This is a genomic window from Duganella sp. HH101 (assembly GCF_001758795.1).
Lineage (GTDB): Bacteria > Pseudomonadota > Gammaproteobacteria > Burkholderiales > Burkholderiaceae_D > Rugamonas > Rugamonas rivuli.
Genome location: NZ_LRON01000029.1, coordinates 1 through 57,671, shown reverse-complemented (window position 1 = coordinate 57,671; position 57,671 = coordinate 1). Strand labels below are relative to the sequence as shown.

Sequence of the window (57,671 nt, the reverse complement as noted above, 5' to 3'; positions counted from 1 at the left end):
TAATCAGCGGCAGCGCCTGTTCGGCTGTGTGGAAGGCTTGCACGTCGATGCCCGCCAGGTCCAGCGCCTGCGCGCTGCCGGCGCGCACGGTGGCGTCGTCCTCAATCAATAATACTTTCATGTCGTCTCCGGCTCCGCAATCGGCAGTTCGATGATAAACCGGGCCCCGCCTGCGGTGGTCGATTCCACCAGCAGCATGCCGCCAAATTCGCGGATGATCTGCTCGGAAATCGCCAACCCCAGGCCCAGCCCCTGCCCTTGCGGTTTTGTTGTAAAAAATGGTTCGAATAAATGGTTGCGGATCGCCTCCGGTATACCCGGCCCCGTATCGGAGACGGCGATCATCGCTTTCTGAAAACTTCGGGTCACGCTCACCGTCAGCTGCCGCGTTGCGCAACCGTCCATGGCGTCCAGCGCGTTGGTGAACAGGTTGACCAGCACCTGCTCCAGCCGGTTGCTGTCGCACAGCGCGTGCACGTCCTGGCTCAGCATCGACATGCGGAAGTTGACCCGCTCCTGCTCCACCCGCCGCTCGACCAGGAACAGCGCGGCGGTGATCGCAGCCGCCACCGGCACCGGCTTGAGGCTGGCGTCGGCCTTGCGCGCGAACTGGCGCAGTTGCCCGGTCAGCGCGCCCATGCGGGCGATCAGTTGCGAGATGGTCGCCAGGTTGCCCTTGGCCTCGTCCAGGCGGCCGCGCTCGATCAGCACGCGGGCGTTGTCGGACATGGTGCGCAGCGCCGTCAGCGGCTGGTTCAGCTCATGCGTGATGCCGGCCGACATCTGCCCCAGCACCGCCATCTTGCCGGCCTGGACCAGATCGCTCTGCGCCTGCCGCAGCTTTTGTTCGGCATGCCGACGGACGACGTTTTCCTCGCTCAGGTTGTGCGTCATCTGCTGCAGGCTGGCGGTGCGCTCGGCCACCATCGTCTCCAGGTGGTCGTAGGCGCGCTGCAGGTCCAGACGGGCGCGCTGCCGCTGCCGTCCCAGCCGGCGGCGCTGGCGTGCGTACAGCACCAGCATCACCAGCAAGGCTTCGGACAGCCAGGTGAACAGGAAGGCGTTGCGCGCGCTGGCCTCGGCCGGCGCCAGGTCGGACAGGTAGACGAACTGCCACTTGCGCGGCGACAGCGAACGCGTCTGGCTCAGCATGCGCGTACGTTCGGCCGGGGCCGGCGTGGCGACGATGCTGGCGCCGTTGTCGAGCTGGCGCAATTCACGCAGGCCCAGCGGCAGCAGGGCGTGCGAGAAATACTGGCGCGACACTTCCAGCTCTTGCAGCACGGCCGGCTCCAGCGGCGCCAGCGCGCGGTATTTCCAGTCGGGTACCGAGCTCAGGAAGACGACCCCGTGGGCGTCGGTCAGCATCACCTTGTCCGTGCCCTGCACCCAGCCCTTTTCCAGCTTCTCGATATTGACCTTGACGGTGGCCACGCCCAGCATGCGGCCGTTGTGATAAATACCGTGGGCGAAGAAGTAGCCAGGCTCGCCGCGCGTGGTGCCGACGCCGTAGAAGCCGCCCGGCGTGCGCCGCAGCGCATCGCGCACGTAGGGCCGGAAGGCGACGTTGTCGCCGACGAAGCTGTCCGGCTCGCGCCAGTTGCTGGAGGCTTGCGTCAAGCCCTGCAGGTTGACGATGTAGATGGTGGTGGACTTGGACAGCTTGTTCAACTGCTCCAGGTGGGCGTTGACCTCGGCCCGCAGCAGCTCGTCGTCGGGCTGCTGCAGCAAGGCGATCACGTCCTTGTTGAGTTCCAGCGTGCCGGGCAGGAAATCGTATTTCGACAGCAGGTTTTCCAGGCTGACGGCGTAGCTGTCGAGCCGTTGCGCGCCGGCCAGGCGCAGCTTGTCGATGGCGGCGTTCTCGGTCCAGCGCCAGGCCAGCAGCGCCAGCCCGAGGCAGCACACCAGCACCAGCAGCCACAGCACGAACCGGCGCAGCAGCCGGCTTCCCGACACGGACGGCAAGACGGTCTGCGCTGCTGCTGCCATAAGCTCCCCTGTTGTTATTGTAGTTTCATCCGCTCACATTAAAACACATGGCGCACGCCGAGGTTGACTCCGGTTGTACCGGCGCCACTATCGGTCGCATTGCCAACGTGGAAATTGGCGCCGTTGCGGTTGATGATGCGGCCGTACGCGGCGTACAAGTCGGTGCGCACCGACAGCGGATGCACATAGCCGACCGCCATCTGGCGCGCGCGCTGCTGCGCGGCCGAGTCGTCGCGGTGGTCGACGTACGAGGCCAGCAGCTTGCCCGCACCGAGCGCCACGCTGACGCCGAGCAGGCTGTCCTTGCTGGTGTTGCCCAGCAAGTCCTGGTTGCGCGAGTAGGCGGCGTGGGTGGTGACGCCGCCGATGCGGTAGCGTCCGGCCAGCATGGTGTTGCGGCTGTGCGCGGTGGCGGTGGTATTGTCGCGCTGGTGATGGACCAGCACCAGGCTCAGCGGGCCATTGTCGTAGCTGGCGGCGGCGCCGATGGCGCGGTTCCTGGCGCTGTCGCCGGCCACTTCACCGAAGCCGTACAGCACGTCGGCCGAGAAGCCCTTGTAGCGCGGCGTGGTGTACTCGACCGAATTGTCGACCCGCGAATTGGGCGAGAAGATATTCTGCGCATTGCCCGCCAGGCCGATCACGAAAGGATCGGCCACGTCGCGCGTGGCCTTGTAGTACGGCGAGTACTGGCGGCCGACGCTGATGGCGCCGGCCTCCTTGCTGGACAGACACACATAGGCCTGGCGGCCGAACAGCAGGCCGCCCTGCCCGGCGGCGCCGGTGTCGACGGTGAAGCCGTTCTCCAGCACGAAGCCTGCGCTCATGCCGCCGCCCAGGTCTTCCTTGCCCTTGAAACCGATGCGCGAGCCGGAGGCCACGCCGCTGCTGATGTTCTGCGTGTTGCCGGCGGCGCCGCCGCGCTCCAGCACCAGGCCTGCGTCGACGACGCCGTAGACGGTCACACTCGATTGCGCTTGGACTTGCGCCGCGGCCGATACCAGGCCCAGCGCCAGTGCGCTGATCACATACTTTTGCATCTTTCAGTCCCCTCTATTTTTTCAAGCCGCGCGCATCGTGGCGGCGACAGGTTGCTGCACTTCTTCTTCCAGCGCGCCTTCCCACTTGGCGACCACGGCCGTGGCGACGGCGTTGCCGACCGCGTTGGTGGCCGAGCGGCCCATGTCCAGGAACTGGTCGATGCCCATCAACAGCAGCAGGCCCGCTTCCGGAATGTGGAACTGGTTCAAGGTGGCGGCGATCACCACCAGCGAAGCGCGCGGCACGCCGGCGATGCCTTTGGACGTGACCATCAACAACAGCAGCATGGTGATCTGGGTGCCCAGCGACAGGTCGATGCCATAGGCCTGGGTGATGAACAGCACGGCGAAGGTGCAGTACATCATCGAGCCGTCCAGGTTGAAGGAATAGCCCATCGGCAGCACGAAGCTGGAGATCTTGCGTTGCACACCGAACTGGTCCAGCGCGACCAGCAGTTTCGGGTAGGCCGCTTCCGAGCTCGCGGTCGAGAAGGCCAGCAGGAAAGGCTCGCGGATCAGCGCCATCAGGCGGAACACGCGCTTGCCGATGAAGGCGAAGCCGCCCAGGATCAGCAGCGCCCACAGGCACACCAGGCCCAGGTAGAAGCCGCCCATGAACTTGGCGAAGGTGGCCAGGATGCCCAGGCCGTTGGTGGTGATGACCGATGCCATGGCGGCGAACACGGCCAGCGGGGCCAGGTTCATGATGGCGCCGGTGATGCGCAGCATGACTTGCGCCAGCTGGTCGATCACGGCGGTCAGCTTGGCGCCCGCTTCGCCCAGGGCGCCCAGCGCGCTGCCGAAGAAGATGGCGAACACCAGCACTTGCAGGATTTCGTTATTGGCCATGGCCTCGATCGGCGACTTCGGCACCATGTGGCTGACGAAGTCCTTCAGCGTGAAGGCCGAGGTTTTCAGGCCGGTGGCGGCGTCGACCGGCGGCAGCGGCAGGCCCAGGTGGGTGCCCAGCTGCATGAAGTTCGACAGCACCATGCCCAGCGTCAGCGATACCAGCGAGGCGATCACGAACCAGCCCATGGCCTTGATGCCGACGCGCCCGGCAGCCTTGCCGTCGCCCATGTGGGCGATGCCGACCGCCAGCGTGGAGAAGACCAGCAGCGAGATGATCATCTTGATCAGGCGCAGGAAGACATCGGTGACGATCGAGATGTGGCCGGCGATGTCGGCGGCGATCTTCTTGTCCGGGAACGTGTCGTGGCAGGCATAGCCCACCAGCACGCCGAGCACCATGGCGATCAGGATGTAGAGGGTTAATGGACGTTTCTTTTTCACTTGGCTTCTCCAAATTCTTGTTGTCGTAGTCCCTCGGCATGCGCCGTGGGTCTGGGCTAGTTAGCAATGGTTGTGCCAGCCTGAAACAAGCTTAAATTCGGAAGCAAGTCCTTGATTCTAAATATAATTTATTATGGAAACATTTGCCGGGCCGGGTGCGGCGTCCCGAAATCCATACACCATGCGGTGGCCGTGTATGGAAAGTTGGACGACGCTCAGGCGGCGGGCGCCGTCTGGCTCCACTCGAACCAGCCGCCGTCGTAGACGCTGATGTCGGGCCAGCCCATCAGCCAGGCGTAGAAAAAGGCCATGGAAGCGCGCCAGCCGGTGCCGCAATAGAAGGCCGTCGGCGTACCCCGGACGATGCCGTGTACGGCCCATTGCGCGATGAGGTCGGCGGCCGGTTTCATGCTGCCGTCGGCCAGGTGGTAGGCGCTCATGCTGTTGACGTCGCCGTCCTCGCCCGCCCTGCCCCAGCGCGCGCCGGGGATGTCGCCGGCGGCGATGTAGCTGTAGCCGGAAGCCCGGCCGGTGAATTCGGCCTCGGTGCGGATGCTGGCCAGCACCGCGTCTTCGCGCGCCAGCAATGCGCGCGCCTCGGCCGTGCCGATCAGGTATTCGGGGTGTGCGGGAAACGCGACGCCGAAGTCGGCCGCCGCAACCGGGGCGGCTGCCGGGCCGGCCATGCTGGGGTGGCCGCCGGCCTGCCAACGCGCATAGCCGCCGTCAAGCAAGCGCACATCGGCCACGCCCGCGTATAGCAGCAGGTGCGCCAGCCGCGCGGCGGCCAGGTTGTTGCGGCCGTAGACGATGACGGTGGTGTCGTGACGCACCCCGCGTGCCAGCAGCAGCGCCTGCAGGGCCTGGTCGGAGACCTTGTTCCACAAGGGTTCCTGCTCGATGCCGCCGGTGTCGAAATACGTGGCGCAGGGAATGTGGGACTGTTCGAACAACGCCGCGCTATCGCAGCCGGCCTCGAACAAGCGCCAGCCCGCCGCCGGTGCAGCCTCGACCGCTGCGCCCGCAGTCAACGTCGCCAGCCAGCCCGGCGTGACGAGCTGGCGCCAGCGGACCAGGTCCGGACGAAAGCCTGCGGCGGCAATGGCGTGGGTCAAACGGGAAGTCATAGGGCAAGGCGCGTCGCTTGGTAGAGGGGCGGTATTTTACGCGACAAGACGCCCGGCAGCTATTGGCCCTACTTTGCGGCGGGACTGCGCGGCTTGCCGTCCACGTACAGCGTGCGGGCGGTCTTTGTCACGACGTATTTGATTTCGCATACCTCAGGCACGGCGCCGTAGGAGCGGCCGTTCAAATAGACGGTGCGCTGCGTCAGTTGCAACTTGTCGTCATTCATGAGCGCGATACCCTCACTGCCACGGATGGTCGCCACGCCACCGTCGTCGGTGACATTGATACTGCTACTGCTACCGCCGTCCTGGCGAGGCGCTTTGGCGGCGTTGCCCGCGTAGGCGGAGAGGGAAAATACGACAGCGAACAGCGGGATCAGATAGGAAATTGGTTTCATCATCGTGTATGCATGAAATTGAAAATCTTTAATCGAAGCGGTAGCTGAGCGCGACCAGCCCGGAATCGAGCGAGCGCCGGCGCACGGCGGGGTTGTTGCGGATGGAATCGTCCAGCCAGGTGCGGCGCAGGTTGGCGACCAGGTACCAGTGCCCGCCCAGATGCGCCTCCACCAGCAGGCCGACAAACAGATTGTTGGCGTGGCGGGTCACGCCATCGTAATAGCGCACGTAACTGGCCGAACGGTATTCGAGGCCGGCCTGCGGATAGAAGGCGTAGCGCCCTTGCTCGATTTCCGCCGCGTACATCAGGTCCAGCATGGCGCCGTGCGATTTGCCGAGGTCGCGGTACAGATTGGCCATGAAGGCGCCGACCGGCGTCACCTGCAAGGTGCCCAGCCCCAGCGGCAGCGACGAGCTCTGGCGCGCTTGCGGCGGCGCACTGGCGCGGTAGCCATCCTCCATCGCGCGCGTCACCAGTTCGACACTGCCGTAACCCACAGGCGCCAGCTTGATGCCGAAGGTGTCGATGCGCGCAAACGCCGGGCCGTAGTCGAAGTTCAGATACGGGACCAAGCCGGTGCTGCGCGACTGCGCCGCCACCGCGACCGGCGCGGCACTCACGCCCAGGCCGACATCGCCGACCAGGTGGTTGGCGGTCTCTTGCGCCTGCGCGCAGCCCGCGCACAGCAAGGCCGTCGCGGCCCAGCGCCGATACAGGGCGCTCACCGGAAGGCGCTGACGATCAGCGCGACATTGCTGCCGCCGAAAGCGAAGGAGTTCGACATCGCAGCCTGCAGGTCCAGTCCGCGCCGGCATTCGCGCGGCACGTAATCGAGATCGCATTCGGGATCGGACTTATCGAGGAAAGCCGTCGGCGGCACGGCGCCATGGCGCACGGCCTGCGTGGTCAGCACGAATTCCAACGCCCCGGCCGCGCCCAGCGTGTGGCCGTGCATGGACTTGGTGGAGCTGACCAGCAGCTTGCCCGCCAGTTCGCCAAAGGCTTGCTTGATCGACGTGGTCTCGGCGACGTCGCCGGCCGCAGTGCCGGCGCCATGGGCGTTGATGTAGCCGATCGCCGACAACGGCAGGCCGGACTGCTCCAGCGCCTGGCGCATCGCCCGCTCCTGGCCGTCGGCGTCGGGCTTGGTGATGTGGGTGGCGTCGTTGCTGGTGCCGTAAGCGACCAGCTCGCCCAGGATGGTGGCGCCGCGCGCCTGCGCCGACTCCAGCGATTCCAGCATGACCGCCGCGCCCGCCTCACCCAGCACCAGGCCGCCGCGTCCGGCCGAGAACGGCCGGCACGAACGCTCGGGATGCTCGGCATCGACCGGCGCCAGCACGCGCAGCGCGTCCCAGGCGCTGACCACGCCGTAGCTCAGCAAGGCTTCCGAACCGCCGGCCAGCACGCGGTCGGCGTAGCCGTGGCGGATGTGGCGATAAGCCTCGCCTATGGCCTGCGCCGATGACACGCAGGCGCTGCTGTAATTGTTGACGCTGCCCTTGAAACCGCAGCGCAAGGCGATCTGCGCCGCAGACGCGTTGTTCATGCCGGCCACGACCGACATCGGACGCACGCGGGTTTTACCTTCGACGAACAAATCGACATAGCCGGATTCGACGGTGAGCGCGCCGCCCATGCCGGTACCCCAGAACACGCCGCTGCGCTCTGGCGCGACGGTGGCGTCCAGGCCCGACTGGGCCAGCGCCTCGCTGGCGGCAGCCCAGCCCAGCAGCGCGAAGCGGTCGAAGACCGGCAGTTCCGAGGTCTTGACCAGCTCCGGCAAAGGAGTACGGATCTGCGCGGCCGGCGTGCCCGGACGCTGGCGGTCGCCGCCCAGTTGCAGCAGGCCGATGCCGCTGCGGCCGGCCAGCGCCTGCTCGAAATTATGGTCGGCGCCAACGCCCAGCGAAGAGATCGCCCCCAGGCCGGTGATCACCACGCGATGCGCGGTCATGCCTGGGCAGCCTTGCCGGCCAGGTAGGTATCGATCTGGTCGGCGATGTCCTGCACCACGACCAGTTTGGGACGCTCGTCGCCGACTTCGATGCCGAATTCCTCTTCCAGGTCGAAGATCAGTTCGATCACGGTCAGCGAATCGGCGCCCAGCGCTTCGAGTTCGGTTTGCGGTTGGATCTTGTCTTCAGGCAGGTCGAGGCTTTTGGCGAGCAGTTTGGCTACGGTGGGAAAGGAATTCATAAAAATAGTCTCAGTATGGTATGTGTTAAGCGCGGTTCAGCAGTGCGTCCTCGGACGGCAGGTGCTGGTTGAAGAACGCGATCGTTTCGTCGGCAACGAGTTCCTTCTCATTGTCGAGGGTGATGATGTGGTAGCTGTCGTGCAGGATGATCTTGCGGCGGCTCGGCGAGCTGATGCTGCGTTCGACCAGGTCGGCGCTCTTGGTGCTGGCGACGTCGTCTTCCTCGGCATGGATGATCAGCGCCGGCGCGGTCACTTTGGACAACTGGCCGCGTACCTGCTTGATCAGGCGGTGGGCCTGGAAGATGCCCTCGGCCGACAGGCGCGAGGCACCGGCTGCCGACGAATCGCTGACCTTCATCTCGCGCGCGATCCAGCGCCGCAGGTTTTCGTTTTTCAGGCCGTAGGGGTAGCGCTCCTGGTAGGAATACCAGTGGCGGGCGGGCGTGTAGTACGCCAGCGGCAGCAGGAAGCGATACTTGGGGATGCTCCAGCCGTCGTACGACAAGGTGGTGGCCAGCAGGCCGAGGGCCGCCACTTCGTCGCCGCGCTCGATAGCAAGACGCAAGGCCAGCACCGCGCCGATGCACAGGCCGACCACCGACACGCTCTCATGGGTTTGCTTGAGCTGGTCGAACAGCCGCGACACTTCCTCGAACCAGCGCTCGCTGCGCGTGGTCCGATAAGACTCGGCCTGGCCGGACGAATAGCCATAACCCGGTATCAGCGGAATGACCACGGTATAACCTGCACGTTGCAGGCGCTTGCCCACGTATTGCATTTCCAGCGGGTTGCCCAGCAGGCCGTGCAGAGCCAGCACGGCATGTGGACCGCCTGCCAATTCAATAGTCTTCATACTACCCTGTTCAAGAAAATCTTATTATTATTGACCGAGGAACGGTTGCTGCGCGCTGTCGCCGTGGTCGTCAATATCTGGAGTCATAATACCCTCGTTTTGCGCAGAAATTCCAGTTACCGCCGCGCCGGAATGCCGTCGACATGCAGTTTTTTTGCCGAGGGTGTGCAACGCTTGTCCGATCAGCTCGCTGTGATCATCGATGCGTAGACATGGATGCCGTGGAAAAGTTCGAGGATGAAATCATCCAGCCCGTAGGGGTCGGCGAATTTTAGCCGCTCCAGGCTATCGGCAGCATGACCACTTGATTACAGATTGGAAAGGCAAAACGCCCCGTCCGCCGATGCGATAAATTCCTTTGCTTTGCGCAGACCGTTTGGCTATAATCTCGCCCGCACACAGGGGGGTATAGCTCAGCTGGGAGAGCGCTTGCATGGCATGCAAGAGGTCAGCGGTTCGATCCCGCTTACCTCCACCAATGTGCTTCAATTTGGCAGTTCACAGTCCCCATCGTCTAGAGGCCTAGGACATCACCCTTTCACGGTGAGTACGGGGGTTCGAATCCCCCTGGGGACGCCATCATCACGCGGTCGTATCGACCACGCTTCCTACCGTGGCGTCGCTGGCTTTCGCTTTGCGGGCCGCGGCGGCCGACACTTCCTGCTGATGCTTCAACTGTTCCAGCGCCGCCTTCTGCGCGGCAGCCGATTGCAGTTGCCCGATCTGCGTCTGCAACGCCTGGATCTGGATCTGCAGCAGCTTCATGCGCTCCTTCGCGCCCGGCGACCTGTCTTGCGTCGCCTCCCGCAGCTTCTTCATCAAGTCGCCCATCCGCCTTTGCAGCACTTCGATGGCACTGTTGCTGCCCGAAGCGCCGCCAGCGCCGGCCGCTCCCACTGCTGTCACCATGTCCGCCCCCCATGCCATATTCTCAAGTGTACCATTTTAACAATAAATTCGTCCGATTATGCTCCTGAAGATGTAAACGGTATAAATCAAAGAAATCGCAGCGCTGATTCGAAAGCTGGCATACCGGTTCGCTTTCGCTTCTGTGGCAAAAAAACAGCTTTTGTAAATGGTTTATACAAAAAACATTGTTTTCCTTTTGGCAAACTGATCCCTCTTATGTGAGACTAAACACCCACCTTGCGCTGCAACACAGCCGCCGGGTGCCCGCAGTCAATCACGACCGCATACACATATAAACTCGGGAGCATGAATGAAGTTGAAAGAGAAACAGGGAGTCCTTTCCGTCCGTCTGGCGCTGAGCGTGCTGGCCGGTTTCACACTGCTGTCCGGCGCTGCGCAAGCGCAGACCGCAACCAGCAACGATAAAACCTCCGAGCCCACCAAGGTCGTCATCACCGGCTCCAACATCGCCCGTATCGCAGGCGAAGGCGCGACCCCGGTGGAAATCGTCACCCGCGTCCAGATCGACCGCAGCGGTGCGTCCACCGTCGTCGAACTGCTGAGCAAGCTGCCATCGATCGGCGTCCAGCTGGACGGCAACAGCAAGAGCTCCTTCGCGGGCGGCGCCGCCTCCGTCGGCCTGCGCGGCCTCGACCCGAAATACACGCTGATCCTGCTCAACGGCCGCCGCTTGGCCAACTACGGCTTCGCCGACGGCGCGGAAAACAGCTTTGTCGACCTGAACACCCTGCCGCTGGCGGCACTGGAATCGGTCGAGATCCTGCGCGACGGCGCCTCCGCCATCTACGGCTCGGACGCGGTGGCCGGCGTGATCAACTTCCGCACCCGCACCAACTACCAGGGCCTGGAAGTGGCCGGCCGCGTGGGTGAAAACATCAAGGGCGATGGCTCGACCGGTAACATCAGCGCCACCAAGGGCTGGGGCGATATCGACGCAGACGGCTACAACGTGCTGTTGTCGGTGGATGCACTGAAACGCAATTCGCTGCGTAGCAGTAAACACTCGGCGCTGGCCCTGCCCGACTACCGCAAATACGGCGGCACCAACAAACTCGCCACCACGTCCTTCCAGGGTTGGGTGCGCGACTACACCACCGCCGAACCAGGCTTCGCCATCCCCGGCTGCAAAGGCCAGATCGGCAAGGCCGACACCGGCGACCAGGTCTGCTTCACCAATCCGGAACGCATCCTGACGCCGTCCATCCAGCGCTTCGGCGTCTCGACCATCGTCACCAAGCGCCTCGGCGGCGGCGACGAATTGTTCGCCGAGCTGGGCCTCAATCGCAACAAGTCGGCTTACCAGCAAGGCTATCCGAGCTTCGATAGCCAGTTCCTGGTGCCGACCGCCGGCACCACCAATCCCGGCGTGCTGGGCCTGCCTGGAGAGACCGACGAAACCTATGGCTTCACGCCCGGCGACCGTCTGCAGGTCTTCCACGACATCACCGAAGCGGGCCGCAGCGTCCAGACCATCACCAACACCACCGCGCGCGTGGTCGGCGGCTGGCGCGGCAAGGTGCAAGGCTGGGACAGCGAATTCGCCGTCAACCTGAACCAGAGCAAGCTGGCCGACGACACTACCAACGGCGTATTGAAGGATGTGTCCAACGACCTGCTGGGCAAAGGTATCCTGGGCAAAGGCGGCTACGATCCTTTCAACCCGGCCAATTCGCTGAGCATGGTGCAATCGATGATGCACACCATCCACCACGCCGCCACCTCCCGTCTGGGCACGGCGGAATGGAAGATGAGCACGCCGGAATTGTTCAGGCTGCAGGACCGTCCAGTCGGCTTCGCCTGGGGCGCGCAAGCGAGCCATGAATCGATCGACGACGTCCCTGACGATCAAACGCTGGCGGGCAACATCGTCGACTACGGCACCACCGGCAGCGTGGCGTCGCGCAATCTGTACTCGGTGTACGGCGAGCTGGCGGTACCGCTGCTGGCCAACCTGGACGCGCAAGTGGCCGCGCGCGCCGACCACTACAGCGACTTCGGCAACAGCTACAACCCGAAGGTGGCGCTGGCCTGGCGTCCGGCCGAGACGGTCCTGGTGCGCGGCTCCGCCACCACCTCGTTCAAGGCGCCTACCCTGCCGGAGATCGGCGCCACCACCACCGCCTACGCCAGCGTGGCCGACTGGGCCCGTTGCGGTCCGCTGGGCTACGTGGGCTCCCAGTGCGCCTACGGTCCCAAGCAATACCTGAAGGGCAATCCGAACCTGAAGCCTGAAAAGGCCAAGAACTATTCGGTAGGCATCGTGCTGCAGCCACTGAAGGAGCTGGTCGTGTCGCTGGACTGGTATGGCATCAACCAGCGCGATACCATCCAGGCGCTGGACGCGCAATACGTGCTGGACCACGAAGACAGCATCCCGGGCTACGCCGCGCTGGTCGGCCGCGATCCGCGCAACCCGGCACTGGAAGCCGCCCATCCGGGCCTGAACAAGGGTCGCATCAACAACATCACCACGCCATACAGCAACGTCGGCCAGACCAAGATTTCCGGTTTCGACATGAACCTGAAATACGATCTGTCGCTGGGCGCTTACGGCAAGCTGCGCTTCAACGAAGTGATCAACCGCACGCTGAAGTACGATCAGAGCATCACGCCTAACGATGCGCCGGTCAGCCGCCTGGACTCGATCTACCATCCGCGCTGGAGCAATTCGTTCAGCACCGCGTATGAGTATGGTACGAGCCAGTTCTCCGCAACGGCACGCACCGCCGCCAGCACGCTCAACATCGACGATCCTACGCACACGCAGGATGCGGCCGTGACGAACGCACGCATTCCTTCGTACACCGTCTGGGATCTGAACTACAGCACCAAGGTCAGCCCCAAGCTGACGGTGAACGTAGGCGTCAACAACGCGTTCGACAAGGCCATGGTGTATGCCAACACGGCTAACGTGAACACCTATGTGCAAGGCTTGAACGATGTCGTGGGACGTTATGTGTATGTGAACGCGCGTTACGCGTTCTAATCCGCCAGCCGGATTGCTAAACCGCCGCAGCGCCCGCACAGGGCGCTGCGGCTTTTTTTTGTCTAACAACGACGAAAGAAACAGGCGATACCGGCCATCCGGAACGCGGCGGCAATGAAGCCGCCGGCACGGCGCTCAGGGCATGTACGAAAGCTTCCTGATGGCGCTGGAAATGGCCGCCCCCAGGGCTGCGACATGTGGCGGCTGGATAATCGACAAGTGGCTGCCGTCGACCGGAACCACCTGCAGCGCATCCCCCAGCAGCGCCCCCCAACCCGAATGCGGATCCTGGTTGTCACCCTCTTCCGCCCTGAACAGCGTGGTGGGCACGGATAGCGGCGGCGCAACATAGTTAATGACCGCCATCGCGCCCTCGTGCTCGACCGCCAGATAGCGGCGCACGGTAGCGGCATCGGTGTCTTCCGGCAGCAGCCTGAACTGCTCACACAACTTGACCATCGCCGCCAGATCCGCCGCTTGCGCAACGGTATCCAGCAGCGCATGCTGGGCTTCCGGCAGACGCTGCGTCAGTTTTTGCAGGAGCGCCTCCCGGTCGTCGAACACCGGTACTTCCGTGCGATACACCTGCTCGCGCAGTTCGGGATCGTGGTGGCTGTCGAGCAGGCCGAGGAACTCCACCTCCTCGCCGCCGGCCACCAGCTGATGCGCCATTTCATAGGCGAGCAAGCCGCCCGACGAATAACCGGCGATCCGGTATGGCCCCTCGGCCTGCACCTTGCGTATCGCAGCGATATAGTGGGCAGCCATCGCTTCCACCGACGTGAACGGCGTCTCGCCTTCCAGGAAGCCGTATGCCGCCAGGCCGCAGATGGCCACGTCGCTGTCGATATGCGGCGCCAGCGCGAACGCGTAATGCACCTCGCCGCCATTGGGATGGGTCAGGAACAATGGCAGCGGCCCAGCGCCGGGACGCACCAGAACCAGGCTCGATGGCTGGCGCTCCGCCCGCGATTGCTGATCCAGCAAAGCCGCAAGGCCGGCCTGGTTCGGTGCGGCGAAGAAGTCGCGCAGCGGGATCTCGACATTGAAGACACGCTTCACGCGCGAAAGCAATTGCGCGGCCAGCAGCGAATGGCCGCCCATGACGAAGAAGTCGTCGAAGATGCCGACCCGTTCAAGCTTGAGCATGTCCAGCCAGATTGCGTTGAGTACCTCTTCGGTTGGCGTGCGCGGTCCCACATACTCGTCCTCGCTGCGCGCCAGTTCCGGCACCGGCAGCGCCTTGCGGTCCACCTTGCCGTTCGGCGTCAGCGGCATCTGCTCCAGCACCACGAAGTGCGCCGGCACCATGTATTCCGGCAGGGACTCCAGCAGCGCCGCGCGCAATCCTGCCGCGTCGGGCAACTGGGCGCCATCATGCGCGACCAGATACGCGACCAGGCGTTTGTCGCCCGCCACGTCTTCGCGCGCCATCACCAGCACTTCGCGCACCGGTTCCAGCGCCGCCAGCGCGGCTTCGATTTCACCGAGCTCGATACGGAAGCCGCGCAGCTTGACCTGATGGTCGATACGGCCCAGATACTCGATGCTGCCGTCTTCCAGGTAGCGCGCCAGGTCGCCCGACTTGTACATACGGGAACCTGTCGCACCGAACGGGTTCGGAATGAACCGTTCGGCCGTCAGGTCGCCCCGGTTCAAGTAACCCCGCGCCAGGCCTGCGCCGGCGATATGCAGTTCGCCCGCCGCGCCCACCGGCACCGGTTCGAGACCCGCGTCCAGGATATACAGCTGGACGTTGGCGATCGGCGTGCCTATCGGAGGCTGACCCTCTTGCCCCGCCAGGCAATGATGGACCGATGCGCATACCGTCGCTTCGGTCGGACCGTAGGCGTTGAAGAAGCGGCGCTCCTGCGCCCACTCGTCCACCAGCGTCCTGCTGCACGCTTCGCCAGCGACGATCAGCGTTTCCACCGCCGCCAGCGCGCGGCTCGACATCAGTCCCAACGCAACAGGCGGCAACGTCACGTGATTGATCGCCAGCTTCTGCAAGGTCGATTCCAGCGCGGCGCCCGGCATCAGCTGCTCACGGCCGGCCAGGCACAGGGTGGCGCCGGCCGCCAGCGCCATGAAGATTTCCCAGGTCGATGCGTCGAAGTTCAGGGATGCGAACTGCAGCACCCGCTGCGCCGGCCCGACACCGAACGCCAACGCCTGTGCGTGCGCCAGATGACAAAGGTTGGCGTGCGAAAGCAGCGTGCCTTTCGGCCGTCCGGTCGAACCGGACGTGTAGATCACATAGGCCAGGTTGCCGGCCTGCGTTTCGGTGGACGGATTGGTGGCGTCGCAGGCATCGAGCGATGCCGCGTCGGCGTCCAGCAGGAACACCGGTACATCGCCGGCCGGCAGCGCAGACAACAGGCGCTGTTGCGTCAGCAGCACCGCAGGCGCCGCATCCTCCAGCATGTAGGCCAGGCGGTCGGCCGGATAGGCCGGGTCCAGCGGCACGTAAGCGCCGCCGGCCTTCAGGATCGCCAGCAAGCCGACGATCATTTCCAGCGAACGCTCGACGCACAGGCCCACCAGCACATCCGGACCGACGCCCAGCGTACGCAGGTGGTGAGCCAGGCGGTTCGCCGACGCATTGAGTTCGCCATACGTCAGCGACGCATCCTCATACTCAAGCGCCACGCTCTCCGGCGACGCCGCAGCGCGCTGCTCGAACAGCGCGTGGATCGTGCCACCCGGGACGCCCGCGCTGGCGGTGTCGTTCCACTCCACCAGCAGCTGGCGGCGCTCGGCCTCGTCCAGCATGTCCAGGTCCCGGATGCGGCGCTGCGGATCGGCCACGACCGCCTCCAGCAGGCGCACGAAGTGCCCCGCCATCCGCGCCATCGTCGACTGGTCGAACAGGTCGGTGTTGTATTCGATGCCGCCCAACAGCCGGCCGCCCTCCTCGCTGATATTGAAGCTCATGTCGAACTTCGACAGCACCGCCTCGCCGCCCATGCCGCGCAGCGTCAACCCCGGCAGCGTCAGCGTCTCCGTCGGCGCATTCTGCAGCACCAGCATCACCTGGAACAGCGGCGAATGGCTCACATGGCGTTCCGGCTTGAGCACTTCCACCAGCTGCTCGAACGGCACGTCCTGGTGCGCGTACGCATCGAGCATGTTCACGCGCACCTGGTCGAGCAGCTGCAGGAAGCCCTCGCCGCCATCGACCTGCGTGCGCAGCACCAGCGTGTTGACGAAGAAGCCGATCAGCCCTTCCGTCTCCGCGCGGTTGCGGTTGGCGATCGGCGTGCCGATGCAGATGTCGTCCTGGCCCGCGTAGCGCGACAGCAGCACATTGAACACCGCCGTCAGCGTCATGAACAAGGTGCTTTGCGCCTGCCGGCTCAGCGTGTTGAGCGCCGCCGTGGTGGCCGCCGACACTGCGAAGCCCTGCACCGCGCCGCGATGGCTTTGCTGCACAGGACGCGGACGGTCCGTCGGCAACGTCAGCAGGGTCGGCGCGCCGCCCAGCTGCCGCTGCCAGTAGTTCAACTGCTGCTGCAGCACTTCGCCGCTGAGCCACTGGCGCTGCCAGTGCGCGAAGTCCGCGTACTGGATCGGCAGTTCCGGCAGCGGCGACGGCCGCTGCTCCACATACGCCGCGTACAGCGCCGCCACTTCCTGCACCAGGATGCCGGTCGACCAGCCGTCCGAGACGATGTGGTGCACCGTCAGCAGCACGATATGCTCGGTCTCGCCCAGGCGCAGCAGGCGCGCCCGGATCAGCGGGCCGTTGGACAGGTCGAACGGCGTCTGCGCCTCGTCCTGCACCAGCCATTGCGCCTTGGCCTCGCGCTCCGCCTGCGGCAGCTCCGACAGGTCCTGCGCCTCCAGCGACAGTTCCAGCACCGGCGCGATCACCTGCACCGGCGTGCCGTCCACGCTGGCAAAGCTGGTGCGCAGCGCCTCGTGCCGGCGCACGATCTCGTTGACCGTGCGCCGCAACGCCGCCACGTCCAGCGCGCCGCTCAGGCGCACCGCCGCAGGGATGTTGTACAGCGCACTGGCCGACTCGAACTGGTCGATGAACCACAGGCGCTGCTGCGCGAACGACAGCGGCAACGCCACCTCGCGACCCACCGGCGCCATCGGCGGCGCGCTCAGGCCACGCTGCTCGGACTCCATCCGCGCCAGCAGCCCCGCCGCCGTCGGCGCCTCGAACACTACCCGCAGCGGCAGTTCCACCTCGAACGCGCTGCGGATCTGCGACACCAGCTGCGTCGCCAGCAGCGAATGACCGCCCAGCGCGAAGAAGTTGTCGTGCATGCCCACCTGTTCCAGCTTGAGCACACCGGCCCAGATGCCGGCCATGATCTCCTCGGCCGCCGTGCGCGGCGCCACATAATCGTCCTCGCCGCGCGACAGCTCCGGCGCCGGCAGCGCCTTGCGGTCCACCTTGCCGTTCGGCGTCAGCGGCATCTGCTCCAGCACCACGAAGTGCGCCGGCACCATGTACTCCGGCAGCGTCTCCAGCAGCGATGCGCGCAGCGACGCCACCGGCGGCACCTGCGCGCCCTCGTGGGCCACCAGGTACGCCACCAGGCGCTTGTCGCCGTTCACCTCGCGCGCCATCACCAGCACGTCGCGCAGCGGCTCCAGCGCCGACAGCGCCGTTTCAATCTCGCCCAGCTCGATGCGGAATCCGCGCACCTTGACCTGATTGTCGATCCGGCCGATGAACTCCATCACCCCGTCGGCGCGGTAGCGTCCAACGTCGCCGGTCCGGTACAAGCGCCCCGACGCCTCGAACGGATGCGCCACGAACGCCTTCTCCGTCTGCGCCGGATCGTTCAAGTAGCCCCGGCCCACGCCGGCGCCGGCCACGCAGATCTCGCCGGCCACACCGATCGGCGCCATCTGCAGCCGCGCATCCAGGATGTAGAGCCGGTTGTTGGCCGTCGGCCGGCCGATCGGGATCGCCGCGCCGTCCTCGGGGCTCGCATGGATCGCGTGGTAGGCCACGTCGTCCGAGCACTCCGCCGGGCCGTACACGTTCATCAGAGGCAGCGACGGGAAGCGCGCGAACCAGTCCTGCGCCAGCTTCAATGGCAGCGCCTCGCCGGTCGGCAGCACCCAGCGCAGCGTCGCCAGCGTCACATGCCCGGCGCTCGCTTCGAGCAGGCTGCGCATCAGGCTCGGCACCACCTCCAGCAGCGTGATGCCCAGCGCGTCCACCGCCTCGGGCAGGCGTTGCGGATCCTTGGCGATGTCGTCGGGCAGGATGCAGGTGGTCGCGCCCACCAGCGGCGCGGCCAGGAACTGCCACACCGCGATGTCGAACGCCGCCGACGCGCTCTGCGCGATGCGGTCGCCTTCGTGCAGGCCGATGATCGGCTGCTTGCCGAACATATTATTGAGCATGCCCCGCTGCTCGACCATCGCCCCCTTCGACACGCCCGTCGTGCCCGAGGTCGAGATCACATAGGCCAGGTCGTCCGGACCGCCCAGCGGCGCCAGCGCCGGCGCCTCGCCGGCCAGCCAGATCTCCTCGGCCGCCAGCACCAACTGCGCCGGCGCCAGTCCCTCGGCCAGGCGCGCATACACCGGCGCACCGCTGGCCGACACCAGCGCCAGGCCGGAACGGCTGCCCGCGACGATCTCGCGCAGCCGCTCGACCGGATGGTTCACCTCCAGCGGCAGGAACGCCGCCCCGGCGCGCAGCACGCCGATCATCATCGCCAGCAGCGCCAGATTGCGCTCGCCCACCAGCACCACCACCGTGTCGGTGCCGGCGCCGGCCGCGATCAGCGCCGCCGCCAGGCGCCGCGTGCGCGCATCGAGTTCGCCGTAGCTCAGGGACGCGTCGCCGCACACCGCCGCGATCCGCTCCGGATGGGCCGCGGCCCGCTCCGCGAACAGGCTGGCGTACGAACGATCGAGCGGGAACGCCGTCTCGCTGCTGTTCCAGTCCTCCAGCAGCAGGCGCCGTTCCTGCTCGCCCAGCATCGGCAGGCTGCCCACCGGGCAGGCCGGATCGGCCACGACCGCGTCGAGCAGGCGGACGAAATGATCCGCCATGCGCGCTATGGTCGACTGGTCGAACAGGTCCGTGTTGTATTCGAAGGAGCCCACCAGGCGGTCCGACCCTTCCGTCAGGTTCAGCGTCAGGTCGAACTTGGCGCTCACGCCTTCGGCCCCCAGCCCCTGCATCGTCAGCCCCGGCAGCGTCAGCGCTCCCATCGGCGTGTTCTGCAGCGACAGCATCACCTGGAACAGCGCCGAGTGGCTCAGGTGGCGTTCCGGGTTGAGCACATCGACCAGCTGCTCGAACGGCACGTCCTGGTGCGCGTAGGCGTCCAGCGTGTTGCCGCGCACCTGTTCGAGCAGCTGCAGGAAGCCGGCGTCGGCGTCCACGCGGGTGCGCAGCACCAGCGTGTTGACGAAGAAGCCGATCAGCCCTTCGGTCTCGGCGCGGTTGCGGTTGGCGATCGGCGTGCCGATGCAGATGTCGTCCTGCCCCGCGTAGCGCGACAGCAGCACATTGAATGCCGCCGTCAGCGTCATGAACAAGGTGCTTTGCGTCTGGCGGCTCAGCGTGTTGAGCGCCGCCGTGGTGGCGGGCGACAGCGCGAAGCCCTGCACCGCGCCGCGATGGCTTTGCTGCGCAGGACGCGGACGGTCCGTCGGCAATGTCAGCAGGGTCGGCGCGCCGCCCAGCTGCCGCTGCCAGTAATCGAGCTGCCGCTGCAGCACTTCGCCGCTGAGCCACTGGCGCTGCCAGTGCGCGAAGTCCGCGTACTGGATCGGCAGTTCCGGCAGCGGCGACGGCCGCTGCTCCACAAAGGCGGCATACAGCGCCGCCACTTCCTGCACCAGGATGCCGGTCGACCAGCCATCCGAGACGATGTGGTGCACCGTCAGCAGCACGATATGCTCGGTCTCGGCCAGGCGCAGCAGGCGCGCCCGGATCAGCGGGCCGTTGGCCAGGTCGAACGGCGTGTGCGCCTCGTCCTGCACCAGCCATTGCGCCTTGGCCTCGCGCTCCGCCTGCGGCAGGTCCGACAGGTCCTGCGCTTCCAGCGCCAATTCCAGCACCGGCGCGATCACCTGCACCGGCGCTCCGTCCACGCTGCCGAAGCTGGTGCGCAGCGCCTCGTGCCGGCGCACGATCTCGTTGACCGTGCGGCGCAAGGCCGCAACGTCCAGCGTGCCGCTCAGGCGTACCGCCAGCGGAATGTTATAAAACCCGCTGCCCGGCTCCAGCTGGTCGATGAACCACAGGCGCTGTTGCGCGAACGACAGCGGCATGGCCGCATCGCGGCCGACCGGCACCATCGGCGCCGCCAGCAAGCCACCCAGCACCGCATCCAGCTGCGGCATCAGTCCGGCGATGGTCGGCGCTTCGAACACCGCCCGCAGCGGCAGTTCGACTTCGAACGCGCTGCGGATCTGCGACACCAGCTGCGTCGCCAGCAGCGAGTGGCCGCCCAGCGCGAAGAAGTCGTCGTGCAGACCTACTTTGTCAAGCTTGAGTACACCGGCCCAGATACCGGCCATGATCTCCTCGGCCGCCGTGCGCGGCGCCACATAACCGTCTTCGCTGCGCGCCAGTTCCGGCACCGGCAGCGCCTTGCGGTCCACCTTGCCGTTCGACGTGAGCGGCATCTGCTCCAGCACCACGAAGTGCGCCGGCACCATGTATTCCGGCAGGGACTCCAGCAGCGCCGCGCGCAGGCCCGCCGCGTCGGGCAATTGCTCGCCATCGTGCGCGACCAGATACGCGACCAGGCGTTTGTCGCCCGCCACGTCCTCGCGCGCCAGCACCAGCGCTTCGCGCACCGGCTCCAGCGACGCCAGCGCGGCTTCGATTTCACCGAGTTCGATACGGAAGCCGCGCAGCTTGACCTGGTGGTCGATACGGCCCAGGTACTCGATGCTGCCGTCTTCCAGGTAGCGCGCCAGGTCGCCCGACTTGTACATACGGGAACCTGTCGCACCGAACGGGTTCGGAATGAAGCGGTCGGCCGTCAGGTCGCCCCGGTTCAAGTAACCCCGCGCCAGGCCTGCGCCGGCGATATGCAGCTCACCAGCCACGCCCACAGGCACCGGTTCGAGACGCGCATTCAGGATATACAGCTGAACGTTGGCGATCGGCGTGCCTATCGGAGGCTGACCCTCTTGCCCCACCAGGCAATGATGGACCGATGCGCATACCGTCGCTTCGGTCGGACCGTAGGCGTTGAAGAAGCGGCGCTCCTGTGCCCACTCGTCCACCAAGGTTCTGCTGCACGCTTCGCCAGCGACGATCAGCGTTTCCACCGCCGCCAGCGCGCGGCTCGACATCAGTCCCAACGCAACAGGCGGCAACGTCACATGATTGATCGCCAGCTTCTGCAAGGTCGATTCCAGCGCGGCGCCCGGCATCAGCTGCTCACGGCCGGCCAGGCACAGGGTGGCGCCGGCCGACAGCGCCATGAAGATTTCCCATGTCGATGCGTCGAAGTTCAGGGACGCGAACTGCAGCACCCGCTGCGCCGGCCCGACACCGAACGCCAACGCCTGTGCGTGCGCCAGATGGCAAAGGTTGGCGTGCGAAAGCAGCGTGCCTTTCGGCCGTCCGGTCGAACCGGAAGTGTAGATCACGTAGGCCAGGTTGCCGGCCTGCGTCCCGGCGGACGGATTGGTGGCGTCGCAGGCATCGAGCGATGCCGCATCGGCGTCCAGCAGGAACACCGGCACATCGCCGGCCGGCAGCGCCGACAACAGATGCTGTTGCGTCAGCAGCACCGCAGGCGCTGCATTCTCCAGCATGTAGGCCAGGCGGTCGGCAGGATAGGCAGGGTCCAGCGGCACGTAGGCGCCGCCGGCCTTCAGGATGCCGAGCAAGCCGACGATCATTTCCAGCGAACGCTCCACGCACAGGCCCACCAGCACATCCGGGCCCACGCCCAGCGTGCGCAAATGATGCGCCAGGAGGTTCGCCCGCGCATTGAGTTCGCCATACGTCAGCGACGCATCTTCATACTCCAGCGCCACGCTCTCCGGCGACGCCGCCGCGCGCTGCTCGAACAGCGCGTGGATCGTGCCATCCGGGACGTCCGCGCTGGCGGTGTCGTTCCACTCCACCAGCATCTGATGAAGTTCGGCCGGGGGGACGACGTCCAAGCCGCTGACCGTGCTGGCTGGCGCTTCCTCCAGCGCCAACACCAGCTGCTCCAGCGCCGTCTGCATGTAATCGCCTACCCGTTGCGCCGACGCCGCCGCATCGACCTGCACCGTCAACGCAAAGTCCTGGCCCAAATCGTCAATCGACAAGGTGAATGGATAATTGCTGCGCTCTTCGCTGCTGAGCATCGAAACGCCTTGCCATGTCGTATCCGCATCCGCAGCTACCGCCTGATGCGCCACGCTGTGTCGGTAATTGAGCAACGCCGAGAACAATGGCATCGGCGCCCTCACACCGCTGCAACGCTGCGCAAGCGCCAGCGATGCGTGCTCATGACGCAGCAGCTGCGTCAGCAAATCATGCGCAGCGCGCACGCTGCGGGCGACGTCTTGTTCCGCGAGCTTGAAACGCACGGGCAGCGTGTTAATGAACATCCCCAGCACGCTGGCGGCATCTTCGCCGCCGGCCATACGGCCCAGCAGCACGGTACCGAACACCACGTCGTCGCGGCCGGATACCTTGGCCAGCACCTGCGCCCACGCCAGATGCATGACGCTTGCGGCGCTGACGCCCAACTGCCGCGCCTGACGGCGCAAGCGCTGTGCCAGAACGCCATCGAGCATGCGCTGCGATTGCACGATGCCGGTCCCGTCGCCCTGCACATCAAGCAGGCCGAATGGCGCTGTCGGCTCGTCCACGTCCGCCAGCATCGCGCTGAAGTAAGCCTCGTGTTCCGCCTGGCTCACACCCAGACGCGCTTGGGCGACGAAATTACGGAACGGCAGCGCCGGCGGCAGCTCTGCGGAGCGGCCTTGCAGCAGCAGGCGCACCTCCGCGACCAGCATATCCAAGGTGCTATGGTCGATCGCCAGGTGGTGCGCCAGGATCTGCAGCAGCCAGCGGCCTTTGTGCTTGTCCTGCGCCGCAAAGGCGCGCATCAACGGCGCCTGGCGCACGTCCAGGCGGTAGTGCCGCGGATGATAACGTTCCGCCAGTTCCTTCGCCACGTCGGCAGCGTCATCCAGGTCGGCTTGCTCGGCCACCAGCGCAGCCTCGCGCCATACCACCTGCACCGCTTCATTCAATCCTTCCCAGTGCAGGGCTGTACGCAGGATGTCATGGCGGGCAATGACCATATTCAGGGCCAACACGAATCCGTCAAGCCGTTCGCGGCTGTCGAACTGCATCAGGTGCGGCAGCAGATAAGCGTCGCCCTCTTCGTTCATCATGTGGTGGAACAGGATACCTTCCTGCAGCGGCGCCAGCGGATAGATATCCTGGATATTGGCGGCGCCGCCCGGAACCGCTGCGACCACGCGCGCGATCTCCTGCTCGTCCAGTTTGACCAGCGTCAGCATCTCCGGAGTGATCGCCGTGCAGCCAGCCAGGATGCCGTTGGCCGGCACCACGATCTCGCCGTCCGATGCACCGACGGCATCCGCGAGAGCTGCTATGGTTGGCGAGCCAAACAGGGTCCTCACATCGACATTCAGGCCGGCGCGGCGCATACGCTCCACCAGCGTAATCGCCAGCAGCGAATGTCCGCCAAGCGAGAAGAAGTTTTCATGCACGCCCACCTGGTCCAGATTGAGCACGCCGGCCCAGATGCCCGCCATGGTCTCCTCGACTGCGTTACGTGGCGCCACGTAAGCGTCTTCGCTTCGCGCCATGTCCGGCGCAGGCAAGGCTTTGCGGTCCACCTTGCCGTTCGGCGTCAATGGCAGCTGGTCCAGCACCACGAAGTGCGCCGGCACCATGTATTCCGGCAGCGATGCCAACAAGGCGGTGCGCAGTCCGGCGGCGTCAGGCAATTGCTCGCCATCGTGCGCGACCAGATATGCGACCAGGCGCTTGTCGCCAGCCACGTCCTCACGCGCCAGTACCAGCGCTTCGCGCACAGATGCCAGCAAACCGAGCGCGGTTTCGATCTCGCCCAGCTCAATGCGGAAGCCGCGCAGCTTGACCTGATGGTCGATGCGCCCCAGGTATTCGATGCTGCCATCCTGCAGATAACGGGCCAGGTCGCCCGACTTGTACATGCGGCTGCCCGCAACGCCGAACGGATTCGGTATGAATTTGTCCGCCGTCAGGTCGCCACGGTTGACATAACCGCGCGCCAGGCCATCGCCGGCGATATGCAGTTCGCCCGCAACGCCCACCGGCACAGGGTTCAGCCCCGTATCGAGAATATGAATTTGCGTATTGGCGATAGGACGGCCGATGTGCAGGACCATGTCGGTGGCATGCAACACACCGGAAGTCGCCACTACGGTATTTTCGGTAGGACCGTAATTATTCACCAGCGCGTAAGCTGGCCAGGCAGCAGGTCGCTGTCGCAGAGCGTCGCCACCGATCAGCAGGTGCTGCAACGACGCCAGCTCATAGCCGCGCGCCATCGCCATCTCCGCCAGGGGCGTCGTCAGGAAGCTGACGTCCAGGCGCGCTTCGCTCCACCAGCTGAGCAGATACTCCGGATCTTTTGCGCACAAATGCGGCGGCAGGATCAGGCTTCCGCCACTGCACAACGGTGGCCAGACTTCCCAGGTGCAGGCGTCAAACGCAATGCTCGCTGTGGTCGACGAGCGTTTGCCTTCGCTCAGTTCGAAGGTCCGGCAATGCCATGCGATGAGATTATTCAGGCTGGCATGGCTGATCGCCACGCCCTTCGGCCGTCCGGTCGAACCGGAGGTGTAGATCACATAGGCCAGGTTGCCGGCCCGCGTTTCGGTGGACGGATTGGTGGCGTCGCAGGCATCGAGCGATGCCGCATCGGCGTCCAGCAGGAACACCGGCACATCGCCGGCCGGCAGCGCCGACAACAGATGCTGTTGCGTCAGCAGCACCGCAGGCGCTGCATCCTCCAGCATATAGGCCAGGCGGTCGGCAGGATAGGCAGGGTCCAGCGGCACGTAGGCGCCGCCGGCCTTCAGGATGCCGAGCAAGCCGACGATCATTTCCAGCGAACGCTCGACGCACAGGCCCACCAGCACATCCGGGCCCACGCCCAGCGTGCGCAAATGGTGCGCCAGGCGGTTGGCCCGCGCATTGAGTTCCCCATACGTCAGCGACGCATCCTCATACTCCAGCGCCACGCTCTCCGGCGACGCCGCCGCGCGCTGCTCGAACAGCGCGTGGATCGTGCCATACGGGACGCCCGCGCTGGCGGTGTCGTTCCACTCCACCAGCAGCTGGCGGCGCTCGGCCTCGTCCAGCATGTCCAGGTCCCGGATGCGGCGCTGCGGATCGGCCACGACCGCCTCCAGCAGGCGCACGAAGTGCCCCGCCATCCGCGCCATCGTCGACTGGTCGAACAGGTCGGTGTTGTATTCGATGCCGCCCAACAGCCGGCCGCCCTCCTCGCTGATATTGAAGCTCATGTCGAACTTCGACAGCACCGCCTCGCCGCCCATGCCGCGCAGCGTCAACCCCGGTAGCGTCAGCGCCTCCATCGGCGCATTCTGCAGCACCAGCATCACCTGGAACAGCGGCGAATGGCTCACATGGCGTTCCGGCTTGAGCACTTCCACCAGCTGCTCGAACGGCACGTCCTGGTGCGCGTACGCATCGAGCATGTTCACGCGCACCTGGTCGAGCAGCTGCAGGAAGCCCTCGCCGCCATCGACCTTCGTGCGCAGCACCAGCGTGTTGACGAAGAAGCCGATCAGCCCTTCCGTCTCCGCGCGGTTGCGGTTGGCGATCGGCGTGCCGATGCAGATGTCGTCCTGGCCCGCGTAGCGCGACAGCAGCACATTGAACACCGCCGTCAGCGTCATGAACAAGGTGCTTTGCGCCTGCCGGCTCAGCGTGTTGAGCGCCGCCGTGGTGGCCGCCGACACTGCGAAGCCCTGCACCGCGCCGCGATGGCTTTGCTGCACAGGACGCGGACGGTCCGTCGGCAACGTCAGCAGGGTCGGCGCGCCGCCCAGCTGCCGCTGCCAGTAGTTCAACTGCTGCTGCAGCACTTCGCCGCTGAGCCACTGGCGCTGCCAGTGCGCGAAGTCCGCGTACTGGATCGGCAGTTCCGGCAGCGGCGACGGCCGCTGCTCCACATACGCCGCGTACAGCGCCGCCACTTCCTGCACCAGGATGCCGGTCGACCAGCCGTCCGAGACGATGTGGTGCACCGTCAGCAGCACGATATGCTCGGTCTCGCCCAGGCGCAGCAGGCGCGCCCGGATCAGCGGGCCGTTGGACAGGTCGAACGGCGTCTGCGCCTCGTCCTGCACCAGCCATTGCGCCTTGGCCTCGCGCTCCGCCTGCGGCAGCTCCGACAGGTCCTGCGCCTCCAGCGACAGTTCCAGCACCGGCGCGATCACCTGCACCGGCGTGCCGTCCACGCTGGCAAAGCTGGTGCGCAGCGCCTCGTGCCGGCGCACGATCTCGTTGACCGTGCGCCGCAACGCCGCCACGTCCAGCGCGCCGCTCAGGCGTACCGCCAGCGGAATGTTATAAAACCCGCTGCCCGGCTCCAGCTGGTCGATGAACCACAGGCGCTGTTGCGCGAACGACAGCGGCATGGCCGCGTCGCGGCCGACCGGCACCATCGGCGCCGCCAGCAAGCCACCCAGCACCGCATCGAGCTGCGGCATCAGTCCGGCGATGGTCGGCGCTTCGAACACCGCCCGCAACGGCAGTTCGACTTCGAACGCGCTGCGGATCTGCGACACCAGCTGCGTCGCCAGCAGCGAGTGGCCGCCCAGCGCGAAGAAGTCGTCGTGCAGACCTACTTTGTCAAGCTTGAGCACACCGGCCCAGATACCGGCCATGATCTCCTCGGCCGCCGTGCGCGGCGCCACATAACCATCTTCGCTGCGCGCCAGTTCCGGCACCGGCAGCGCCTTGCGGTCCACCTTGCCGTTCGACGTCAGCGGCATCTGCTCCAGCACCACGAAGTGCGCCGGCACCATGTATTCCGGCAGCGACTCCAGCAGCGCCGCGCGCAGGCCTGCCGCGTCGGGCAATTGCTCGCCATCGTGCGCGACCAGATACGCAACCAGGCGTTTGTCGCCCGCCACGTCCTCGCGCGCCAGCACCAGCGCTTCGCGCACCGGTTCAAGCGACGCCAGCGCGGCTTCGATTTCACCGAGCTCGATACGGAAGCCGCGCAGCTTGACCTGGTGGTCGATACGGCCCAGGTACTCGATGCTGCCGTCTTCCAGGTAACGCGCCAGGTCGCCCGACTTGTACAGGCGGCTGCCGGCCGCGCCGAACGGGTTCGGAATGAACCGATCGGCCGTCAGGTCGCCCCGGTTCAAGTAACCCCGCGCCAGGCCTGCGCCGGCGATATGCAGCTCACCAGCCACGCCCACCGGCACGGGGTTCAAGCCAGCATCCAGAATGTACGACGCCAGATCGGGAATCGGCCTGCCGACCGAATTGGATGCCGTGCCGTCCTGCTGCAGCAACTGCCGCGTGACGTGAACCGTGGTCTCGGTGATGCCGTACATATTCGTCAGCGCCGGCGCTTCGTAGCCATGCTTGTCGAACCATGGGGCCAGCGCGGCGCGGTTGAGCGCCTCGCCGCCGAAGATCACATGCCGCAGGCGCAGGGCGGAAGCCCCGGCCTGATGGCGATCGGCTTCCACCAGTTGCTGGAATGCCGATGGCGTCTGGTTCAACACCGTCACGCCCGCACGCACCAGCAAGCCGTGGAATTGATCGGGCGAGCGCGAAACCAGGTATGGCACGATGACCAGACGGCCACCGTACAGCAGCGCGCCCCAGATTTCCCAAACCGAGAAATCGAAGGCGTACGAGTGGAACAGCGTCCACACATCTTCGGCATTGAAGCCGAACCACTCGTCGGTCATGCTGAACAGGCGCAGCACGTTTTCATGCTGCAGCAGACTGCCCTTTGGCCGTCCGGTCGAACCGGATGTGTAGATCACGTAGGCCAGGTTGCCGGCCTGCGTTTCGCTGGACGGATTGGTGGCGTCGCAGGCATCGAGCGATGCCGCATCGGCGTCCAGCAGGAACACCGGCACATCGCCGGCCGGCAGCGCAGGCAACAGGCGCTGTTGCGTCAACAGCACCGCAGGCGCTGCATCCTCCAGCATGTAGGCCAGGCGGTCGGCAGGATAAGCTGGGTCCAGCGGCACGTAGGCGCCGCCGGCCTTCAGGATAGCCAGCAAGCCGACGATCATCTCCAGCGAACGCTCCACGCACAGGCCCACCAGCACATCCGGGCCCACGCCCAGCGTGCGCAGGTGGTGCGCCAGGCGGTTGGCCCGCGCATTGAGTTCCCCATACGTCAGCGACGCATCCTCATACTCCAGCGCCACGCTCTCCGGCGACGCCGCCACGCGCTGCTCGAACAGCGCGTGGATCGTGCCATCCGGGACGCCCGCGCTGGCGGTGTCGTTCCACTCCACCAGCAGCTGGCGGCGCTCGGCCTCGTCCAGCATGTCCAGGTCACGGATGCGGCGCTGCGGATCGGCCACGACCGCCTCCAGCAGGCGCACGAAGTGCCCCGCCATCCGCGCCATCGTCGACTGGTCGAACAGGTCGGTGTTGTATTCGATGCCGCCCAACAGCCGGCCGCCCTCCTCGCTGATATTGAAGCTCATGTCGAACTTCGACAGCACCGCCTCGCCGCCCATGCCGCGCAGCGTCAACCCCGGCAGCGTCAGCGCCTCCATCGGCGCATTCTGCAGCACCAGCATCACCTGGAACAGCGGCGAATGGCTCACATGGCGTTCCGGCTTGAGCACTTCCACCAGCTGCTCGAACGGCACGTCCTGGTGCGCGTAAGCATCGAGCATGTTCACCCGCACCTGGTCGAGCAGCTGCAGGAAACCCTCGCCGCCATCGACCTGCGTGCGCAGCACCAGCGTGTTGACGAAGAAGCCGATCAGCCCTTCCGTCTCCGCGCGGTTGCGGTTGGCGATCGGCGTGCCGATGCAGATGTCGTCCTGCCCCGCGTAGCGCGACAGCAGCACATTGAACACCGCCGTCAGCGTCATGAACAAGGTGCTTTGCGCCTGCCGGCTCAGCGTGTTGAGCGCCGCCGTGGTGGCCGCCGACACCGCGAAGCCCTGCACCGCGCCGCGATGGCTTTGCTGCACAGGACGCGGACGGTCCGTCGGCAACGTCAGCAGGGTCGGCGCGCCGCCCAGCTGCCGCTGCCAGTAGTTCAACTGCTGCTGCAGCACTTCTCCGCTGAGCCACTGGCGCTGCCAGTGCGCGAAGTCCGCGTACTGGATCGGCAGTTCCGGCAGCGGCGACGGCCGCTGCTCCACATACGCCGCGTACAGCGCCGCCACTTCCTGCACCAGGATGCCGGTCGACCAGCCGTCCGAGACGATGTGGTGCACCGTCAGCAGCACGATATGCTCGGTCTCGCCCAGGCGCAGCAGGCGCGCCCGGATCAGCGGGCCGTTGGACAGGTCGAACGGCGTCTGCGCCTCGTCCTGCACCAGCCATTGCGCCTTGGCCTCGCGCTCCGCCTGCGGCAGCTCCGACAGGTCCTGCGCCTCCAGCGACAGTTCCAGCACCGGCGCGATCACCTGCACCGGCGTGCCATCCACGCTGGCAAAGCTGGTGCGCAACGCCTCGTGCCGGCGCACGATCTCGTTGACCGTGCGCCGCAACGCCGCCACGTCCAGCGCGCCGCTCAGGCGCACCGCCGCAGGGATGTTGTACAGCGCACTGGCCGACTCGAACTGGTCGATGAACCACAGGCGCTGCTGCGCGAACGACAGCGGCAACGCCACCTCGCGACCCACCGGCGCCATCGGCGGCGCGCTCAGGCCACGCTGCTCGGACTCCATCCGCGCCAGCAGCCCCGCCGCCGTCGGCGCCTCGAACACCACCCGCAGCGGCAGTTCCACCTCGAACGCGCTGCGGATCTGCGACACCAGCTGCGTCGCCAGCAGCGAATGACCGCCCAGCGCGAAGAAGTTGTCGTGCATGCCCACCTGTTCCAGCTTGAGCACACCGGCCCAGATGCCGGCCATGATCTCCTCGGCCGCCGTGCGCGGCGCCACATAATCGTCCTCGCCGCGCGACAGGTCCGGCGCCGGCAGCGCCTTGCGGTCCACCTTGCCGTTCGGCGTCAGCGGCATCTGCTCCAGCACCACGAAGTGCGCCGGCACCATGTACTCCGGCAGCGTCTCCAGCAGCGATGCGCGCAGCGACGCCACCGGCGGCACCTGCGCGCCCTCGTGGGCCACCAGGTACGCCACCAGGCGCTTGTCGCCGTTCACCTCGCGCGCCATCACCAGCACGTCGCGCAGCGGCTCCAGCGCCGACAGCGCCGTTTCAATCTCGCCCAGCTCGATGCGGAATCCGCGCACCTTGACCTGGTTGTCGATCCGGCCGATGAACTCCATCACCCCGTCGGCGCGGTAGCGTCCAACGTCGCCGGTCCGGTACAAGCGCCCCGACGCCTCGAACGGATGCGCCACGAACGCCTTCTCCGTCTGCGCCGGATCGTTCAAATAGCCCCGGCCCACGCCGGCGCCGGCCACGCAGATCTCGCCGGCCACACCGATCGGCGCCATCTGCAGCCGCGCATCCAGGATGTAGAGCCGGTTGTTGGCCGTCGGCCGGCCGATCGGGATCGCCGCGCCGTCCTCGGGGCTCGCATGGATCGCGTGGTAGGCCACGTCGTCCGAGCACTCCGCCGGGCCGTACACGTTCATCAGCGGCAGCGACGGGAAGCGCGCGAACCAGTCCTGCGCTAGCTTCAATGGCAGCGCCTCGCCGGTCGGCAGCACCCAGCGCAGCGTCGCCAGCGTCACATGCCCGGCGCTCGCTTCGAGCAGGCTGCGCATCAGGCTCGGCACCACCTCCAGCAGCGTGATGCCCAGCGCGTCCACCGCCTCGGGCAGGCGTTGCGGATCCTTGGCGATGTCGTCGGGCAGGATGCAGGTGGTCGCGCCCACCAGCGGCGCGGCCAGGAACTGCCATACCGCGATGTCGAACGCCGCCGACGCGCTCTGCGCGATGCGGTCGCCTTCGTGCAGGCCGATGATCGGCTGCTTGCCGAACATATTATTGAGCATGCCCCGCTGCTCGACCATCGCCCCCTTCGACACGCCCGTCGTGCCCGAGGTCGAGATCACATAGGCCAGGTCGTCCGGACCGCCCAGCGGCGCCAGCGCCGGCGCCTCGCCGGCCAGCCAGATCTCCTCGGCCGCCAGCACCAACTGCGCCGGCGCCAGTCCCTCGGCCAGGCGCGCATACACCGGCGCACCGCTGGCCGACACCAGCGCCAGGCCGGAACGGCTGCCCGCGACGATCTCGCGCAGCCGCTCGACCGGATGGTTCACCTCCAGCGGCAGGAACGCCGCCCCGGCGCGCAGCACGCCGATCATCATCGCCAGCAGCGCCAGATTGCGCTCGCCCACCAGCACCACCACCGTGTCGGTGCCGGCGCCGGCCGCGATCAGCGCCGCCGCCAGGCGCCGCGTGCGCGCATCGAGTTCGCCGTAGCTCAGGGACGCGTCGCCGCACACCGCCGCGATCCGCTCCGGATGGGCCGCGGCCCGCTCCGCGAACAGGCTGGCGTACGAACGATCGAGCGGGAACGCCGTCTCGCTGCTGTTCCAGTCCTCCAGCAGCAGGCGCCGTTCCTGCTCGCCCAGCATCGGCAGGCTGCCCACCGGGCAGGCCGGATCGGCCACGACCGCGTCGAGCAGGCGGACGAAATGATCCGCCATGCGCGCTATGGTCGACTGGTCGAACAGGTCCGTGTTGTATTCGAAGGAGCCCACCAGGCGGTCCGACCCTTCCGTCAGGTTCAGCGTCAGGTCGAACTTGGCGCTCACGCCTTCGGCCCCCAGACCCTGCATCGTCAGTCCCGGCAGCGTCAGCGCTCCCATCGGCGTGTTCTGCAGCGACAGCATCACCTGGAACAGCGCCGAGTGGCTCAGGTGGCGTTCCGGGTTGAGCACATCGACCAGCTGCTCGAACGGCACGTCCTGGTGCGCGTAGGCGTCCAGCGTGTTGCCGCGCACCCGCTCGAGCAGCTGCAGGAAGTTGGCGCCGTGATCAATTTGCGTGCGCAGCACCAGCGTGTTGACGAAGAAGCCGATCAGCCCTTCGGTCTCGGCGCGGTTGCGGTTGGCGATCGGCGTGCCGATGCAGATGTCGTCCTGCCCCGCGTAGCGCGACAGCAGCACATTGAACGCCGCCGTCAGTGTCATGAACAAGGTGCTTTGCGTCTGGCGGCTCAGCGTGTTGAGCGCCGCCGTGGTGGCGGGCGACACTGCGAAGCCCTGCACCGCGCCGCGGTGGCTTTGCTGCGCCGGGCGCGGACGGTCCGTCGGCAATGTCAGCAGGGTCGGCGCGCCGCCCAGCTGCCGCTGCCAGTAATCGAGCTGCCGCTGCAGCACTTCGCCGCTGAGCCACTGGCGCTGCCAGTGCGCGAAGTCCGCGTACTGGATCGGCAGTTCCGGCAGCGGCGACGGCCGCTGCTCCACATACGCCGCGTACAGCGCCGCCACTTCCTGCACCAGGACGCCGGTCGACCAGCCGTCCGAGACGATGTGGTGCACCGTCAGCAGCACGATATGCTCGGTCTCGGCCAGGCGCAGCAGGCGCGCCCGGATCAGCGGGCCGTTGGCCAGGTCGAACGGCGTCTGCGCCTCGTCCTGCACCAGCCATTGCGCCTTGGCCTCGCGCTCCGCCTGCGGCAGGTCCGACAGGTCCTGCGCTTCCAGCGCCAGTTCCAGCACCGGCGCGATCACCTGCACCGGCGCGCCGTCCACGCTGCCGAAGCTGGTGCGCAGCGCCTCGTGCCGGCGCACGATCTCGTTGACCGTGCGACGCAACGCCGCCACGTCCAGCGTGCCGATCAGGCGTACGGCGGCCGGTATGTTGTAGAACGCGCTGCCCGGCTCCAGCTGGTCGATGAACCACAGGCGCTGCTGCGCGAATGACAGCGGAATATTCCCGGCCCAGCATGGATCGCTGCGCGACGGGATGATAGGCGTATAGCGGGTGGCGTTCTTCAGGAAGTCCACCAACAACTGCTTATGCCCGCGTATCTTTTCCACCAGATCGTCGGTGATCAGATGGGTGCTCCCATCCAATACCAATTCATCCTGATCCAGAACAATCGTTACACCCACCTGCCGCAATTCAGAGAGAAATTCTACAACATTCATGTTTCAGTATCCGCGAGTTCAATAGCGTCAAAGGCCGCCCGCGCCGGGCGGCCACACAACCATCGTCAACCATTCATCACATCAGATGCGCACCCGTTTGTTGCCTTCCACCGGCGCATCCGTCAGCGGCTTTGCCTGCCGCGCGAAATTGAATTCGTCGATGTACTGCGCAACCAGGAAGACCGTTTGCGACTTGAAGATCACTTCCAACGGAATCGCAACGGCACACTCACGGGATATCCTGTTCAGCAGTTGTACCGCCAGCAGCGAGTGTCCGCCCAGTTCAAAGAAGTTATCGTGTATGCCCACCTTGTCGAACTTGAGCAGCTCCTGCCAGATGGCGGCCACCTTCTGCTGGGTAGCAGTGGACGGCGCCACGTAATTGGCCGATTCGCGCTTGAAATCGGGAGCAGGCAAGGCCAGACGGTCGAGCTTTCCGTGCGCCGTCATCGGCATGGCCTCGATGCGCATGAAATGCGCGGGCACCATGTAGTCGGGCAAAGCCGCGCCCAGCGCCTTGCGCAAGGCATCCAGATTCAACTCCTCGGACGACTCGGCCGGCACGACATAAGCCACCAGCCTTCCCGCCTCGGACGCTTCGCGGTGCACCAGCACCGCTGCATCGTGCACGCCGGCCTGTGCCCTGATACAGGCTTCGATTTCGCCCAATTCGACGCGGAAGCCGCGCAGTTTCACCTGGCTGTCGACGCGGCCCACGCATTCGAGCGTGCCGTCGCCCGTGTAGCGCGCCAGGTCGCCGGACGCATACATGCGCGCCCCCGGCTGGGCACCGAACGGATCGGGGCGGAATTTATCGGCAGTGAGCTCCGGCCGGTTCAGATAGCCGCGGCCCAGGCTCTCGCCGGCAATGAACAACTCGCCAATCGCGCCGACCGGCACCGGTTGCAGATCCTTGCCCAGCACGTAAACGCGAACGTTGTCGATCGGCTTGCCGATAGGCGGAGCGGCAGGCGCCCCCGCCTGGCAAACATGCGCCGTCGTGGCGACGGTCGCTTCGGTCGGACCATAGCCATTGAAGACGCGGTACTTGCCTGCCCACTTGTCCACCAGCTCCTTCGGACAAGCTTCGCCGACCAGCAGCAGACGCTCCAGCTGCAGTTCCGCATCCAGATCGACGGCGTTCAATGCCGACGGCGGCAGCGCCAGGGTGGTGATCTTCAATTGCTTCAAGGTGCGTACCAGCACCGGGCCAAGCAGCAGCTTGTCCTTGGCGCACAGGTACAGCGTGGCGCCGAAGCCCAGCGCCATGAAGATCTCGAAGGTCGCGCCGTCGAAACCGAACGAGGCAAACTGCAGCACGCGGTGGCGTTCGAGCGCTCCGAAGGTGCGCTCCTGGATGCGATGCAAATTACACAGGCCGCGATGCTTCAGCAGCACGCCTTTCGGCGCTCCGGTGGAACCGGAGGTGTAGATCACATACGCCAGGTTTTCGGGCCCTGTCAGTTTGGCGGGGCTGGAGGCCGGCAAATCCTGCACCGCCGGCCATTGCGTGTCGAGGCAGAAGTGCGGGATGCCGGAGGCTGGTATGCTGCCGGCCAGATGCTGCTGCGTCAACAACAGCAGCGGCTTGGCATCGGCCAGCATGTAGCCGATCCGCTCCTGCGGATAGGCAGGATCCAGCGGCAGATAGGCGCCACCTGCCTTCAGGATGGCCAGCAGGCCCACGATCATTTCCAGCGAACGCTCGACGTACAGCCCAACCAGCACCTCCGGCCCGACGCCCTGCTCGCGCAGATAATGCGCCAGCCGGTTGGCGCGTTCGTCCAGCTCGCCGTAACTCAACTCGCTGCCTTCGTACACCACGGCCAGCGCCTGCGGCGACCTCTCCGCCTGTTGTTCGAACAGGCGGTCTATCGTCTGCGCCGGCGCTGGCGGGCATGCCGTGTCATTCCATTCCTCCAGCAGCTGGATACGTTCGGCTTCGCCGAACAATTCCAGCTCACCGACCTTGCGGTCCGGCGCAGCGACGATGGCGTCCAGCAGACGGGCGAAATGATCCCCCATGCGCGCGATGGTGGTCGAATCGAACAGGTCGGTGTTGTATTCGAAGCCGCCGTACAAGCCATGCTCTCGCTCGACCAGGCTCAGGGTCAGGTCGAATTTCGCCACGGTGTTTTCACTTCCCATGGCATGCAGCACCAGTCCGGGCAGGTTCAATTGCTCCATCGGGGCGTTCTGCAGTACCAGCATCACCTGGAACAGCGGCGAGTGGCTCAGGTGGCGTTCCGGCTTGAGCACATCGACCAGCTGCTCGAACGGCACGTCCTGGTTTGCATAGGCGTCCAGCGTGTTGCCACGCACCTGGTCGAGCAATTGCAGGAAGCTGGCGTCGCTGTCGACCTGGGTGCGCAACACCAGCGTGTTGACGAAGAAGCCGATCAGCCCTTCGGTCTCGGCGCGGTTGCGGTTGGCGATCGGCGTACCGATGCAGATGTCGTCCTGCCCCGCATAGCGCGACAGCAGCACGTTGAATGCCGCCGTCAGCGTCATGAACAGCGTGCTTTTCGCCTGCCGGCTCAAGGCATTGAGGCCGGCCGTGGCGGCGGCGGACAAGGCAAACGGCAGCATCGCGCCGCGATGGCTTTGCTGCGCCGGGCGCGGACGGTCTGTCGGCAGCGTCAACAGGGCCGGTGCGCCGGCCAGGTGGCCTTGCCAGTAGTCGAGCTGCTGTTGCAGCACCTCGCCGCTGAGCCACTGGCGCTGCCAGTGCGCGAAGTCCGCGTACTGGACCGGCAGTTCCGGCAGCGGCGACGGCTGCTGCTGGACAAAGGCGCCGTACAGCACCGCCACTTCTTTTACCAGCACCCCGGCGGACCAGCCATCGGAAACGATGTGGTGCACCGTCAGCAGCACCACGTGCTCGCTGTCGCTCAGGCGCAGCAGGCGCGCGCGGATCAGCGGGCCGGTGGCCAGGTCGAACGGCGTCTGCGCCTCGTCCTGGGCCAGCCAGCGGGCCTTCGCTTCGCGTTCGGCTTGCGGCAGGTCCGACAGGTCGTCGATGGACAGCGCCAGTTCCAGCACCGGTGCGATCACCTGCAGCGGCGCGTCGTTGGCGCTGCCGAAGCAGGTGCGCAACGCCTCGTGACGGCGCACGATTTCGTTGAGGGCGCCGTGCAGCGCCGCCACATCCAGCTGCCCGCTCAGGCGCACGGCCGCCGGGATGTTGTAGAAGGCACTGCCCGGCTCCAGCCGGTCCAGGAACCACAGCCGCTGCTGCGCGAACGACAGGGGCATGTCTTCGCTGCGTGCCACAGGCGTCACCGGCGGCACGGTCAGGCCGCGCTGCGCCGATTCCATGCGCTTCAGCAGGCCGGCGACTGTCGGCGCTTCGAACACCGCGCGCAGCGGCAGTTCCACTTCGAACGCGCCGCGGATCTGCGACACCAGCTGCGTCGCCAGCAGCGAATGGCCGCCCAGCGCGAAGAAGTTGTCGTGGATGCTCACCTTGTCCAGTTTGAGTACGCCGGCCCAGATGCCGGCCAGGATTTCCTCGGCCGCCGTGCGCGGCGCCACATAGCCTTCATCGCTGCGCGCCATGTCCGGCGCGGGCAAGGCTTTGCGGTCCACTTTGCCGTTCGGCGTCAGCGGCATCTGCTCCAGCACCACGAAGTGCGCCGGCACCATGTATTCCGGCAGCGATGCCAGCAAGGCGGTGCGCAATCCGTCGGCATCCGGCAATTGCTTGCCATCGCGCGCCACCAGATAGGCCACCAGGCGTCGATCGCCTTCCGCGTGCTCGCGCGCCAGCACCAGCGCTTCGCGCACCGGTTCCAGCACCGCCAGCGCGGCTTCGATCTCACCGAGTTCGATACGGAAGCCGCGCAGCTTGACCTGATGGTCGATACGACCCAGGTATTCGATGCTGCCGTCTTCCAGATAGCGCGCCAGGTCGCCCGACTTGTACATACGCCCGCCTGACAGGCCGAACGGATTTGGAATGAATTTGTCCGCCGTCAGGTCGCCGCGATTCAGGTAGCCGCGCGCCAGTCCGGCGCCGGCGATATGCAGCTCGCCGGCCACGCCCACCGGCACCGGATTGAGGCCCGCATCCAGCAGATACACCTGGACATTGCCAATCGGCCGGCCAAGCACGGGCACCGCGCCGGCATCCGCGATGGCGCACACGGTCGTGTCCACGGTCGCCTCGGTCGGTCCGTAGACGTTGAAGCTGCGCTTTGCCGGCGCTTGTTTGAGCTGTTCCCACAACTGCTGCGGAATGGCTTCGCCGCCGATCAGCAGGCAGGAAGGCAATGCGTCCGCGCCGCCTGACTGCATCAGCATGCCCAGTTGGGATGGCGTGCAGTCGAAGGCATCCAGACGCAGTTGCGCGATGATTTGCGCCAGCAGTTCGCCATCGCCTCGCACCTGGTCCGGGATCGGACACAGTGTCACACCCCGTGTCAGCAGCAGCCATTGCTTGACCGAGGCATCAAACGACAACGATGCATTCTGGCCCACGCGCACGCCGGCCAGGTCGCCGAACTGCGCGTACGCGGTGCCGGCCAGGCCGTCGACCAGATTCAGCGCTGAACCATGCGCGACGGCCACGCCTTTCGCCTTGCCAGTCGAACCGGAAGTGTAGATCACGTAGGCCAGGTTGCCGGCTTGCGTTGCGCTGGACGGATTGGTGGCGTCGCAGGCATCGAGCGATGCAGCGTCGGCGTCCAGCAGGAATACAGGCACGTCGCTGGCCGGCAGCGCCGGCAACAGCCGCTGCTGGGTCAGCAGCACCGCGGGTGCCGCATCCTCCAGCATGTGCGCCAGGCGGTCGGCCGGATAGGCTGGATCCAGCGGCACGTAGGCGCCGCCGGCTTTCAGGATGCCGAGCAGACCGACGATCATGTCCAGCGAACGCTCCACGCACAGCCCCACCAGCACATCCGGGCCCACGCCCAGCGTGCGCAAGTGGTGTGCCAGGCGGTTCGCCTGCGCATTCAGCTCGCCGTAGGTCAGCGATACCTTGTCATACTCGATCGCCACGCTGTCCGGCGAAGCCGCAGCGCGCGCTTCGAACCGGGCATGAATCGTCCCGGCCGGCGCAACCGTGTTCGCCGTGTCGTTCCACTCCACCAGCAGTTGGCGGCGTTCGACCGCGTCGAGCATCTCCAGTTCGCGCAGGCGGCGCGCCGGCTCGGCCACGATGGCTTCCAGCAGACGGGTAAAGTGGCCCGCCATGCGGGCGATAGTCGATTCGTCGAACAGGTCGGTATTGAAACCGAAACTGCCGGCCAGGCGTCCGCCGCCCTCCATCAGGTTCAGCGTCAGATCGAACTTGGCGTTGACGTTCTCGCTGCCGATGTTATGCAGCGTCAGTCCCGGCAGGGTCAGTTCCTCCAGCGGCATATTCTGCAGGCCCAGCATCACCTGGAACAGCGGCGTATGACTGAGGTGACGTTCCGGCTGCAGCATTTCGACCAACTGCTCGAACGGCACGTCCTGGTTGGCGTAGGCGCCCAGCGTGACCGTGCGGGCATCCGCCAGCAACTGCTCGAATGTCTGCTCCGGCGCCACGCGCATGCGCAACACCAGCGTATTGACGAAGAAGCCGATCAAGCCTTCCGTCTCGATCCGGTTGCGGTTGGCGATCGGCGTTCCGATGCAGACGTCGTCCTGTCCCGCGTAGCGCGACAGCAGCACGCTGAAGGCGGCGGTCAGGGTCATGAACAGCGTACATTCGGCTTGCTGGCTGATGGCGTTCAGCGCCGCCGTCAGCTCCGCCGACACCACGAACGGCAATGCGGCGCCGCGATGGCTCTGCCGCGCAGGACGCGGACGGCCGGTCGGCAACGTCAGCCGTACCGGCGCGTCGCTCAGCTGATGGCGCCAATACGCCAGCTGCCGTTCGCACAGCGCCCCGCTGAGCCACTGGCGCTGCCAGTGGGCGAAATCGGGATACTGGATCGGCAGTTCCGGCAACGGCGATGGCTGGTTCTGCACGGCCGCCGCATACAGCGCGGCGACCTCCTTCACCAGGATGCCCAGCGACCAGCCGTCGGAAACGATATGGTGCATATTGAGCAGCACGATGTGCTCGCGCTCATCCATCTTCAGCAGGCTGGCCCGGACCAGCGGGCCGGTCGACAGATCGAAGCAGGTCCGCGCATCCTCGCGCGCCAGGCGGCGCGCTTCGGTTTCGCGCTGGTCGGCGGGCATGCCGCTCAGCGACAGCACCGGCAGCGGCAGCGGCAGTTCGGCGGCGATGCGCTGGACCGGCACTCCGCCGTCCATGGCAAAGCTGGTGCGCAGCGCTTCGTGCCTGCGCACGATCTCCTGCAAGGTGCCGCGCAGCGCCTGCACATCCAGCTCGCCCTTCAGGCGCAGTGCAATCGGCATGTTGTACATGGAGCTGGCCGGCTCGAACTGGTCGATGAACCACAGGCGCTGCTGGGCGTGGGACAGCACCAGCGGGCCATCGCGGCCGACCGGCACCAGCGGCAGTTCCTGCGCGCCGTCCTGCGCCATCAGCAGGCTGTCGATGCGGGCGGCCAGCGCCGCCACGGTGGGCAGCTCGAACAGCGCCAGCAACGGCACCTCCACATGGAATTCCGTGCGCACGCGGGATACCAGCTGGGTCGCCAGCAGCGAGTGGCCGCCCATCTCAAAGAAATTATCCTCCGTGCCGACCTGCTCCACCCGCAATACGCTGCCCCAGATAGCGGCCAGGCGTGCCTGCGTGAGCGTGACCGGCGCCTGGTAGCCGCCCTCGCCCCGATGTATCTCGGGCGCGGGCAAGGCGGCGACATCGATCTTGCCGTTGGGGGTCAGCGGCATCTGTTCCAACACCACCAGGTGGGTCGGCATCATGTAGTCCGGCAGTTGCCGGCGCAGTTGTTCGCGGATGCTGTCCTGCACCGCGAAATGCAGTTCCGACAGCGACGGCTGGCTGACATAGGCCTTCAGCGCCGTAGCCAGGACCGCGCCCTCATACAGCCCGCTCCAGTCGACCGCCAGACCGCTTTGCCTGGACAGCACCGCGTGGAAGACGCCGCGGCCGCTGTCGGCCACGCTCAATTGCACCGCGTAGCCGTGCCGTTCGGCCAGCGCCAGCAAGTCGTTGCGGTCGACGCCACGGTGCGGCGTGCCATGCAGGCGCTCCACCAGGTCCGCCACCGACAGCTCGGCGTCCAGCATCTCCAGGTACTGGCGCGCCAGCATGTCGTCCTCGATCCAGGCGTTCGGCAGGTCGCGCAGCGCCAGCACGTCCGGCCGGGCGGCGGCCAGGTGCCGGTCCAGCCCCTGCAGCCCGTCATCCCATTCGGCCCAGTTCTGCCAGGACGGCGCCAGCACCTCGGCTGCCGGCTCGTCGATGCAGAGCACCACGTCGTAGCGGTACTTGGTCATTTCGTTGTTGGCGTGGCCCAGCTTCGGCAGGATTTCGATCCGCCCGATGCGCGGCAAATGCGCCCTCAGCGCGAAGAAGTAGTAGGGATCGACCAGCAGCTCGGTTTCGGTGCGCAGGTTGCGCGTGACCACCTGGCGCAACTGGCGCAGGCTGCGCGACTGCGGCGCCTGCGCCAGCGCCAGCGCGCACTGGAACGGCTCCTGCAACCCGTGATGGCGTATGTCGCCGAGGAAGATCTTGCCCGACTTGCCGATCGCGCCGATCGCCTGTTCCAGCACCTTGGTCAGGTAGTCCGGATTCGGGAAATACTGCGCCACCGAATTGATGATGACGGTGTCGAACGGGCCGCCGGCGAATTCCTGCAACTCGTCCGCCGCCCGCTGGAACAGCCGGATCTCGCACTGTTCGCGGTCCTGCGCGGACAACTGGCGTCCCAGCTTGTCGATCACGATCTCGGACAGGTCGACGCCGAAGTAGCGCTCGCAGTCCGGCGCGATACGGTGCAGCAGCAGGCCGGTGCCGCAGCCGATTTCCAATACATTGTGCGGCTTCTGGCGTTTGATCGCCGCCACCGTCTGTTCGACCCACTCGCGCATGTCGTCGGCGGGAATCGGCTGGCCGTCGTAGCTGCTGACCCAGCCGACGATGTCGAACTTGGGGTCTGCCTGTTCGCCGGAGCCGGCATAAATCTGGTCGAAGGTCTGGTTCCAGTGCGACGTCTGTTCGCTTTCCAGTTCAGCCACCTGCTGGTGCGCCTCCAGGTCGGCCACCACATAGGCGACCAGGCGCTTGTCGCCCGGCGCGTCCTCGCGCACCCGCACCACGGCCTCGCGCACTTCAGGCAGCGCGGCCAGCGCCGTCTCGATTTCGCCCAGCTCGATCCGGAAACCGCGGATCTTGACCTGGCCGTCGATGCGCCGCACGTAGACGATCTCGCCGTCGTCGCGATAGCGGACCAGGTCGCCCGAGCGGTACATGCGGGCGCCGCCCACGGCGCTGAACGGGTCGGGCACAAAACGCTCGGCGCTCAGCGCCGGCTGGCCGAAATAGCCGCGCGCCAGTCCGGCGCCGGCGATATACAGTTCCCCCACCGCGCCTACCGGCAGCGGATTGAGGTCGGCGTCGAGCACATACAGCCGGGTATTGCCGATCGGCCGTCCGATCGGAATGGTGCGTGCGGCGTCGGGCAGCTCGCCCACCTGGTGCCACAGCGAGAAGGTGGTGCACTCGGTCGGTCCGTACACGTGCAGCAGCCGCTGCGGCGCGCCATGCCGCAGCACGGTGCGCACCGCCGAGACGTCGACCGCCTCGCCGCCGAACAGCACCTGGCGCACGCCGCGCAAGGCATCCGGCGCGTGGGCCGCGAACTGGTTCATCAGCGCGGTGGTAATGAACATGACGCTGATACGGTCCTGCCGGATCTGCGCGGCGAACGCCAGCGGCGAGACCACGGTCGCGTAGTCCACCACGCACAGGCGGGCGCCGTGCAGCAGCGTGCTCCACACCTCGAAGGTCAGCGCGTCGAAGGAACTGTTGGCCGCCTGCGCTACGCGGTCGTTCGCTTGCAGGTCGAGATAGCGGGTGTCATACACCAGCCGCTTGACGGCGCGGTGGCTGATGCCGACGCCCTTGGGCTTGCCGGTCGAACCCGAGGTGTAGATCACGTAGGCCAGGTGCTCGTCCAGCACCGGGACGGCGGCGCACGGCGGCGCGTCGGCGACGCCCCAGCCGGAGGACGGGTCGCAGCACAGCACCTCGGCATCGGGCGGCAGGCGGTCGCGCAGCGCGGACTGCGCCAGCACCAGCGCCGGGCCGGCGTCGGCCAGCATATAGGCCAGCCGTTCCTGCGGGTAGGCGGGATCGAGCGGCAGGTAGGCGCCGCCGGCCTTGAGGATGGCCAGCATGGCGACCACCAGGTCGGCGCCGCGCTGCATGCACAGGCCCACCAGCACGTCCGGGCCGACGCCGCGCGCGCGCAACCGGGCGGCCAGCGCAGCGGCCTGGCGGTCCAGCTGTTCGTAGCTCAGTTCCACCTCGCCGTGCACCACGGCCACGGCCTGCGGCGCGCGCCGCGCCTGGGCTTCGAACAATTGATGGATGGCCGGTTCCGGCAAGGGCTGCGCGGCGTCGTTCCAGTCGACCAGCTGCCGCTGCAGCTCGGTGGCGCCGATGACCGGCAGCGCGTGCAGCGGCCGTTGCGGCTGGTCCACCACCGCCGCCAGCAGCGTCGCCAGGTTGGCCGCCATCCGTTCGATGGTGGCGGCGTCGAACAGGTCGGTGTTGTACTCGAACATCGCGTGCAGCACATCGCCCGCCTCGACGATGAACAGACACAGGTCGAACTTGGCGGTCGAGGTGCCATTGCCCAGCTCCTGCAGTTGCAGGCCGGGCAGCGACAAGGTGCCCATCGGCGTGTTCTGCACGCCCAGCATCACCTGGAACAGCGGCGAATGGCCCAGCTCACGCTCGGGCTGCAGCGCGTCGACCACCAGGTCGAACGGCACGTCCTGGTGGGCGTAGGCGTCGAGCGCGGTGGCGCGCACCTGCTCCAGCAGGCCGGCAAAGGACAGGCTGGAATCGACGCGCGTGCGCATCACCAGCGTGTTGACGAAGAAGCCGATCAGCGCCTCGATCTCGACCCGGTTGCGGTTGGCGATCGCGGTGCCGAGGCAGATGTCGCCGCTGCCGCAGTAACGCGACAGCAGCAGGCTGAAGGCCGCCGTCAGCGTCATCGCCAGCGTGGCCTGCTGCTGCTTGCCCAGCGCGTACAGGCCGGCGGTGACGGCCGGCGGCACCGCGAACGCGTGGGTGGCGCCGCGGTAGGTTTGCGCCAGCGGACGCGGACGGTCGGTCGGCAGCGCCAGCGCCGGCGGCGCGTCGCCCAGCTGGCGCACCCAGTAATCGAGCTGCTCGGCCAGCACCTCGCCGCTCAGCCACTGGCGCTGCCAGTGGGCGAAGTCGGCATACTGCACCGGCAGCGGCGCCAGCGGCGACGGCTGCCCCTGCACGAAGGCGGTGTACAGCGCCGCCACCTCGCGCACCAGCACCCCCATCGACCAGCCGTCGGACACGATGTGGTGCAGCGTCAGCAGGAACACATGCTGTTCGGCGTCGAGCCGCAGCAGGCGCGCCCGCACCAGCGGTCCGCTGGCCAGGTCGAACGGCGTGCGGGCCTCGGCGCGCATCAGCGCCTCCATGCGCGCGGCGCGCTCGGGCTGCGCCAGCGCCTGCAGGTCGTCCACCTGCAGCGCCAGCGGCTGCGCCGGCGCCACCACCTGCTCGGCTTCGCCATCGGGCGCCGGGAAGCTGGTGCGCAGCACTTCATGCCGCTGCACGATGGTGTCCAGCGTGCGCCGCAAGGCGTCGAGATCGAGCTGGCCGTTCAGGCGCACAGCCAGCGGCGAATTGTAGAAGGCGCTGTTTGCTTCCATCTGGTCCAGGAACCACAGGCGCTGCTGGGCGTACGACAGCGGCAGCCGCTGCGCGCGCGACACCGGCACGATGGCCGGCGCCGCCGCGCGGGCGCCATCCTGCCGCATCTGCTCCAGGCGCGCGGCCAGCGCCGCCACCGTGGGCGCCTCGAACAGCACGCGCAGCGGCAGCTCCAGCGCGAACGCCGAACTCAGTCGGTATACCACCTGGGTCGCCAGCAGCGAATGCCCGCCCAGGTCGAAGAAATTGTCGTCGACGCCGACCCGTTCGAGGCGCAGCACCTCGGCCCAGATGGCGGCCAGCGTGCCCTCGGCCGGCGTGCGCGGCGCCACGTAGGGCGCCACCGTGGCGGCGGCCCCCGGCTCGGGCAGCGCGGCGCGGTCGATCTTGCCGTTCGGCGTCAGCGGCAGCGCCGCCAGCACCACCACGTGTGCCGGCACCATGTAGTGCGGCAGCAGCTGCTGCAGGGCGCCGCGCAGCAGCGCCGGCGACAGCTCGCCGCGGCCGGCCACGTAGGCCACCAGGCGCTGCTCGCCCTGTTCGTCCCTGCGCGCCACCACGACCGCCTCGCCGACGCCGTCCTGGCTGGCCAGCGCCGCTTCGATCTCGCCCAGTTCGATGCGGAAGCCGCGCACCTTGACCTGGTGGTCGATCCGGCCGATCACTTCGATGTTACCGTCGGGCAGATGGCGCGCCAGGTCGCCGGTGCGGTACAGGCGCGCGCCGCCGGGCTGCTGCGCGAACGGATCCGGCACGTAGCGTTCGGCGGTCAGCGCCGGCCGCCGCAGGTAGCCGCGGCCGACGCCGAAACCGCCGATGTACAACTCGCCCGCCATGCCGGTGGCCACCGGCTGCATCGCCTCGTCCAGCACATACAGCTGGGTATTGATGATGGGCCGGCCGATCGGGATCACGCCCGGATGGCGCGCCCCCGGCGCCACTTCGTACACGCAGCAGCCGACCACCGTCTCGGTCGGCCCGTATTCGTTGAAGATGCGGGTGGCCGCATCGTTGTCCTGCCAGAAGGCGATGTGCTCGGCCAGCAGGTTCTCGCCGCCGACCACGAAGGAGCGCACGCGGGCCGGGACGCCGTCCGCCAGCTGCGCGCCCAGCAGGCGCATGTGCGACGGCGTGATCTTCAGCAGACTGCAGTCGGCGTGCTGGCGCAGCACTTGTTCCAGCGCGTCCACCCCTTCATCCTCCGGCAGCATGCGCACGGCCAGGCCGGTGGTGAGCGGCGCCAGCAGGCTGGTGACGGTCAGGTCGAACGACACCGACGAATGCACCGGCACCTCGCGCCCCTGGTCCAGCGGGTAGGCTTGCTGGCACCAGCGCAGGTAGTTGACCAGGCCCGAATGGGGAATCATCACGCCCTTCGGCTGCCCGGTGGAGCCGGAAGTGAAAATCACATAGGCCATCTGGCCGGGCGCCACCACGATTGCGGGGCGGCTGGCGGGCGAGCGGGCGATGGCGGGCCATTCCGCGTCCACGCACAGCAGGCGCGCGCCGGCGCACGGCAGCGCCAGCATCGGCGCCAGCGCCGCTTCAGTCAGCACCACGCCGGCCGCGCCTTCCTGCAGCATGAAGCGCAGCCGCTCGGCCGGGTAGCCGGGGTCGAGCGGCAGGTAGGCCGCGCCGGCCTTGAGTACGGCCAGTATGGCCACCGCCAGGTCGGCCGAGCGGGTCAGGCACAGGCCCACCAGCGTGTCGGGCTGCACGCCCAGCCCCGCCAGGTGATGGGCCAGCTGGTTGGCGCGCGCGTCGATCTCGGCGTAGCTGTGCGATTCGGCGCCGCACAGCACCGCCGGGGCGTCCGGCGTGGCCGCCGCCTGCGCCTCGAACAGGTCGTGGGCGCACAGCTGCGGATCGAGGCTGCGGGCGGTGTCGTTGTAGATGGTCAGCAGCGCATGCCGTTCGCGCTCGCCCATCAGCGGCAAGTCCGCGATGGCGGTGTCCGGCGCGGCCACCGCGCGTTCCAGCACGGTCAGGTATTGTTCCTGCATGCGCGCGACGGCCTCGGCCGACAGGACGCGGGCGTCGTAATGGAAGTGCAAGGCGCCGGCCTCGGGCTGGCAATCGAGCTTGAGCGTGTAAGGCTGGCTGGCGCCATCCTGGCGCTCCAGCGCCAATGCCAGGCCGGCCGCCGACGGCGCCGGCGCGGCGGCCATGCTGCCGAACGCGTACGGCAGCGCGGCGCCGCCGTCGGCGGGCGCACTGAAGTAATCCTGGCAGGCGCGCGCCTGGGCGGCGGCGGCATGCGCGCGCTGCAGCACTTCGTCGAACTGGAAGTCCGGCACCAGCTGGCACGCCAGCGGCAAGCGCCGCGTGAACGGGCCGGGCACGCCGGCCAGTTCCTCGTGCTGGCGCCCATCGCTTTCCAGGCCCAGCCAGAATCCCGACAACCCGGTCCAGCGCCCCAGCAGGATCTGCCACGCGGCCAGCAGCACCGCTTCCGCCGTCACGCCGCGGCGTTGCGCCAGCGCGGCCACGGCGGCGGCCAGGGCCGGCGCCAGCGTTGCCGCCAGCAGCGCGGGTTGGCGCGCCGCGCCGCCCTCGCCGGGCAGCTCCAGCGTCAGGCGCGGCGCCACCGGCGCCGCCTCGGCCCACGCACGCCAGTGGACGGCGCCGTCGGCCCCGTCATCGGCGGCCAGCAGTTCGTGTTGCCACTCGGAAAACTGCACATATTGCACCGTATCGTCTGCCGAAGGCAGCGCCTGCTGGTCGTAGGCCAGCCATATGTCGGTCAGCAGGAAATGCAGACTGGCCTGGTCGGCCAGCAGCGATGGCAAGCTCAGCATCAGGACGCTGTCCTGGTCGGAGCAGATCGCCAGTTCGGCGCGCAGCGCGCCGCCGTGCAGCGCAGGCGATGCGGCCGCCAGTTGCTGGTAGTGCTGCGCCAGCGCGGCGTCCTGCTGCGCCGGCTCCAGCTGGCGCAGATCGTGTTCCGCCCAGCCCACCACGGCGGCCTCGCCGATGACCTGCACGCCCCCGGCCAGGCCGGGCAGGCGCTTGAACACGGTGCGCAAAATGGCGTGCCGCTCGGCGACGCGCTGCACGGCGGCATGCAGGCGCGACACCGACAAGGTCCCCCTTACCCTGCAGGCACACTGCACCGTGCCGGCCCAGCCCGCCGCGCCCAGCCTCCAGGCATGCTCCTGCTCCAGGGAGAGCCGCACTCCCGTTTCATCGTGGTTGAGATAGACGTGGTGTTCCGGGGTGGGGGGTAATCCGCTCATATTGTTTCGTGTTCTGGTGAAAAAAGAAAGATGGTTTCGTGATTCAGCAAACAACTATGCAAACTTGTCAACCAATAGTCGCAAGGTTGCCTATCATATAATATGATTTATGGCTCAGGGAAAAATATTACTGAATTAGCTAGCAAGTGAGACAACACTTTGCTCTTGCCAGCGGACCGGGAAATCGGTTAGGAAAGCAGCGGACGGGAGCGCGCTCCCGTCCGCGCCCGCGCTAGACGCTGATCATCTCGCCGAGCGCCACCATCAGCTTGCGCTCGCCCGCGAAGGCGTTGCGCGCATGGGCGGTCAGCATGTTATCGAGCATCACCACGTCGCCCAGCTGCCACGGGAAGCTCACTTCCAGCCGCTGGTAGGCCGCCAGGATGGCGTCCATCGCCTCATCCTCGATGACGCTGCCGTCGCCGTAATAGCAGTTGCGCGGCAGATCCTCCTCGGCGCACAGGTTGCGCAGCGCTTCGCCGGTATCCGGGTCCAGGCAGGACACATGCCAGTGCTGGGCCTGGTTGTGCCAGCACCATTCTCCGCTCAGCGGGTGGCGGGCCGCCGCCGGCCGCACGCAACTGGTGCGCAACTGGTCGTCCCCCTTCCACTCCCAGCTCATGCCGCCGGCGCGGCAGACCGCCTCGACCTGGGCGCGGTCGGTGGTGCCGAACACCTGTTGCCAGCTCAGGCCGATGCCGGGACGGTAGTTGCGCATGTACTTGACGCCGTGCGCCAGGAAGCGCTCGCGCAGCGCCGGATCGAGTTCCTGGAATACGCGCCGGCTGTCGACCAGCGGCGTCTCCCCGCCCCGCTCGGCCGGACGCGCGCAGGCAAACCAGATGCGCCGCGGCCAGCTGGCGTTGAAGGTGTTTTCGTTATGCCACAGCAGCTTCTCGGTCGGCGGATAGAACACCGGCCGGTAGATCTTGCCCGCCAGGTGGGGATGCTCGCCGTTTTCCTCGTACAGGGTCGGGCACAGCGCCTGCGCGAAGCGTTCCAGCGCGTCGGGCGTGCTGACGTTAAAACCGCGGAACAAGATGGCGCCATGCGCCAGCAGCTTGGCGTCGATCTCGGCCTGGTTGTCCCTGGCCCACGCGGCCAGGTCCACGCCGGCCACGCTGGGCTGCACCACCAGCGGCAGTTGCTGTTCCGGCGCCAGCGCGCCAAACGTGACCAGGCCGCCCTGCGGCAGCTGCACCGCCTTCGGCTTGACGCTCTTGAAACCGCCGAACGCCGGCTTGGCGGCCGGCGCCGGCCGGGCCTGGGCTTCCCGCTCGGCCTGGGTGCGCAGGTCGATGCTGTCGAGCCGGATGTCGGGCTGCGCCAGCACCGCCTGCAGCAGCAGCGGATACTGCTCCACCAGGCGCGCCATCGGAGCGGCGTCGAACAGGTCGGTGCTGTACTCCAGCGCGCCGTGCACGGCGTCGTCGGTGTCGTGCAGGAACAGGGTCAGGTCGCACTCCTTGGTGGCCTGCTGTTCGCCGCCCAGGAATTCCAGCCGCACGCCGGGCAATTCCGCCACCCCGCCGCTGCCATGCAGATAGGCGATCTTCACCTGGTACAGCGGGTTGTAGGCCATCGACCGCTTGGGCCGCAGATGCTCGACCAGCATGTCGAACGGCAGTTCCTGGTGCGCCTGCGCGTCGAGCACCTCGTCGCGGCCGGCCTCCAGCAGGCGCTCGAAGCGCAGTTGGCCGTCCAGCGTGGCGCGCAACAGCATCTGGTTGACGAAGAAGCCCACCAGCGGCTGCACCTCGCGGCGGTCGCGGTTGGCCACGTCGGCGGCGATGACCATGTCGGTCACGCCGGAGAAGCGGTACAACAAGGCCTGCAACGCCGTCAACAGCACCACGAAAGGCGTGCAGCCGTGACGGTGGCCCAGTTCACGGACGGCCGCGATCTGCTCCGCCGTCAGGCTGAAAGGCACTTGGGCGCCACGGAAGCTTTGCACTTCCGGGCGCGGACGGGTGGTCGGCAGCTGCAGCAGTTCCGGCGCTCCGGCCAGTTTGCGGCGCCAATGCGCCAGTTCCGCCTCCAGGCGCGCCCCCTGGAAGGTGTTGCGCTGCCATAGCGCGTAGTCGGCGTACTGGATCGGCAGCGGCGCCAGCGCGGGCTCGCGCCCCTCCAGCAGCGCCGCGTAGCACACGCCCACCTCGCGCATGACAATGCCGACCGACCAGTCGTCGGCGATGATGTGGTGCACCGTCAGCAGCACCAGCTGCGTACTGTCGGACAGGCATATCGTGGTGGCGCGCAGCAGCGGGCCACGCGCCAGGTCGAACGGCGTGCCCGCTTCGGCCCTGGCCAGCCTGCGTGCCTCGGCCTCGCGCTCCGCTTCCGGCAGATGGCGCAGATCCAGTTCCGTCATGGCCAGCTGCGCATCTGGAGCGATCGCCTGCTGCGGCACGCCGCCGGCCATCACGAAGGTGGTGCGGAACGCCTCGTGCCGGTCCACCATCTTCTGCAGCGCCATGCGCAGCACGCCCAGGTCCAGTGCGCCGTGCATCTTCACCGCGAACGCGATGTTATAGGACGCGCTGCCCGGCGCGATCTGGTCGGTGAACCATAACCGCTGCTGGGCGAACGACAGAGGCAACGGCTGGTTGCGCGGCACCGGCACGATGGGCGCGTGCGTCTCCGCCGTGGTGAAGGTGGCGCTCAGGAAGGCGATGATCGCCTCCTTGTGCTGGCGCACCCTCTCCTGCAGCGCCGCGCTCAGGGCGTTCTTCGGCCCCTGGCTGCGCAGCTTACCCTCGCTCACGCTGAACACCACGCCCAGCGCCCGCAGCTCCGTCAAGAAAGCTTGTACTTCCATCCCCTATCCTCCGTATCAGTATTCGATTTCTTCCAGTGCCGACGTGCCGTACAGGTCGGACTTTCTGTTCAGTTCCAGCAGGGCGTCGATCTGGCACGCCAGCGCATGCACGCTGGCCGCCTCGTAAAACACCCGCAGTCCCAGCGTGATGCCGAAGGTGCGGCGCACGCCGGCCATCAACTGCATCACCAGCAGCGAATGACCGCCAAGCCGGAAGAAGTCGTCGTGCACGCCGACCTGCTCCAGCCCCAGCACCTGCGCGTACAGCGCCGCCAGCAACTGTTCGGTCGGCGTGCCCGGCGCCGCCCCGCTGGCCGCCCCCTGCTGCGCCGCCGGCGCCGGCAGCGCCTTGCGGTCCACCTTGCCGTTGGACGACAGCGGCAGCTCGTCCAGCACGATGCAGTGCGATGGCACCATGTAGTCCGGCAGCACCTGCGCCAGCGCGTAGCGCAAGGTCTCCACCGGCGGCACCTCCATCTCGTCGTGCAGGCGCACGTAGGCCACGATGCGGCGGTCGCCGGGGGTGTCTTCGCGCACCACCACCACCGATTCGCGCACCACCTCCAGCTGCGCCAGCGCCGCTTCGATCTCGCCCAGTTCGATGCGGAATCCGCGTATCTTGACCTGGTTGTCTATGCGTCCGAGGAACTCGATATTGCCGTCCGCCAGATAGCGGCCAAGGTCGCCCGTTTTGTATAACCGCTCGCCGCTGTGCGGATGGTGCATGAAGCTGGCGTTGGTGCGCTGCTCGTCGCGCCAGTAGCCCAGCGCCAGGCCGATACCGCCGATATACAGGTCGCCCGCCACGCCGGCCGGCGCCGGCCGGAAGTGGCGATCGAGCACGTAGAAGCGCTGGTTGTCCATCGGCCGTCCGTACGGAACGCTGCGCCAGTGGCTGTCGACCTGCTCGATCGGGTAGGAAATCGACCAGATCGACGCCTCCGTCGCGCCGCCCAGGCTGGAGATGCGGGCCTGCGGCAGCATCGCCTTGAAGCGGACCGGCAGCGACAACGGCAGCCAGTCGCCGCTCAGCATCGCCTGGCGCAGGCAGGCCGGCAGGCCGCCTGCGTCGTCCGCATGGTCGACCAGCATCGTCAGCAAGGTCGGCACCGAGTTCCAGATTGTCACGCCATGTTCCTTGACCAGCGCATACCAGTGGGCCGGATCGCGGCTCAGTTCATGGTCCGGCATCACGATAGTGGCGCCGGCGGCCAGCGTGCCGAAGATGTCGTAGACCGACAAGTCGAAACTCAGCGACGACAAGGCCAGGACCTTGTCCTCCGGCGTGACCGTGAAGCGCCGGTTAATGTCGTGCACCGTGTTGACCGCGCCACGATGGTCGATCACCACGCCTTTCGGCATGCCGGTGGAGCCGGAGGTGTAGATGACATAGGCCAGGTGGTCGGGACTGCGTTCGACCGCCGTCAGGTCGACGCTGGCAGGCACGCCGGACGACGGCTCCACCACGATGCACGATACGATGAATTCCGGCCAGTCCATGCGCTGCTTGACCGACGGCTGCGTCACGACAATCGACACTTCCGCCTGTTGCAGGATATGGCGCATGCGCTCGCGCGGCATGTCGGGATCGATCGGCAGGTAGGCCGCGCCCGCGTAGATGATGCCCAGGGAGGCGACGACCTGCTCCCAGCCCTTGTCCATCACGATCGCGATCAGCCGGTTCGGCTGCGCGCCCAAGCCGTGCAGCGCGGCCCCCAGGCTGCGCGATTCGGCGTGCAGTTGGGCATACGTCATGCGGCGGCCGCCGCCGACCAGCGCAATCTGGTCCGGCAGGCACGCGGCCTGCTCGTCGAACAGCTGCTCGAGCGTGCTGGTTGCCGGGTAGTCGCGTGCGGTGTCGTTCCACTCCACCATGATCCGGTGGTGTTCGGCATCTGGCATCACGTCGAGCGTGCGGACCGCGGTGTCCGGCGCGTTCTCCAGCGCCGCCACCAGGCGTTCCAGCGCGGTATGCATATAGCCGCACACCCGCTGCGCCGGCACCGCCGCATCCACTTGCGCGGTCAGCGCGAAGTCCTCCCCCAGGTCGTCGATCGACATGGTGAACGGATAGTTGCTGCGCTCTTCGCTGCGGAGCATGCCCACGCCCTGCCAGGCGGCGTCCGCGCCTGCCGCGCCGCCCTCCGGCGCCATGCTGTGGCGATAGTTGAGCAGGGCCGAGAACAGCGGCATCGGCGCCTTCACGCCACTGCAGCGCTGCGCCAGCGCCAGCGATGCATGCTCGTGGCGCAGCAATTGGGTCAACACGCCGTGCGCGGCGCGCACCGCATGCGCCACTCCCTGTTCGTCCAGTTTGAAGCGCACCGGCAGCGTGTTGATGAACATCCCCAATACGCTGGCGGCATCTTCGCCGCCGGCCATACGGCCCAGCAGCACGGTGCCGAACACCACGTCGTCGCGGCCGGAGACCCGCGCCAGCACCTGCGCCCACGCCAGGTGCATGACGCTCGCCACGCTGACGCCCAATTGGCGCGCCTGCTGGCGCAAGCGCCGTGCGAGGCCGTTGTCGAGCAGTTGTTGCGACTGCAGCACGCCTGTGCCGTCGCCCTGCACGTCGAGCAGGCCGAATGGCGCGGTCGGCTCGTCCACATCGGCCAGCATGGCGCTGAAGTAGGCCTCGTGCTCCGCCTTGCTCACACCCAGGCGCGCCTGCGCGACAAAGTTCCGGAACGGCAGCGCCGGCGCCAGTTCCTCGGCACGCCCCTGCAGCAGCATGCGTACTTCCGCAATCAGCAGTTCCAGCGTGCTGTGGTCGATCGCCAGGTGATGCGCCAGGATCTGCAGCAGCCAACGGCCCTGTGCCTTGTCCTGTGCGACAAAGGCGCGCAGCAACGGCGCCTGCCGCACATCGAGGCGGTAGTGGCGCGGGTGATAACGGGCTGCCAGCTCGGCGGCCACGTCGGCCGCGTCGTCCAGGTTGACCTGTTCGGCCACCAGATGCGCCTCGCGCCAGACCACCTGCACCGCTTCGTTCAAGCCTTCCCAGTGCAGGGCTGTACGCAGGATGTCGTGGCGGGCAATGACCATGTTCAGCGCCGAGACGAAACCGTCAAGCCTTTCACGGCTATCGAACTGCATCAGGTTAGGCAGCAGGTATGCATCGCCCTCCTCGTTCATCATGTGATGGAACAGGATGCCTTCCTGCAGTGGCGCCAATGGATAGATATCCTGGATGTTGGCCGCACCGCCCGGAACCGCGGCGACCACGCGCGCGATTTCCTCCTCGTCCAGTTCGACCAGCGTCAGCATCTCCGGCGTGATCGCCGTGCAACCAGCGACGATGCCGTTGGGCGGCACCACGACGTCGTTGTTTGCGGCACCCGACGCTCCGGCCAGCGCGGCGATGGTCGGCGTGGCGAACAACGTGCGCACATCGACATTCAGGCCGGCGCGGCGCATGCGCTCCACCAGCGTGATCGCCAGCAGCGAATGGCCGCCCAGCGCAAAGAAGTTATCGTGAATGCCCACTTTGTCCAGATTGAGTACGCCGGCCCAGACAGCGGCCATGCTCTCCTCTGCCGCCGTGCGCGGCGCCACATAGCCACCTTCGCTGCGCGTCATGTCCGGCACCGGCAATGCCTTGCGGTCCACTTTGCCGTTTGGCGTCAATGGCAGCTGCTCCAGCACCATGAAGTGCGCCGGCACCATGTATTCCGGCAGGGATTCCAGCAGCGCGGCGCGCAACCCTTCCGTGTCCGGCAGCTGTGCGTCTTCGTGCGCGACCAGATACGCGACCAGCCGCTTATCTCCCGCCACGTCCTCGCGTGCCAGCACCAGTGCGTCGCGCACCGCCGCCAGTCCAGCCAGCGCAGCCTCGATCTCGCCGAGTTCGATGCGGAAGCCGCGCAGCTTGACCTGATTGTCGATCCGGCCCAGGTACTCGATGCTGCCGTCCTGCAGATAGCGCGCCAGGTCGCCCGACTTGTACATGCGGCTGCCCGCAGCGCCGAACGGGTTCGGAATGAACTTGTCCGCCGTCAGGTCGCCACGGTGCAGATAGCCGCGCGCCAGACCTTCGCCGGCGATATGCAGCTCGCCGGCCACGCCCGCCGGCACGGGGTTCAGGCCCGCGTCGAGGATGTAGACCTGCGTGTTGGCGATCGGCTTGCCGATCACCGGTGCGCCATCGAGCGCGCTCACGCGCCGCAGCGTCGACCAGATCGTTGTTTCGGTCGGGCCGTACAGGTTCCAGATCGCGTCGACATGGCCGAGCACATCGCGCATCAGCCCCACCGGCAGCGCTTCGCCGCCGCACAGCACCTTCAGTTGCAGTTCCTGTGGCCAGCCATGGTCGACCAGCATGCGCCAGCTCGACGGCGTGGCCTGCATCATCGTCGCCCCTGAGCGCACCAGCAATTCGCTCAGTTGTTGCGGGTTGGACGCCGTCTGGCGGCCGGCCAGCACCACGCGCGCGCCGTTCGCCAACGGCAGGAACAGCTCCAGCGCGGCGATGTCGAACGACAGCGAGGTGACAGCGACCAGCACGTCGTCGCTGCTCATGCCCGGCGCTTCGCCCATGCTGTGCAGGAAGTTGGCCAGGTTGGCGCGGTTGAGCGCCACACCTTTCGGTTTTCCGGTCGAGCCGGATGTGTAGATCACGTAGGCCAGGTTGCCGCCCGTCGTCAGCTCGGACGGATTGGTGGCGTCGTAGCCCGCCAGCGAGGCCGCGTCGGCGTCCAGGCAGAACACCGGCAAGCCGCCGGTCGGCACGGAAGCCAGCAGGCGTTGCTGGGTCAGCACCACCACCGGTGCAGCATCCTCCAGCATATAGGCCAGGCGGTCGGCAGGATAGGCTGGGTCCAGTGGCACATAGGCGCCGCCGGCCTTCAGGATGGCCAGCAGGCCCACCATCATCTCCAGCGAGCGCTCCACGCACAGCCCCACCAGCACGTCCGGGCCCACGCCCAGCGTGCGCAGATGGTGCGCCAGGCGGTTCGCCCGCGCATTCAGCTCGCCATACGTCAACTGCTCGCCTTCATGCACGAGCGCCACGCGATCCGGCGATGCCGCTGCGCGTTCCTCGAACAGCGCCGGCATCATCGACACCGACCGGTAGTCGCGCGCCGTGTCGTTCCACTCCAACAGCAGTTGCAGACGCTCGGCCGCTGGCAGAACATCAAGTGTTCCGACCGCGCTGTCAGGTGTGCTTTCCAGCGCCTCCACCAGTTGCTCCAGGATGGCGTGCATGTAATCACAAATCCTTTGGGCCGGCACCGCAGTAACCACTTGCGCTGTCAGTGCGAAGTCCTCACCCAGATCGTCAACAGACAACATGACCGGATAGTTGGTACGTTCCTCGCTGCTGATCACGCCGACGCCCTGCCAGGCGTTATCAGCATTCGCGCCGCTCTTGGCCTGCGGGGCTACGCTATGACGGTAATTGAGCAAGGCCGAGAACAGCGGCATCGGCGCCTCCACGCCGCTGCAACGCTGCGCCAGTGCCAGCGACGCATGCTCGTGACGGAGCAATTGCGTCAGCATGCCGTGCGCGGAGCGCACCGCTTGCGCCACGCCTTGTTCGCCTAGCTTGAAACGCACCGGCAGCGTGTTGATGAACATCCCCAGTACGCTCGACGCATCTTCGCCGCCGGCCATACGGCCCAGCAGCACCGTGCCGAACACCACATCGTCGCGGCCAGAGACCTTGGACAGCACCTGCGCCCATGCCAGATGCATGACGCTCGCAGCGCTCACGCCCAGCTGGCGCGCCTGCCGACGCAAACGACGCGACAGATCGCTATCGATCATCCGGCGCGACTCGACGATGCCCGTGCCGTCGCCCTGCACGTCGAGCAGGCCGAATGGCGCGGTCGGTTCATCCACGTCGGCCAGCATCGCGCCGAAGTAGGCTTCGTGCTCGGCCTGGCTCACGCCCAGGCGGGCTTGGGCGACGAAATTACGGAACGGCAGCGCCGGCGGCAATTCATCGGCACGGCCTTGCAGCAGCATACGCACTTCTTCAACCAGCATCTCCAACGTACTATGGTCAATCGCCAGATGGTGGGCCAGAATCTGCAACAGCCAGCGATCCCGCGCCTTATCTTGTGCGACAAACGCGCGCATCAGCGGCGCCTGGCGCACGTCCAGGCGGAAGTGGCTAGGGTGATAGCGTGCCGCCAATTCGGCGGCAACGTCGGCGACGTCGTCCAGGTTGATCTGCTCACCCACCAGATGCGCCTCGCGCCAGACCACCTGCACGGCTTCGCTCATTCCTTCCCAGTGCATGGCCGTGCGCAGAATGTCGTGGCGCGCCACGACCTTATTGAGCGCCGAGACGAAGCCGTCAAGCCGCTCGCGGCTGTCGAACTGCATCATATGCGGCAGCAGGTAGGCATCGCCTTCCTGATTCATCATGTGATGGAACAGGATGCCTTCCTGTAGCGGCGCCAATGGATAGATATCCTGGATGTTGGCGGCGCCGCCCGGAACCGCCGCGACCACGCGTGCGATCTCCTGTTCGTCCAGTTTCACCAGCGTCACCATCTCCGGCGTGATCGCCGTGCTACCGGCCACGATGCCGTTGGCCGGCACCACGATGTCGTTGTTTTCACCACCCGACGCTCCGGCCAGTGCAGCGATGGTCGGCGTGGCGAACAAGGTCCGCACATCGACATTCAGGCCGGCGCGGCGCATGCGCTCCACCAGCGTGATCGCCAGCAGCGAGTGGCCGCCCAGCGTGAAGAAGTTGTCGTGCACGCCCACTTTGTCCAGATTGAGCACGCCGGCCCAGATATCGGCCATGGCCTCTTCGGCCGCCGTGCGCGGCGCCACATAGCCTTCTTCGCTGCGGGCCATATCCGGCGCTGGCAAAGCCTTGCGGTCCACTTTGCCGTTCGGCGTCAATGGCAGCTGGTCCAGCACCATGAAGTGGGCAGGCACCATGTATTCCGGCAGCGATGCCAGCAAGGCGGCGCGCAGTCCGGCGGCATCCGGCAATTGCTCGCCATCGTGCGCCACCAGATAGGCCACCAGCCGCTGGTCGCCGGCCACGTCCTCGCGGGCCAGCACCAGTGCGTCGCGCACCGGATCCAGGGCTGCAAGCGTGGATTCAATCTCACCAAGTTCGATACGGAAGCCGCGCAGCTTGACCTGGTGGTCGATACGGCCCAGGTACTCGATGCTGCCATCCTCCAGATAGCGCGCCAAATCGCCCGATTTGTACATGCGCGATCCGGCCTCGCCGAACGGATTCGGCACGAATTTGTCCGCCGTCAGGTCGGCACGTTTCACATAGCCGCGCGCCAGGCCGACGCCCGCTATATGCAGCTCGCCCGCGACGCCCATCGGTACAGGGTTCAAGCCCGCATCCAGAATGTGGATTTGCGTATTGGCGATCGGATGACCGATCGGCACGCAGGACAATTCGCTCTCCGCGTCGCAACGCCAGTAGGTGACGTCGACCGAAGCCTCCGTCGGACCGTACAGGTTATGCAACGCCACATGACGCCACTGGTCCAGGAAGCGCTGCTGCAGTTCCCACGGCAACGCCTGGCCGCTGCACATCACCTGGCGCAGCGTTGCGCCCTGCTCCACCGGCGCCGCGTTCGCAAACACTTCCAGCATCGGCGGAACGAAGTGCGCCGTCGTGATGCCCTGCTGCGCGATCAGTTGCGACAGGTATGCCACATCCTGATGGCCGCCCGGTTTCGCCAGCACCAGCCGCGCGCCTTCCATCAGCGGCCAGAAGAACTCCCACACCGAGACGTCGAAACTGAACGGCGTTTTCTGCAGCACGCGGTCTTGCGGCGT

At 66.7% G+C, this 57,671-nt stretch carries 16 protein-coding genes and 2 tRNA genes (1 of these 18 running past the window's edge); 3 read left to right on the top strand and 15 right to left on the bottom strand.

The genetic code is table 11. From position 1 onward, the window contains the following. From DUGA2_RS29190 to DUGA2_RS29145, 10 genes are all read right to left on the bottom strand, one after another. On the bottom strand, positions 1-121 hold the 5' end (the start) of the coding sequence (locus DUGA2_RS29190; RefSeq protein ID WP_070272863.1) for a sigma-54 dependent transcriptional regulator. 1,211 nt of this gene lie to the left of the window's left edge; the window shows 121 of its 1,332 coding nt (coding positions 1-121); its start codon is at positions 119-121; its stop codon lies off the left edge, out of view. Continuing rightward, on the bottom strand, positions 118-1,992 hold the full coding sequence (locus tag DUGA2_RS29185; protein WP_070272862.1) for an ATP-binding protein: 1,875 nt from the start codon (positions 1,990-1,992) through the stop codon (positions 118-120). The genes DUGA2_RS29190 and DUGA2_RS29185 overlap by 4 nt, the downstream gene beginning before the upstream one ends. A 38-nt stretch (positions 1,993-2,030) precedes the next feature. Then, entirely contained in the window at positions 2,031-3,032 is a 1,002-nt protein-coding gene (locus tag DUGA2_RS29180; RefSeq protein WP_070272861.1) for a porin, read from the bottom strand. Positions 3,033-3,053: 21 nt separating this feature from the next. Next, a complete protein-coding gene (locus DUGA2_RS29175; RefSeq protein WP_070272860.1) occupies positions 3,054-4,325 on the bottom strand; it encodes a dicarboxylate/amino acid:cation symporter in 1,272 nt (423 codons plus the stop codon). A gap of 215 nt (positions 4,326-4,540) precedes the next feature. Further along, a complete protein-coding gene (locus tag DUGA2_RS29170; protein WP_070272859.1) occupies positions 4,541-5,452 on the bottom strand; it encodes a sulfurtransferase in 912 nt (303 codons plus the stop codon). A gap of 68 nt (positions 5,453-5,520) precedes the next feature. After that, on the bottom strand, positions 5,521-5,853 hold the full coding sequence (locus DUGA2_RS29165) for a hypothetical protein (protein ID WP_070272858.1): 333 nt from the start codon (positions 5,851-5,853) through the stop codon (positions 5,521-5,523). 25 nt (positions 5,854-5,878) lie between these two features. Further along, complete coding sequence (locus DUGA2_RS29160; protein WP_070272857.1) at positions 5,879-6,577, bottom strand: MipA/OmpV family protein; 699 nt, start codon at positions 6,575-6,577, stop codon at positions 5,879-5,881. Beyond that, the gene (locus DUGA2_RS29155) at positions 6,574-7,809 is read right to left on the bottom strand and encodes a beta-ketoacyl synthase (protein WP_070272856.1); all 1,236 of its coding nucleotides are present in this window, start codon (positions 7,807-7,809) and stop codon (positions 6,574-6,576) included. Before DUGA2_RS29155 ends, DUGA2_RS29160 begins: the two co-directional genes overlap by 4 nt. Further along, positions 7,806-8,051: a phosphopantetheine-binding protein gene (locus DUGA2_RS29150; protein WP_070272855.1), complete on the bottom strand. Its 246-nt coding sequence runs from the start codon at positions 8,049-8,051 to the stop codon at positions 7,806-7,808. The genes DUGA2_RS29155 and DUGA2_RS29150 overlap by 4 nt, the downstream gene beginning before the upstream one ends. A gap of 25 nt (positions 8,052-8,076) precedes the next feature. Further along, positions 8,077-8,907: a carboxylesterase gene (locus tag DUGA2_RS29145; RefSeq protein ID WP_070272854.1), complete on the bottom strand. Its 831-nt coding sequence runs from the start codon at positions 8,905-8,907 to the stop codon at positions 8,077-8,079. A 402-nt stretch (positions 8,908-9,309) separates the two neighbouring features. Between DUGA2_RS29145 and DUGA2_RS29140 the strand changes: the two genes are divergently transcribed. Together DUGA2_RS29140 and DUGA2_RS29135 are read left to right on the top strand one after the other, a co-directional pair. Then, positions 9,310-9,385: transfer RNA gene (locus tag DUGA2_RS29140), tRNA-Ala, on the top strand. Positions 9,386-9,410: 25 nt separating this feature from the next. Beyond that, positions 9,411-9,486: transfer RNA gene (locus tag DUGA2_RS29135), tRNA-Glu, on the top strand. A gap of 3 nt (positions 9,487-9,489) precedes the next feature. Here the strand turns inward: DUGA2_RS29135 and DUGA2_RS29130 are convergent. Beyond that, entirely contained in the window at positions 9,490-9,816 is a 327-nt protein-coding gene (locus tag DUGA2_RS29130) for a FlxA-like family protein (RefSeq protein ID WP_070272853.1), read from the bottom strand. Positions 9,817-10,126: 310 nt separating this feature from the next. Here DUGA2_RS29130 and DUGA2_RS29125 point away from each other — a divergent pair, with 310 nt between their 5' ends. Further along, positions 10,127-12,823, top strand: coding sequence for a TonB-dependent receptor (locus tag DUGA2_RS29125; protein WP_070272852.1), 2,697 nt, complete (start codon positions 10,127-10,129; stop codon positions 12,821-12,823). A 135-nt stretch (positions 12,824-12,958) separates the two neighbouring features. Here DUGA2_RS29125 and DUGA2_RS29120 read toward each other — a convergent pair whose 3' ends face one another. The 4 genes from DUGA2_RS29120 to DUGA2_RS29105 all read right to left on the bottom strand — a co-directional run bounded on the left by DUGA2_RS29120 (position 12,959) and on the right by DUGA2_RS29105 (position 57,656). Continuing rightward, complete coding sequence (locus DUGA2_RS29120; protein ID WP_083296528.1) at positions 12,959-33,052, bottom strand: non-ribosomal peptide synthase/polyketide synthase; 20,094 nt, start codon at positions 33,050-33,052, stop codon at positions 12,959-12,961. Between the two features lie 81 nt (positions 33,053-33,133). Beyond that, on the bottom strand, positions 33,134-47,083 hold the full coding sequence (locus tag DUGA2_RS29115; protein ID WP_083296527.1) for a non-ribosomal peptide synthetase: 13,950 nt from the start codon (positions 47,081-47,083) through the stop codon (positions 33,134-33,136). A gap of 232 nt (positions 47,084-47,315) precedes the next feature. Continuing rightward, complete coding sequence (locus tag DUGA2_RS29110; RefSeq protein WP_070272849.1) at positions 47,316-49,901, bottom strand: condensation domain-containing protein; 2,586 nt, start codon at positions 49,899-49,901, stop codon at positions 47,316-47,318. A 15-nt stretch (positions 49,902-49,916) separates the two neighbouring features. Next, on the bottom strand, positions 49,917-57,656 hold the full coding sequence (locus DUGA2_RS29105; RefSeq protein WP_286162328.1) for a non-ribosomal peptide synthetase: 7,740 nt from the start codon (positions 57,654-57,656) through the stop codon (positions 49,917-49,919). Between the last annotated feature and the right edge of the window lie 15 nt (positions 57,657-57,671).

Bases quoted from the DNA above. Each gene is read 5' to 3' on its own strand.
- DUGA2_RS29185 (WP_070272862.1), bottom strand. From the start codon at position 1,992: ATGGCAGCAGCAGCGCAGACCGTCTTGCCGTCCGTGTCGGGAAGCCGG.
- DUGA2_RS29180 (WP_070272861.1), bottom strand. From the start codon at position 3,032: ATGCAAAAGTATGTGATCAGCGCACTGGCGCTGGGCCTGGTATCGGCC.
- DUGA2_RS29170 (WP_070272859.1), bottom strand. From the start codon at position 5,452: ATGACTTCCCGTTTGACCCACGCCATTGCCGCCGCAGGCTTTCGTCCG.
- DUGA2_RS29165 (WP_070272858.1), bottom strand. From the start codon at position 5,853: ATGATGAAACCAATTTCCTATCTGATCCCGCTGTTCGCTGTCGTATTT.
- DUGA2_RS29155 (WP_070272856.1), bottom strand. From the start codon at position 7,809: ATGACCGCGCATCGCGTGGTGATCACCGGCCTGGGGGCGATCTCTTCG.
- DUGA2_RS29150 (WP_070272855.1), bottom strand. From the start codon at position 8,051: ATGAATTCCTTTCCCACCGTAGCCAAACTGCTCGCCAAAAGCCTCGAC.
- DUGA2_RS29145 (WP_070272854.1), bottom strand. From the start codon at position 8,907: ATGAAGACTATTGAATTGGCAGGCGGTCCACATGCCGTGCTGGCTCTG.
- DUGA2_RS29130 (WP_070272853.1), bottom strand. From the start codon at position 9,816: ATGGTGACAGCAGTGGGAGCGGCCGGCGCTGGCGGCGCTTCGGGCAGC.
- DUGA2_RS29125 (WP_070272852.1), top strand. From the start codon at position 10,127: ATGAAGTTGAAAGAGAAACAGGGAGTCCTTTCCGTCCGTCTGGCGCTG.
- DUGA2_RS29120 (WP_083296528.1), bottom strand. From the start codon at position 33,052: ATGAATGTTGTAGAATTTCTCTCTGAATTGCGGCAGGTGGGTGTAACG.
- DUGA2_RS29115 (WP_083296527.1), bottom strand. From the start codon at position 47,083: ATGAGCGGATTACCCCCCACCCCGGAACACCACGTCTATCTCAACCAC.
- DUGA2_RS29110 (WP_070272849.1), bottom strand. From the start codon at position 49,901: ATGGAAGTACAAGCTTTCTTGACGGAGCTGCGGGCGCTGGGCGTGGTG.